The sequence below is a fragment of the Streptomyces sp. NPDC079141 genome (genome assembly GCF_040686775.1).
Lineage (GTDB): Bacteria > Actinomycetota > Actinomycetes > Streptomycetales > Streptomycetaceae > Streptomyces.
This window is the reverse complement of sequence record NZ_JBFBLP010000002.1, coordinates 1-57,671: the sequence shown is the minus strand read 5'-3', so window position 1 is coordinate 57,671 and position 57,671 is coordinate 1. Positions and strand designations below refer to the sequence as shown.

General features: G+C 70.4%; 45 protein-coding genes, 3 tRNA genes and 4 pseudogenes (1 of these 52 running past the window's edge). 21 read left to right on the top strand and 31 right to left on the bottom strand.

Features of this window, described 5'->3' with window-relative positions; all coding sequences use genetic code 11:
- A protein-coding gene (locus AB0Q90_RS05410; RefSeq protein WP_363159731.1) for an amino acid adenylation domain-containing protein crosses the window boundary here: on the bottom strand, positions 1–724 show its 5' end (the start). Its footprint begins 9,728 nt before the window's first position; only the first 724 of its 10,452 coding nucleotides appear in the window; its start codon is at positions 722–724; its stop codon lies beyond the left edge, outside the window.
- An 8-nt stretch (positions 725–732) separates the two neighbouring features.
- On the bottom strand, positions 733–1,977 hold the full coding sequence (locus AB0Q90_RS05405) for an MFS transporter (protein WP_363159732.1): 1,245 nt from the start codon (positions 1,975–1,977) through the stop codon (positions 733–735).
- A gap of 226 nt (positions 1,978–2,203) precedes the next feature.
- Here AB0Q90_RS05405 and AB0Q90_RS05400 point away from each other — a divergent pair, with 226 nt between their 5' ends.
- The 4 genes from AB0Q90_RS05400 to AB0Q90_RS05385 all read left to right on the top strand — a co-directional run bounded on the left by AB0Q90_RS05400 (position 2,204) and on the right by AB0Q90_RS05385 (position 8,283).
- On the top strand, positions 2,204–3,484 hold the full coding sequence (locus tag AB0Q90_RS05400; RefSeq protein ID WP_363159733.1) for a deoxyguanosinetriphosphate triphosphohydrolase: 1,281 nt from the start codon (positions 2,204–2,206) through the stop codon (positions 3,482–3,484).
- Positions 3,485–3,630: 146 nt separating this feature from the next.
- The gene (locus AB0Q90_RS05395) at positions 3,631–4,896 is read left to right on the top strand and encodes an FAD-dependent oxidoreductase (RefSeq protein ID WP_363159734.1); all 1,266 of its coding nucleotides are present in this window, start codon (positions 3,631–3,633) and stop codon (positions 4,894–4,896) included.
- 106 nt (positions 4,897–5,002) lie between these two features.
- The gene (gene dnaG / locus AB0Q90_RS05390) at positions 5,003–6,904 is read left to right on the top strand and encodes a DNA primase (protein ID WP_363159735.1); all 1,902 of its coding nucleotides are present in this window, start codon (positions 5,003–5,005) and stop codon (positions 6,902–6,904) included.
- Between the two features lie 104 nt (positions 6,905–7,008).
- Complete coding sequence (locus tag AB0Q90_RS05385) at positions 7,009–8,283, top strand: RNA polymerase sigma factor (protein ID WP_363159736.1); 1,275 nt, start codon at positions 7,009–7,011, stop codon at positions 8,281–8,283.
- Between the two features lie 35 nt (positions 8,284–8,318).
- Here AB0Q90_RS05385 and AB0Q90_RS05380 read toward each other — a convergent pair whose 3' ends face one another.
- From AB0Q90_RS05380 to AB0Q90_RS05365, 4 genes are all read right to left on the bottom strand, one after another.
- Entirely contained in the window at positions 8,319–10,247 is a 1,929-nt protein-coding gene (locus AB0Q90_RS05380; protein WP_363159737.1) for an ABC transporter ATP-binding protein, read from the bottom strand.
- Positions 10,247–11,980 carry an ABC transporter ATP-binding protein gene (locus AB0Q90_RS05375; protein WP_363159738.1) on the bottom strand — a complete coding sequence of 578 codons (1,734 nt, stop codon included), beginning with the start codon at positions 11,978–11,980 and terminating at the stop codon, positions 10,247–10,249. Before AB0Q90_RS05375 ends, AB0Q90_RS05380 begins: the two co-directional genes overlap by 1 nt.
- 138 nt (positions 11,981–12,118) lie before the next feature.
- Complete coding sequence (locus tag AB0Q90_RS05370) at positions 12,119–13,558, bottom strand: FGGY family carbohydrate kinase (RefSeq protein WP_363159739.1); 1,440 nt, start codon at positions 13,556–13,558, stop codon at positions 12,119–12,121.
- Between the two features lie 42 nt (positions 13,559–13,600).
- Entirely contained in the window at positions 13,601–13,906 is a 306-nt protein-coding gene (locus AB0Q90_RS05365) for a YtxH domain-containing protein (RefSeq protein WP_363159740.1), read from the bottom strand.
- Positions 13,907–14,049: 143 nt separating this feature from the next.
- Here AB0Q90_RS05365 and AB0Q90_RS05360 point away from each other — a divergent pair.
- The 4 genes and pseudogenes from AB0Q90_RS05360 to AB0Q90_RS05345 all read left to right on the top strand — a co-directional run.
- Positions 14,050–14,122, top strand: a tRNA-Asn gene (locus AB0Q90_RS05360).
- A gap of 5 nt (positions 14,123–14,127) precedes the next feature.
- Positions 14,128–14,200: transfer RNA gene (locus AB0Q90_RS05355), tRNA-Asn, on the top strand.
- Positions 14,201–14,367: 167 nt separating this feature from the next.
- Positions 14,368–14,444 (top strand) — tRNA-Ile (locus tag AB0Q90_RS05350).
- 330 nt (positions 14,445–14,774) lie between these two features.
- A pseudogene (locus AB0Q90_RS05345) lies at positions 14,775–14,937 on the top strand (VapC toxin family PIN domain ribonuclease); the annotation flags it as partial.
- Positions 14,938–15,237: 300 nt separating this feature from the next.
- Here AB0Q90_RS05345 and AB0Q90_RS05340 read toward each other — a convergent pair.
- Positions 15,238–17,481 (bottom strand): MMPL family transporter, encoded by a 2,244-nt coding sequence (locus AB0Q90_RS05340; RefSeq protein WP_363159741.1) that lies wholly within the window; start codon positions 17,479–17,481, stop codon positions 15,238–15,240.
- Positions 17,482–17,720: 239 nt separating this feature from the next.
- Here AB0Q90_RS05340 and AB0Q90_RS05335 point away from each other — a divergent pair.
- Positions 17,721–18,184, top strand: a pseudogene (locus AB0Q90_RS05335) (FAD-dependent oxidoreductase); the annotation flags it as partial.
- Between the two features lie 95 nt (positions 18,185–18,279).
- Here the strand turns inward: AB0Q90_RS05335 and AB0Q90_RS05330 are convergent.
- Positions 18,280–18,903, bottom strand: coding sequence for a TetR/AcrR family transcriptional regulator (locus AB0Q90_RS05330; RefSeq protein ID WP_363159742.1), 624 nt, complete (start codon positions 18,901–18,903; stop codon positions 18,280–18,282).
- A gap of 185 nt (positions 18,904–19,088) precedes the next feature.
- Here AB0Q90_RS05330 and AB0Q90_RS05325 point away from each other — a divergent pair, with 185 nt between their 5' ends.
- From AB0Q90_RS05325 to AB0Q90_RS05315, 3 genes are read left to right on the top strand one after another with little or no spacing between them, the layout of a single operon-like run.
- Positions 19,089–20,441, top strand: coding sequence for an NAD(P)-binding domain-containing protein (locus tag AB0Q90_RS05325; protein ID WP_363159743.1), 1,353 nt, complete (start codon positions 19,089–19,091; stop codon positions 20,439–20,441).
- Positions 20,438–21,316 carry an SDR family oxidoreductase gene (locus AB0Q90_RS05320; protein WP_363159744.1) on the top strand — a complete coding sequence of 293 codons (879 nt, stop codon included), beginning with the start codon at positions 20,438–20,440 and terminating at the stop codon, positions 21,314–21,316. The genes AB0Q90_RS05325 and AB0Q90_RS05320 overlap by 4 nt, the downstream gene beginning before the upstream one ends.
- Entirely contained in the window at positions 21,313–22,725 is a 1,413-nt protein-coding gene (locus AB0Q90_RS05315) for an aldehyde dehydrogenase family protein (protein ID WP_363159745.1), read from the top strand. The genes AB0Q90_RS05320 and AB0Q90_RS05315 overlap by 4 nt, the downstream gene beginning before the upstream one ends.
- Positions 22,726–22,737: 12 nt before the next feature.
- Here AB0Q90_RS05315 and AB0Q90_RS05310 read toward each other — a convergent pair whose 3' ends face one another.
- Positions 22,738–23,820 carry an AraC family transcriptional regulator gene (locus AB0Q90_RS05310; protein ID WP_363159746.1) on the bottom strand — a complete coding sequence of 361 codons (1,083 nt, stop codon included), beginning with the start codon at positions 23,818–23,820 and terminating at the stop codon, positions 22,738–22,740.
- 204 nt (positions 23,821–24,024) lie between these two features.
- Here AB0Q90_RS05310 and AB0Q90_RS05305 point away from each other — a divergent pair.
- Positions 24,025–25,218, top strand: a pseudogene (locus AB0Q90_RS05305) (MFS transporter); the annotation flags it as partial.
- 33 nt (positions 25,219–25,251) lie between these two features.
- Here the strand turns inward: AB0Q90_RS05305 and AB0Q90_RS05300 are convergent.
- The 5 genes from AB0Q90_RS05300 to AB0Q90_RS05280 are packed head-to-tail and all read right to left on the bottom strand — an operon-like array spanning position 25,252 to position 29,807.
- Positions 25,252–26,376 carry a DUF475 domain-containing protein gene (locus AB0Q90_RS05300; RefSeq protein WP_363159747.1) on the bottom strand — a complete coding sequence of 375 codons (1,125 nt, stop codon included), beginning with the start codon at positions 26,374–26,376 and terminating at the stop codon, positions 25,252–25,254.
- 2 nt (positions 26,377–26,378) lie between these two features.
- Positions 26,379–26,774: a universal stress protein gene (locus AB0Q90_RS05295; RefSeq protein WP_363159748.1), complete on the bottom strand. Its 396-nt coding sequence runs from the start codon at positions 26,772–26,774 to the stop codon at positions 26,379–26,381.
- 18 nt (positions 26,775–26,792) lie between these two features.
- Entirely contained in the window at positions 26,793–28,298 is a 1,506-nt protein-coding gene (locus AB0Q90_RS05290; RefSeq protein ID WP_363159749.1) for a tripartite tricarboxylate transporter permease, read from the bottom strand.
- Positions 28,299–28,308: 10 nt separating this feature from the next.
- The gene (locus AB0Q90_RS05285; protein WP_363159750.1) at positions 28,309–28,848 is read right to left on the bottom strand and encodes a tripartite tricarboxylate transporter TctB family protein; all 540 of its coding nucleotides are present in this window, start codon (positions 28,846–28,848) and stop codon (positions 28,309–28,311) included.
- Positions 28,845–29,807 carry a tripartite tricarboxylate transporter substrate binding protein gene (locus AB0Q90_RS05280; RefSeq protein ID WP_363159784.1) on the bottom strand — a complete coding sequence of 321 codons (963 nt, stop codon included), beginning with the start codon at positions 29,805–29,807 and terminating at the stop codon, positions 28,845–28,847. The genes AB0Q90_RS05285 and AB0Q90_RS05280 overlap by 4 nt, the downstream gene beginning before the upstream one ends.
- Positions 29,808–29,952: 145 nt before the next feature.
- On the opposite strand from AB0Q90_RS05280, the gene AB0Q90_RS05275 reads away from it, so the two are divergent.
- A complete protein-coding gene (locus tag AB0Q90_RS05275; RefSeq protein ID WP_363159751.1) occupies positions 29,953–31,614 on the top strand; it encodes an ATP-binding protein in 1,662 nt (553 codons plus the stop codon).
- Positions 31,611–32,285 (top strand): response regulator, encoded by a 675-nt coding sequence (locus AB0Q90_RS05270; protein ID WP_363159752.1) that lies wholly within the window; start codon positions 31,611–31,613, stop codon positions 32,283–32,285. The genes AB0Q90_RS05275 and AB0Q90_RS05270 overlap by 4 nt, the downstream gene beginning before the upstream one ends.
- A gap of 241 nt (positions 32,286–32,526) precedes the next feature.
- On the opposite strand, the gene AB0Q90_RS05265 is transcribed toward AB0Q90_RS05270, so the two are convergent.
- Positions 32,527–33,396, bottom strand: coding sequence for a sirohydrochlorin chelatase (locus AB0Q90_RS05265; protein WP_363159753.1), 870 nt, complete (start codon positions 33,394–33,396; stop codon positions 32,527–32,529).
- Positions 33,397–33,596: 200 nt separating this feature from the next.
- On the opposite strand from AB0Q90_RS05265, the gene AB0Q90_RS05260 reads away from it, so the two are divergent.
- A complete protein-coding gene (locus AB0Q90_RS05260) occupies positions 33,597–34,274 on the top strand; it encodes an ElyC/SanA/YdcF family protein (RefSeq protein WP_363159754.1) in 678 nt (225 codons plus the stop codon).
- 49 nt (positions 34,275–34,323) lie between these two features.
- Here AB0Q90_RS05260 and AB0Q90_RS05255 read toward each other — a convergent pair whose 3' ends face one another.
- Genes AB0Q90_RS05255 through AB0Q90_RS05245 form a run of 3 tightly spaced genes read right to left on the bottom strand, consistent with a single transcriptional unit; the run spans position 34,324 to position 37,853 of the window.
- A complete protein-coding gene (locus AB0Q90_RS05255; protein WP_363159755.1) occupies positions 34,324–35,091 on the bottom strand; it encodes an enoyl-CoA hydratase-related protein in 768 nt (255 codons plus the stop codon).
- A gap of 12 nt (positions 35,092–35,103) precedes the next feature.
- A complete protein-coding gene (locus AB0Q90_RS05250; protein ID WP_363159756.1) occupies positions 35,104–36,351 on the bottom strand; it encodes a hypothetical protein in 1,248 nt (415 codons plus the stop codon).
- Positions 36,348–37,853: an amino acid adenylation domain-containing protein gene (locus tag AB0Q90_RS05245; protein WP_363159757.1), complete on the bottom strand. Its 1,506-nt coding sequence runs from the start codon at positions 37,851–37,853 to the stop codon at positions 36,348–36,350. The genes AB0Q90_RS05250 and AB0Q90_RS05245 overlap by 4 nt, the downstream gene beginning before the upstream one ends.
- A 358-nt stretch (positions 37,854–38,211) precedes the next feature.
- On the opposite strand from AB0Q90_RS05245, the gene AB0Q90_RS05240 reads away from it, so the two are divergent.
- Positions 38,212–40,383: a molybdopterin oxidoreductase family protein gene (locus tag AB0Q90_RS05240; protein WP_363159758.1), complete on the top strand. Its 2,172-nt coding sequence runs from the start codon at positions 38,212–38,214 to the stop codon at positions 40,381–40,383.
- Here the strand turns inward: AB0Q90_RS05240 and AB0Q90_RS05235 are convergent.
- Positions 40,310–40,762, bottom strand: coding sequence for a gamma-glutamylcyclotransferase family protein (locus AB0Q90_RS05235; RefSeq protein WP_363159759.1), 453 nt, complete (start codon positions 40,760–40,762; stop codon positions 40,310–40,312). The genes AB0Q90_RS05240 and AB0Q90_RS05235 overlap by 74 nt on opposite strands.
- 120 nt (positions 40,763–40,882) lie before the next feature.
- Here AB0Q90_RS05235 and AB0Q90_RS05230 point away from each other — a divergent pair, with 120 nt between their 5' ends.
- Complete coding sequence (locus AB0Q90_RS05230) at positions 40,883–42,508, top strand: M4 family metallopeptidase (RefSeq protein WP_363159760.1); 1,626 nt, start codon at positions 40,883–40,885, stop codon at positions 42,506–42,508.
- A gap of 49 nt (positions 42,509–42,557) precedes the next feature.
- Here the strand turns inward: AB0Q90_RS05230 and AB0Q90_RS05225 are convergent, their stop codons facing one another.
- The 10 genes and pseudogenes from AB0Q90_RS05225 to AB0Q90_RS05180 all read right to left on the bottom strand — a co-directional run.
- Positions 42,558–42,800, bottom strand: a complete 243-nt coding sequence (locus AB0Q90_RS05225) for a hypothetical protein (protein WP_363159761.1) — start codon at positions 42,798–42,800, stop codon at positions 42,558–42,560.
- Positions 42,801–42,813: 13 nt separating this feature from the next.
- Positions 42,814–44,955: an ATP-binding protein gene (locus tag AB0Q90_RS05220; RefSeq protein ID WP_363159762.1), complete on the bottom strand. Its 2,142-nt coding sequence runs from the start codon at positions 44,953–44,955 to the stop codon at positions 42,814–42,816.
- Positions 44,956–44,979: 24 nt separating this feature from the next.
- The gene (locus AB0Q90_RS05215; RefSeq protein WP_363159763.1) at positions 44,980–45,621 is read right to left on the bottom strand and encodes a response regulator transcription factor; all 642 of its coding nucleotides are present in this window, start codon (positions 45,619–45,621) and stop codon (positions 44,980–44,982) included.
- 16 nt (positions 45,622–45,637) lie between these two features.
- Positions 45,638–49,510 (bottom strand): amino acid adenylation domain-containing protein, encoded by a 3,873-nt coding sequence (locus tag AB0Q90_RS05210; protein WP_363159764.1) that lies wholly within the window; start codon positions 49,508–49,510, stop codon positions 45,638–45,640.
- 35 nt (positions 49,511–49,545) lie between these two features.
- Complete coding sequence (locus tag AB0Q90_RS05205; protein WP_363159765.1) at positions 49,546–50,709, bottom strand: hypothetical protein; 1,164 nt, start codon at positions 50,707–50,709, stop codon at positions 49,546–49,548.
- Between the two features lie 111 nt (positions 50,710–50,820).
- Complete coding sequence (locus AB0Q90_RS05200) at positions 50,821–51,723, bottom strand: cysteine synthase family protein (RefSeq protein WP_363159766.1); 903 nt, start codon at positions 51,721–51,723, stop codon at positions 50,821–50,823.
- The gene (gene epsC / locus AB0Q90_RS05195; protein ID WP_363159767.1) at positions 51,720–52,289 is read right to left on the bottom strand and encodes a serine O-acetyltransferase EpsC; all 570 of its coding nucleotides are present in this window, start codon (positions 52,287–52,289) and stop codon (positions 51,720–51,722) included. Before epsC ends, AB0Q90_RS05200 begins: the two co-directional genes overlap by 4 nt.
- A gap of 113 nt (positions 52,290–52,402) precedes the next feature.
- Positions 52,403–52,645, bottom strand: a complete 243-nt coding sequence (locus tag AB0Q90_RS05190) for a hypothetical protein (protein ID WP_363159768.1) — start codon at positions 52,643–52,645, stop codon at positions 52,403–52,405.
- Positions 52,642–52,890 (bottom strand): hypothetical protein, encoded by a 249-nt coding sequence (locus AB0Q90_RS05185; protein ID WP_363159785.1) that lies wholly within the window; start codon positions 52,888–52,890, stop codon positions 52,642–52,644. The genes AB0Q90_RS05190 and AB0Q90_RS05185 overlap by 4 nt, the downstream gene beginning before the upstream one ends.
- Before the next feature lie 165 nt (positions 52,891–53,055).
- Positions 53,056–53,214, bottom strand: a pseudogene (locus tag AB0Q90_RS05180) (ATP-binding protein); the annotation flags it as partial.
- Between the two features lie 349 nt (positions 53,215–53,563).
- Between AB0Q90_RS05180 and AB0Q90_RS05175 the strand changes: the two are divergent.
- The 3 genes from AB0Q90_RS05175 (at position 53,564) to AB0Q90_RS05165 (ending at position 55,847) form a co-directional block, all read left to right on the top strand.
- On the top strand, positions 53,564–54,451 hold the full coding sequence (locus AB0Q90_RS05175) for a helix-turn-helix transcriptional regulator (RefSeq protein ID WP_363159769.1): 888 nt from the start codon (positions 53,564–53,566) through the stop codon (positions 54,449–54,451).
- 3 nt (positions 54,452–54,454) lie between these two features.
- The gene (locus AB0Q90_RS05170) at positions 54,455–54,667 is read left to right on the top strand and encodes a DUF397 domain-containing protein (RefSeq protein WP_363159770.1); all 213 of its coding nucleotides are present in this window, start codon (positions 54,455–54,457) and stop codon (positions 54,665–54,667) included.
- A gap of 124 nt (positions 54,668–54,791) precedes the next feature.
- A complete protein-coding gene (locus AB0Q90_RS05165) occupies positions 54,792–55,847 on the top strand; it encodes a transcriptional regulator (RefSeq protein WP_363159771.1) in 1,056 nt (351 codons plus the stop codon).
- A 366-nt stretch (positions 55,848–56,213) separates the two neighbouring features.
- Here the strand turns inward: AB0Q90_RS05165 and AB0Q90_RS05160 are convergent, their stop codons facing one another.
- Positions 56,214–56,615, bottom strand: coding sequence for a hypothetical protein (locus AB0Q90_RS05160; protein ID WP_363159772.1), 402 nt, complete (start codon positions 56,613–56,615; stop codon positions 56,214–56,216).
- 85 nt (positions 56,616–56,700) lie between these two features.
- A partial coding sequence (locus AB0Q90_RS05155) for a hypothetical protein (RefSeq protein WP_363159773.1) occupies positions 56,701–57,671 on the bottom strand: 971 nt, incomplete at its 5' end.

Sequence of the window (57,671 nt, the reverse complement as noted above, 5' to 3'; positions counted from 1 at the left end):
CGTTGGTGGACCCGGTGAAGACGGCGAGCAGGTGGTACAGCAGAAAGGCCCCGCTGTGATCCACCGGCAGCCAGTTGACCAGCGTGTCGTCCGCCCGCACATCCAGCACCCGCCGGCTGCTCGCGGCGAAGTCGGCAAGCCCGGCATGGGTGAGCCGCGCGGCCTTGGGCGCACCCGTGCTGCCCGAGGACAGCATCAGCAGCGCGACATCGGCCCCGTCCGGCGCGACGTACTCGTGCACCGCGGAGGCCTCCAGGCACTCGCGCACATCGGCAGCCCGCAGGCCGGGCGCCGTACGCGCCAGGCCTGCGACGCCGGACGCATCCGTGAGCACCAGCGGCCGTTCCAGCAACGCACAGGCGTGCAGCAGCCGTTCGTGCGCCGGCGACCCCGCCGCCGGAGGCTCCGCGATGGCGACCGGACACACTCCGCCGAGCACACACGCCCAGAAGGCGAGGAAGAAGTCGGCGAGGGGCAGCCCGCAGAGCACCACCGTGTCACCGCGCCCCACCCCACGCTCACGCAGCCCACCGAGCAACCGGCGGGCACGGGACAGCAGTTCGGGGTACGGCAGCGCAGTCGCGGTTCCGTCCGGGGCGAGGGTGACCACCGCGCCGGCGGAGCCGGCCGCCCGCAGCAGCGCGTCCACGGCGTCCCGCGGGTCACGCTCGTCCCGCTCCGGCTCGGGACCGCTGCACATCGACGCCCCCCGTACCCGTTCCATGCGTACCCTCATCCCTTTCTCGGTGACCCGGAGGCCCGTCGGTCTCTCGTGTAGCGGACGGCAGTAAAAGCGCGGTCGACGTCTCCTCGGCGGCCCGCGAGGAGCAGGGCCAGCGCCCCGCACACCGCCGTCCCGTGGAACAGCGCCACGACGGTCAGCGGGGAGAGCGACTCCAGGGCCGCCGCGGCGGCGACGGTCCCGAGGGCGAATCCGGACTGCTCGGCCGTGGCGGTCAGCCCGAACAGCCGGCCGCGCTCACGGTCCTTCGCGGCCTGGAGCCGCGTGGTGTAGACGATCTCGGTCCAGCCGTCCGCGAACCCGGCCGCCGCGGCCGCCAGGACCAGCGCCACGGCGGGCAGCCCGGTGAAGGCCAGCACGAAGGCACAGGACATCGCGCAGGTGCCGAGCGCGAACCCCCGTTCGCCCCACGCGGCGCCGTCCTTGGTCCGCACCCGCTTGAGGACCTGGTGGGCGAGCACGGTGCCGACCGCCCAGGCCGCCCAGAAGCGGCTCATGAACAGGGCGGGATGCGAGGGGTCGGCGAGGTCGGCGACGATCGGCAGGGCGACGTTGTGCGAGGAGGAGGCCAGCGCGTCCGTCCCGCGCAGCAGGATCATGCCGAGCAGCAGGGCGGGCACGCCGGCCCAGGCCCGCCACAGCGCCCGCCGCTCCCCCGCACCGGAAGCACCCCCCGCCGCCTCCCCAGCCGCCTCCCCCGTCTCCTCCGTGCGCGGCCGCAGCACCAGCAGCACCACCCCGGACACCACGAAACTCGCGCCGTTGAGCGCGAACGCGGTGCCGTAACCGCCGTAGCCGATGACCGGGGCCGCGGAGGCGAAGCCGAGGACCGTGGCGAGGGAGCGGGCGGTGACGAGCAGGCCGTTGGCCTGGGCGCGCCGGTCCTGGCCGACCATGGCGGGGACCGCGCTGCGCAGGGCCACGGTGAAGAAGGTGTTCCCGGCGCCCAGGACCACGACCGCGAGGCCGAGCAGCCACAGCGGCGTGCCCGAGGCGGTGAGCGCGAGGACGGTCATCGCGGCGGCCTGGGCGGCGTCGGTGCAGATCATCACGGTGCGGCGGCCGACGCGCCCGGTCAGCGCTCCGGCGGCCGGACCGGACAGGACGCCGGCGAAGAGCCGCAGCGCCATCACGGCGCCGATGCCGAGGGCGCTGCCGGTGACCTCGTAGGAGAACAGGCTCAGTGCGATGAGGTTGAGGTAGTTGCCGTAGGCGGAGACGGCGTAGGCGGCCACGAGGAGCCGGAACCTCGACGCACTGACCACTCGAACCCCCGTTCTGCGACGGCTCACCATAGACACCGCGCGGAGCGGAGACGGTCATGATCCGGCCAAGGCAGCGGAAACTCTGCGGTGTTGGCCGAGAACGTTCGGGACCGCCCAGTGATCGTTTCCGCACACGCCGGACATCCAGGCGCGAAGCAGACCCTCGATTGTCACTGCCTGCGCTTACTGTCGATCCATGGCGCACGAGAACCACATCCCCCCGCCCGGCTACGACCCGATGTCCGTCGAACGCTGGGCGCACGAGCCGGACAAGCGCCCGGGCCGCACCGCCTTCCAGCGCGACCGCGCGCGCGTGCTGCACTCAGCGGCCCTCAGAAGGCTCGCGGGCAAGACCCAGGTGGTGACGCCGGGCACGTACAGCCAGGCGTGGGACGCCAGCCCGCGCACCCGGCTCACGCACTCCCTGGAGTGCGCCCAGGTGGGCCGGGAGCTCGGCGCGGCCCTCGGCTGCGACCCCGACCTCGTGGAGGCCGCCTGCCTCTCGCACGATCTCGGCCACCCGCCCTTCGGGCACAACGGCGAACAGGCGCTCAACGAGTTCGCCGAGGACTGCGGCGGCTTCGAGGGCAACGCCCAGTCCCTGCGGCTCCTCACCCGCATCGAGCCCAAGCGGTTCACCCCGGAGGGCTCCGTCGGCCTCAACCTCACCCGCGCCGCCCTGGACGCCGCCACCAAGTACCCCTGGCCGCGCGGCACCCACCCCACCGACCCCAAGTCCCCCAAGTTCGGTGTCTACGACGACGACCGCCCCGTCTTCGACTGGGTCCGCAAGGGTGCCCCGGGCACCCGCGCCACCTTCGAGGCCCAGGTCATGGACTGGTCGGACGACGTGGCCTACTCGGTGCACGACGTCGAGGACGGCCTGCACGCCGGCCATATCGACCCCAACCACCTGCACGCCGAGCCCGAGCGCCAGGCGGTCTTCGCGGTGGCCGTCGGCCGGTACGTGCCTGCGGACACCGACCCGGCGGAGCTGTCCGCCGCCCTGGACCGGCTCCAGGAGCAACCCTGGTGGCCGCACGGCTACGACGGCACCGCCGTCGCCCAGGCCCGGCTGAAGGACGCCACCAGCCAGCTCATCGGCCGCTTCTGCCTCGCCGCCGAGGGCGCCACCCGCGCGGCGTACGGCACCGGCCGGCTCACCAGGTACGGCGCCGAACTCGTCGTACCGCACGAGGCGCGCCTGGAGTGCGCCGTCCTCAAGGCCGTCGCCGACCGGTACGTCATGCAGCGCGCCGAGCAGGAACGGCTGCGCGCCGATCAGCGGATCGTCGTCGCCGAGCTGGCGGAGGCGCTCACCGTGCGGGCCCCGGACGGGCTCGACCCCCAGTTCCGTGCGCTGTTCGACCAGGCGTCCGACGACCGGGCCCGCAAGCGGGTGATCGTCGACCAGATCGCGTCCCTCACGGACGCCTCGGCCCGTTCGCTCCACGCGCGCCTGACGGAGCACCGATGAGACACACCTGAGACATCAGGGACGAGAGGGACACCGAAAGGCCCCGAACGTGACCCTCCGTGGCCTGATCGGGCCACTCCCTCTTCCCCCATCACGCTGCGTGCGGGACGCTCCCATGTGGCGGCACCCTTACGAGGAGGCATCAAGTGGTCGACGCGGATCAGACATTCGTCATCGTCGGAGGCGGACTGGCCGGCGCCAAGGCGGCCGAGACGCTGCGGGCGGAGGGCTTCACCGGGCGCGTGATACTGATCTGCGACGAGCGCGACCACCCCTATGAGCGTCCGCCGCTCTCCAAGGGCTATCTGCTCGGCAAGGAGGAGCGCGACAGCGTCTTCGTGCACGAGCCCGCCTGGTACGCGCAGAACGACATCGAGCTGCACCTCGGCCAGACCGTCGACGCCGTCGACCGCAGGGCGAAGACGGTCCGCTTCGGCGAGGACGGCACGGTCGTCCACTACGACAAGCTGCTGCTCGCGACCGGCGCCGAGCCCCGCCGCCTGGACATCCCGGGCACGGACCTCGCGGGCGTCCACCATCTGCGCCGGCTCGCCCACGCCGAGCGCCTGCGGCACGTCCTGACCGCGCTGGGCCGGGACAACGGCCACATCGTGATCGCCGGAGCCGGCTGGATCGGCCTGGAGGTCGCGGCGGCGGCCCGGGAGTACGGCGCCGAGGTGACCGTCGTCGAGCCGGAGCCGACCCCGCTGCACGGCGTCCTCGGCCCCGAGCTGGGCCAGCTCTTCGCCGAGCTGCACCGCGAGCACGGCGTCCGCTTCCACTTCGGGGCGCGGCTGACGGAGATCGTCGGCCAGGACGGCATGGTGCTGGCGGCCCGTACGGACGACGGCGAGGAGCATCCGGCGCACGACGTGCTGGCCGCCATCGGCGCGGCCCCGCGGATCGCGCTGGCGGACGCGGCGGGCCTGGAGATCGCCGGCCGTGCGCACGGCGGCGGTGTGGTGGTCGACGAACGCCTGCGCACCTCCGACCCCGACATCTACGCGGCCGGCGACGTGGCGTCCTTCCCGCACACGCTGTTCGACACCCGGGTGCGGGTCGAGCACTGGGCGAACGCGCTCAACGGCGGCCCGGCGGCCGCGCGCGCCATGCTGGGCCGTGACGTCGTCTACGACCGCGTCCCCTACTTCTTCTCCGACCAGTACGACCTCGGTATGGAGTACTCCGGCTGGGCGCCCCCCGGCTCCTACGACCAAGTGGTGATCCGGGGGGACGCGGGCAAGCGGGAGTTCATCGCCTTCTGGGTGAAGGACGGGCGCGTGCTGGCCGGGATGAACGTGAATGTGTGGGACGTCACAGAGCCGATCCAGCAGCTGATCCGCACCAGGACCCAGGTGAACACGGAGGCACTGGCAGACCCGCACGCAGCTCTCGAAAACCTCATCCCGTAGCTGTCGGTCCATCCCCGTGCTGCAATTCCCGGGGGACAACCCCCGGACCCCCGGCAGAGGTCGGTCTCGCCCCAGGAGTGTCAGTTCGGCCCCGTAGAATCACCTCGTGGCAGGACGGATCAACGACGAGGACGTGAAGGCGGTACGGGACGCGGTCCCGATCGACGCCGTGGTGTCCGAGTACCTCCAGCTGCGCAACGCGGGCGGCGGCAACCTCAAGGGGCTGTGCCCGTTCCACGACGAGAAGTCGCCCTCCTTCCAGGTCAGCCCGAGCAAGGGGCTCTTCCACTGCTTCGGCTGCCAGGAGGGCGGCGACACCATCTCATTCGTGATGAAGGTCGACCACCTCTCCTTCTCCGAGGCGGTCGAGCGCCTGGCCGGCCAGGCCGGCATCACCCTGCGCTACGAGGAGGGCGGGTACAACCCCGCCCACCAGCGCGGCGAGCGCATCCGCCTGGTCGAGGCCCACAAGATCGCCGCCGAGTGGTACTCCGAGCAGCTCGCCGTGAGCCCCGAGGCCGAGACCGGCCGGCTCTTCCTCGCCGAGCGCGGCTTCGACCAGGCCGCCGCCGTCCACTTCGGCGTCGGCTACAGCCCGCAGGGCTGGGACCACCTCACCCGCTATCTGCGCGGCAAGGGCTTCACCGACAAGGAACTGCTCCTCTCCGGCCTCTCCCAGGAGGGCCGCCGCGGCCCCATCGACCGCTTCCGCGGCCGTCTGATGTGGCCGATCCGCGACATCGGCGGCGAGGTCGTCGGCTTCGGCGCCCGCAAGCTGTACGAGGCGGACAACGGCCCCAAGTACCTCAACACCCCCGACACGGCGATCTACAAGAAGTCCCAGGTCCTCTACGGCATCGACCTGGCGAAGAAGGACATCGCCAAGGCCAGCCGCGCCGTGGTCGTCGAGGGCTACACCGACGTCATGGCCTGCCACCTCGCCGGGGTGACCACGGCCATCGCGACCTGCGGCACCGCGTTCGGCGGCGACCACATCAAGATCCTGCGCCGGCTGCTGATGGACAACGGATCGGCCCGGGTGATCTTCACCTTCGACGGCGACGCGGCCGGCCAGAAGGCGGCCCTGCGCGCTTTCGAGGACGACCAGAAGTTCGCCGCCGAGACCTACATCGCGATCGCGCCGGACAACATGGACCCCTGCGAGCTGCGTCTCGCCAAGGGCGACGACGCGGTCGCCGACCTGGTCGAACCCCGTACCCCGCTCTTCGAGTTCGCGCTGCGCCAGATCGTCGTCCGCTACGACCTCGACACCCCCGCGGGCCGTGCCGCCGCCCTGGACGAGGCGGCCCCGATCGTCGCCCGTATCAAGAACAGCGGCGCGCAGCACGAGGTCGCGGTGCAGCTCGCCGGCATGCTCGGCATCCTCGACACCCAGTTCGTGGTCAAGCGGGTGGCGCAGCTGGCCCGTTGGGCCCGCGACCGCGGCGGCAAGGGCCCGGCCCCGGCGCGCGGCCCGCAGCAGCCCTACGACGCCGCCCCGCGGCCCTCCGCGGCCGGTCCGGCCCTCAATCTGCGCAACCCCGTGTACGCCACCGAGCGCGAGCTGCTCAAGCTCGCCCTCCAGCGCCCCGAGCTGGTCTCCCCGGCCTTCGACGCGTACGGCGTCGACGAGTTCACGGCCGCCCCCTACGCCGCCGTACGCCAGGCGATCATGGAGGCGGGCGGCGCCGAGTACGGCGTACAGGACGCGCAGGACTATCTGGTGCGGGTGCGGGACGCGGCGCCCGACGACGCGGTCCGTGCGATGGTCACCGAGCTGGCCGTCGAGGCGATCATGCGCCGCACGGTCGACGAGAACTATGCGGGCGACCAGCTCGTCACGGTCCGCCGCCGGGCCGTGGAGCGGCGGGTCCGCGACATCCAGTCGACCCTGACCCGTCTCGGCTCGCACGGAGACCCGGCGCAATTGGCCGGTGTGCAGAACGAACTGTGGGTACTCCAGCAGTACGACCAGGCGCTGAGGGCCCAGGGAGCCGCGGCTCTGTAGGGGTTCCCGGAACGGCTCGATAACCCCCCGGTCACGGACCGGACGCAAAAAGTCACCGCACGCCCCTCGTGGCGGTGATGTGTCGTACTCCACACTGGGTTCCGGTGCCTGAGTCCTCGGAGCGCGGCCGATCCGTCCCCCACGGGTCCCACACCCCCGCGGTTCCACTCATCGCGTACGGGACGGACAGCGGCGAGGCCGCCGACTCCGCCCTCGAAGCAGCGCTGCCGCACACCTCAGCAGCGATCATCCTGGAGGTCGCCCCCGTGCAGACCCAGACCCTCACCCAGACCGACAGCAGTACGGACGCCACGGACGCCGAGTCCGACGTCCTGGTCGCGGTTCCCCCGCAGAACCGTGCCGCGCACCATCCCGAGGCGGAGCCGGAGGGACCGGCCGCCGAGGCGCTGGAGGCCGTGGAGCCTCCCGAGCCGGTCGAACCACCGCGCAGCCGTACCGACACCGGCGGCCCGTCCTCGGACCTGTTCCGCCAGTACCTGCGGGAGATCGGCCGCATCCCGCTGCTCACCGCCGCCGAGGAGGTCGAGCTCGCCCGCCGCGTCGAGGCCGGCCTGTTCGCCGAGGAGCGGCTGACCAACACCCCTGATCCGGACAGCCAGTTGGCGCTCGACCTGGACCGTCTGGTGGTCATGGGCCGGATGGCCAAGCGCCGGCTGATCGAGGCGAACCTCAGGCTGGTCGTCTCGGTGGCCAAGCGCTACGTGGGCCGCGGCCTGACCATGCTGGACCTGGTCCAGGAAGGCAACCTGGGCCTGATCCGGGCGGTCGAGAAGTTCGACTACGCGCGTGGCTACAAGTTCTCCACGTACGCCACCTGGTGGATCCGCCAGGCCATGTCCCGCGCGCTCGCCGACCAGGCCCGCACGATCCGCGTCCCGGTCCATGTGGTCGAACTGATCAACCGGGTCGTCCGCGTCCAGCGCCGCATGCTCCAGGAACGCGGGTACGAGCCGACCCCGGAGGAAGTGGCCGCCCATCTGGACCTCGCGCCGGAGCGCGTCAGCGAGGTCCTGCGCCTCGCCCAGGAGCCCGTCTCCCTGCACGCCCCGGTGGGCGAGGAGGACGACGTGGCGCTCGGCGACCTCATCGAGGACGGCGACGCGGCGAGCCCGGTCGAATCGGCGGCGTTCCTGCTGCTCAGGGAACACCTGGAAGCGGTGCTGTCGACCCTCGGCGAACGCGAACGCAAGGTCGTCCAGCTCCGCTACGGCCTGGCGGACGGCCGCCCCCGCACACTGGAGGAGATAGGCCGCATCTTCGGCGTGACCCGGGAACGCATCCGCCAGATCGAGTCCAAGACCCTCAACAAACTCAGGGACCACGCGTTCGCGGACCAGCTGAGGGGCTATCTCGACTGAAGGGTAGGGGCCGCCTGACGGCGGCCCCCGTGCGCTCAGTCCACCTCGGCCACCGCCTCCGCGAACTGCGCCTTGTACAGCCGCGCATACGCCCCGTCGGCCGCCAGCAGCGTCCCGTGGGCGCCCTGCTCGACGATCGACCCGTTCTCCATCACCAGAATCGTGTCCGCGTCCCGGATCGTCGACAGCCGGTGCGCGATGACGAACGACGTCCGCCCGTGCGCCAGCTTTGCCATCGCCTTCTGGATCAGCACCTCGGTCCGGGTGTCGACGGAGGACGTCGCCTCGTCCAGCACCAGGATCACCGGATCCGACAGGAACGCCCGGGCGATGGTGATCAGCTGCTTCTCACCGGCGCTGACCCCGGCCCCGTCGTCGTCGATCACGGTGTCGTACCCGTCGGGCAGCGTCCGCACGAACCGGTCCGCGTGGGCCGCCCGCGCCGCCTCCTCGATCTCGCCCCGGGTGACCTCGCGGGACGCCCCGTAGGCGATGTTCTCCGCGATCGTGCCGCCGAACAGCCAGGTGTCCTGGAGCACCATGCCGATCCCGGCCCGCAGTTCGTCCCGGGACATCGTCGCGATGTCGACTCCGTCGAGGGTGATCCGGCCGCCGGAGACGTCGTAGAACCGCATCAGCAGGTTGACCAGCGTGGTCTTGCCCGCACCCGTCGGCCCGACGATCGCGACCGTCTGCCCCGGCTCCACCGTCAGCGACAGGTCCTCGATGAGCGGCTTCTCGGGGTCGTAGCGGAAGGACACGTCCTCCAGCGCCACCCGCCCCCGCAGCTCCTCCGGCCGCACCCCGGGCACGGGGTCCGCCGACTGCTCCTCCGCGTCCAGGAGTTCGAAGATCCGCTCCGCCGAGGCGACACCGGACTGCACCAGGTTCGCCATCGACGCGACCTGTGTCAGCGGCATCGAGAACTGCCGCGAGTACTGGATGAAGGCCTGCACGTCACCGATGGACAGCGCCCCGGACGCGACCCGCAGTCCGCCCACCACCGCGACCAGCACGTAGTTGATGTTCGACACGAACATCATCAGCGGCTGCATGATCCCGCTGTTGAACTGCGCCTTGAACCCGGCCTCGTACAGCGCCTCGTTCTGCTCGGCGAACTGCTGCGCCGACTCGTCCTGCCGCCCGAACACCTTCACCAGCGTGTGCCCGGTGTACATCTCCTCGACGTGCGCGTTGAGCTTGCCGGTGGTGCGCCACTGCTGCACGAAGTGCGGCTGGGACCGCTTGCCCACGCGCGTGGCGACGTAGAACGACACCGGCACGGTCACCAGCGCGACCAGGGCGAGGATCCAGGAGACGTAGAACATCATCGCCAGCACACCGATGATCGTCAGCACGGAGTTGATGAGCTGGCCCATCGACTGCTGGAGCGTCTGCCCGATGTTGTCGATGTCGTTGGTCGCCCGGGACAGCACCTCCCCGCGCTGCCGCTTGTCGAAGTACGACAGCGGCAGCCGCGACAGCTTCGTCTGGACGTCCTCCCGCATCCGGTACATGGTCCGGTTGACGGTCCGGTTCACCAGCCGCGTCGCCACCGCCATCAGCAGTCCGGCGGCGACGAACACGGCGAGGGCGAGCAGCAGGATGTTCCCGACGGCGCCGAAGTCGATGCCCTCGCCGGGCGTGAAGTCGGTGCTGCGGAGCATGTCGGCGACATCGCCGTCACCCCGCTCCCGCATCCCCGCGAGCACCTCTTCCTTCGTCGCCCCGGGCTCCATCTCCCGTCCGACGATGCCCGCGAACACCAGGTCGGTGGCCGCGCCGAGGATCTTCGGCCCGACGACCGAGAGGCCGACGCTCACCACCACGCACAGCAGCAGCACATAGAGGGTGAGCCGCTCCGGCTTGAACTGCGCGACGAGCCGTTTGCCGGACACCTTGAAGTCCAGCGACCGGTGGTCCGGTCCGGTGCCGGCCATCATCCGCCCCATGGGCCCGGCCATCAGGCGGCCTCCGCTTCCGTCAGCTGGGAGAGCACGATCTCCCGGTAGGTCTCGTTGTCCGCCATCAGCTCCCGGTGCCGTCCGCTGCCGACGACCCGGCCCTCGTCGAGGACGACGATCCGGTCGGCGTCCCGGATGGTCGCCACCCGCTGGGCGACGATCACGACGGTCGCCTCGGCGGTCTCCCGCGACAGCGCGCCGCGCAGGGCGGCGTCGGTGGCGTAGTCGAGGGCGGAGAAGGAGTCGTCGAAGAGATAGATCTCCGGGCGCTGCACCAGCGTGCGGGCGATGGCGAGCCGCTGCCGCTGCCCGCCCGAGACATTGGTGCCGCCCTGCGCGATCGGCGCGTCGAGCCCGGCCTCCAGCCGCTCCACGAACTCCTTGGCCTGCGCCACCTCCAGCGCGTGCCACAGGTCCTCGTCGGTGGCGTCGGGGTTGCCGTAGCGAAGGTTCGTCGCGATCGTCCCCGCGAACAGGTACGGCTTCTGCGGCACCAGGCCCACGGTCCTGGCCAGCACCTGCGGGTCGATGCCCGCCACGTCCTCGCCGTCGACGAGCACCTGGCCCTCGGTCGCGTCGAACAGCCGCGGGACAAGACCCAGCAGGGTGGACTTGCCGCTGCCGGTCGACCCGATGACGGCCGTGATCTCGCCGGGCCGCGCGACGAGGTCGATCGCCTTCAGTACGGGCTCCTCGGCGCCGGGATAGCGGAACCCGGCCCCGCGGATCTCCAGATGGCCGTGCCGGCGCAGCTCGCGCACCGGGGCAACCGGCGGCACCACGCTCGACGACGTGTCCAGGACCTCCTGGATGCGCTCGGCGCAGACCTCCGCGCGCGGCACCATCATGAACATGAAGGTGGCCATCATCACGGACATCACGATCTGCATCAGATAGGCGAGGAACGCGGTCAGGTCGCCGATCTGCATGCCGCCGTTGTCGATGCGGTGGGCGCCGAACCACACCACCGCGATCGAGGACAGGTTCACCACCGTCATCACGATCGGGAACATCAGCGCGAGCAGGTTGCCGGAGGCCAGCGACATCTCGGTGAGGTCGGCGTTGGACTTCCGGAAGCGCTGCTCCTCGTAGTCGTCGCGCACGAAGGCGCGGATCACCCGGTTGCCGGTGATCTGCTCGCGCAGCACCCGGTTCACGGTGTCCAGGCGTACCTGCATGGCCCGGAACAGCGGCCGCAGCCGCCGCACGATCAGGGTCACGCAGATGCCCAGCACGGGCACCACGGCGATCAGCACCGCGGACAGCGGCACGTCCAGGCCGAGCGCCAGCACGATGCCGCCCACGCACATGATCGGCGCCGACACCATCAGCGTGAACGTCATCAGGGCCAGCATCTGGACCTGCTGCACGTCATTGGTGGTACGGGTGATCAGCGAGGGCGCGCCGAAGTGGCCGACCTCACGGGCGGAGAAGGACTGCACCCGGTCGAAGACGGCGGCCCGCACGTCCCGGCCCAGCGCGGAGGCGGTCCGGGCGCCGTAGTACACGGCACCGATGTTGCACACCACCTGCGCCAGCGAGATGGCGATCATCAGGGCGCCGTAGCCGAGGATGTAGCCGGTGTCGCCGGTGACGACACCGTTGTCGATGATGTCCGCGTTCAGGGTCGGCAGGTAGAGGGTGGCGCAGGTCTGCAGGAACTGCAGCAGCACCAGCAGGGCGATGGGTTTTCGGTAGGGCCTGAGATAGGTCCGCAGGAGTCGTATGAGCACGCTGGGTCTCTCGGGGTCGGCGGCGGGGCGGTTGGTTGCCCCTGGCCCCTATCGTCGGACACTCCACCCGCGTTACCTCAACCGATTAAGCCAACAGCAGTCCAAGAACCGACCGATGTGAGGCTTTGGTCCTACGTCCTACGACCGAAACGCCCCCGGATGGGTCTGCTCCCGCACCGACACGAACTGCTGGCGCACGGCCTGCCCGACCGCGAGCTCCTCGCCCGGCTCCAGCACCTGCGCCGCGGCGCCGTGCCAGGCCGGCGGGGTGCGCGGGTCGAGGGTGCCCTGCGACGCGCCGAGCGCCCAGGCCGCCTGCCGGGCGGCACCGATCGCCGCGTAGTCGGCGGGCTGCGGTACGACGACCTGCGCGCCGAACAGCGAGGGCGCCGAGGCCTGCACGGCCGGCAGCTCGGCCGCCGCGCCCAGCAGGAAGACCCGCCGCACCTCCACACCCCGGCCGCGCAGCACGTCGAGCGCGTCCGCGAGCCCGCACAGCATGCCCTCGAACGCGGCCCGCGCCAGATGCTCCGGCTTCATCGCCTCCCGCCTGAGCCCGGCCAGCGTCCCGGCGGTGTGCGGCAGATGCGGGGTCCGCTCGCCCTCCAGATAGGGCAGCAGCACCAGCCCGTGCGCCCCCGGCGTCGACTTCATCGCCAGGTCGGACAGGCTCTCCAGGTCCGGCAGGCCGAGCAGTTCGGCGGTACCGCGCAGGGTGCGTACGGCGTTCAGGGTGGTGACGACCGGCAGGTGCATGCCGGTGGCGTCGGCCAGGGCGGTGATCATCCCGCTCGGGTCGTGCAGCGCCTCGGGGTGCACGGCCATCACGGAACCGGAGGCGCCGAGCGAGACGACCGCGTCGCCGAGCCCGATGCCGAGCCCGAACGCGGCGGCCATCGTCTCGCCGGTCCCGGCGGAGATCAGCAGCCCCTCCGGTGTCGTACCGGCCGCCTCGGAGGGCCCCATCACCTCCGGCAGCATGGCCTGGTGACCGAGCGCCAGCTCGACGAGGTCGGTGCGGTAGGCGCCGGTGGCGGCCGACCAGTAGCCGGTGCCGGAGGCGCCGCCCCGGTCGGTGGTCCGGCGCACCGGGCGTCCGAGGAGCTGCCACACCAGCCAGTCGTGCGCCTGGAGGAGGACGGCGGTGCGGGCGGCGGCGTCGGGTTCGTTCTTGGCCAGCCAGCGCAGCTTGGTCACGGGCTGCGCGGCCTGCGGTACACAGCCCACGGCCTGCGCCCAGGCCTCGCGCCCGCCGAGCGCGTCCACCAGGTCGGCCGCGGGGACCTGCGCGCGCTTGTCGGCGCCGACCATGGCGGGGCGGACGGTGTTGCCCTGGGCGTCCAGGGGGACGACGGCGTTCTGCTGCGCGGACACGCCGATGGCCTGGACGCCTTCGAGAAGACCTCCGCCGGCGGCCTCGCCGAGGGACAGGAGCCAGGCCTGCGGATCCACGTCGGAGGGGCGGCCCTCCACCGGATGCTGGGCATACCCCTGCCTGAGCACGGCTCCGGTGTCCGCGTCGCAGACGACGATACGAGTGAACTCGGGCGAGCTGTCCAGCCCGGCGACTATCCCCATGGCGAAAATTCTATGGGTCGAACGCCACAGGCATGTGCGCGCCTAAGTGTTGCTGGTCCCCCAGTCGTCCTCGGCCTGACCGTTGGTGTTGCGGTCCCGGAGGGATCGGACCCGCTGGGCCACGGAGTCCGGGACGTGGTCGCCGACCTTGTCACTGACGGCGTGGTACGCCTTGCCCGCGTACACGCGGCCCTGCTGTGCCGCGGTCTCGGCGGTGTTGCGGACCGCCGGGTTCTGCGCCACCTGGCGTGCCGACTTCTTCAGCTGTTCGTAGCGTTCGCGCCCGGCACGCGTGCCCAGCACGTAACCCAGAGCCAGCCCGACGACGAACGTGAGCTTGTAGCGCATGGCGGCCACCCTTCCCTCGTGTAGGTCGGTGCCGGGGGAACCGATTGGCGGAGCACCCCCCTGCTTGCGCTAATGTATGTGTCGCAGCGAGCGCCCGCCCCCTGGCGAATACCCAGGTAGGTACGTTCGATGCAACGAGGCATTCCTCCGTAGCTCAATTGGCAGAGCAGCCGGCTGTTAACCGGCAGGTTACTGGTTCGAGTCCAGTCGGGGGAGCTCGGTCCTCCGTAGCTCAATTGGCAGAGCAGCCGGCTGTTAACCGGCAGGTTACTGGTTCGAGTCCAGTCGGGGGAGCAGATTGAACGAGGACCCTTCGGGGTCCTTTTTCATGCCCCGGGGAACCGCGCGCTCCGCGCGGAAGTCCTTGAGGGCATGCGTAGTCGACCATCCGAAGCAGGAGATCGTATGAGCGGCTATGCTGCGGCAGACGGCACGTACAAATGTGCGCGACACGCCGCTATGGGGCGGTAGCTCAGCCGGTTAGAGCAGCGGACTCATAATCCGTCGGCCGTGGGTTCGAGTCCCACCCGCCCCACCACTCGCTACGCAGGAAGATCTTCCGACCAGCACATTCACTGGTCGGCAAGTGGGTCACGGGATGCCGACGGCGCGTTTTGAGGCGCGCTTCGTCATCGGCAGGACAGATTCAGGACGCCAATTCCGGTCAAATCGGACATGGGGTCCATGGGGTGATTCGCGCGAGGCGAGGCGCCCCTGCTGACCGCCCTCGGCCGGCAAACGGTTCGGATGGAAGCGCCTCCACATCCTGCCCACCCCCGAAGTTGGCCGCGCGAGGTGCGCGTGGCGAGTTCGAGCAGGCCGCAGCGGCGCATGACGCCGAGAAGCGCGCGCGGCGCGAGGCCTTCGAGTGATCACGTACCTCGTGGACACCTCGGCTCTGTGGCACCTGTTCCGCACCCAGGGCGCGCTGCGTCCCTGGGAGGGACACATCGCCGCCGGCGAAGAATGCCTGGCGTTGGGTCGATACCGCCCAGTACAAGCTGACCCAGCGGAGCCAGCATCGGGCGGCTGCCCGCTCCCCGCGATCCCCGCGTGCGTGAGGCCGACCTCGTCTTCCTGGCGCAGCTGCCCAGTCCGCTGGAGCTCTCCCCGCGTGTGCGGGGCCGAAGGTCAGAATGGACGCGCTCTTGACCCAGGCCGTGTGGGGCCAGGGCAGCACCCTGACTCTTGCGGGTCCGCTGGCTGAACTGGTGAGGAGCCGCTTCCAGTTCGCCGACCATCGGGGCCGCCGGCACTCCGCCAACGGCCACCTCAGTCCCAACGAGTACGAACGCCGACACCACACCGCTGAGCTCACGCTTGCCGCGTACTCAAAGACGCGTGTCCACCATCACGGGGGAAGGCCTCTGGGGTTCCTTGCGGTCTGTCGCCGAAGCCTGAGCCGGAGCCTTCTGGAGGCTGGTTCCTTCGACATCGAGGTCGGGCAGGCCCCTGTCCAGCCAGCCCGGTAGCCACCAGGCGCCCCGGCCGGCGAGAGCGAGTACTGCCGGTACGAGCGTCATGCGGACGGCGAAGGCATCGATGGCCACGCCCACGGCGAGGGCGAACGCGATGGGTTTGATCAGGGAGTCGTCGAGAGGGAAGAACCCCGCGAAGACGGTGAACATGATCAGGGCGGCGGCGGTGACGACCCGCACGCTGTGGCGTGCGCCGTCGACGACCGATCGGCGTGCTTGGCCCGTGTGAGCCCATTCCTCGCGCATACCGGACACGAGGAACACCTCGTAGTCCATGGCCAGTCCGAACAGCACACCGATCAGAATGATCGGCAGGAAGCTGACGACGGGGCCGCTGTGGGGCACCCCGAGGAGGTCGGCCAGCCAGCCCCACTGGAAGACGGCGACGACCAGACCGAGCGAGGCGCCGACCGAGAGCAGGAAGCCGACGGCGGCCTTGACGGGGATGACCAGCGACCGGAAGACGATCATCAGCAGGAGCAGGCTGAGGCCGACGACGATGGCGACGAAGGGCAGCAGGGAGTCGCTGAGCCGGTTGGAGACGTCGATGTTGACGGCGGTGGTGCCGGTGACCGCGACGGAGGCGCCGGTCGTGTCACGGATGTCGGGCGCGGCCTTGCGGATGTCACGGACGAGTTGGTCGGTACGGACGCTGTCCGGACCGGAGGCGGGCAGGACGGTGATGACGCTCTGTGCCGGGTCGCTGGTGGGCTGGGGCGGGAGGACGGCCTTGACGTTCTTGAGGGTCTGGAGCTTCTGGGCCACCCGCACGCCGGCCTGTGCGCTCGCGGCAGCCGTGCCGTTCTCGGTCTCGGCCAGGACGAGGAGCGGGCCGTTGAAGCCGGGGCCGAACTTGTCGCTGATCGTGTCGTAGGCCTTGCGCTCGGTGGAGGAGTGCGGGGCGGAGCCGTTGTCGGGAAGGGACAGGCGCATGTCCATGGCGGGCAAGGCGAGGGTCGCCAGGATGCCCGCCACCGCGAGCACCGTCAGCAGCGGCTTGGCGATGGCCCACTTGGTCCAGCGGGTGCCCATGGTGGTGTGGCCGGTGGACCCCTCGGTGTCGGCGGCCCGCCGGGCGGCGCGGCTCTTGGGCCGGGGAGTGAGCCGGGAGCCGGCGAATCCCGCGACGGCTGGGACGAGGGTGATCGCCGCCAGTACGGCGATGAGTACGGCTCCGGCGGCCCCGAGACCCATGACCGTCAGGAACGGGATGCCGATGATGCTCAGCGCGGCGAGCGCGATGATCACGGTGGTGCCGGCGAAGACCACGGCGCTTCCGGCCGTGCCGGTGGCCAGCGCTATGGATTCCTTCGGGTCGGTTCCGCGGGCCAGTTGCTGTCGGTGGCGCGACAGGATGAACAGCACGTAGTCGATGCCGACGGCCAGGCCCAGCATGAGGGCGAGTGTGACGGCGGTCGAGGAGATGCTGACCGCGGGCGCCAGGGCGAGTAGCCCGGCCAGTCCGACTGCCACACCGATGAGCGCGGGCACCAGTGCCATGCCCGCGGCCAGCAGTGAGCCGAACGTCACGACGAGGACCAGCAGGGCCACGGCCACGCCGATGATCTCCGACGGGCCGACGTGGACGCCCTTGCTGCCGTAGACGGAGCCGCCCACCGAGGTCTTCAGCCCGCCCTTCTCCGCCGCTTCGGCCGTCTTCTCGATCGCGTCCACGGATGAGGTGCGGACCTGAGCGTTCTGGACGGGGTACTGGACCTGGACGATCGCCGTGGTCCGGTCGGCCGAGACGGCGCCGGAGTCCCGGGGGCCGACGACCTCGCTGACCTGGGGAGCCTTCTTGGCCTCCGCCACGGTCCGGGCGATGGCCGCGGCGTAGGGGGCTTCGGTGACCTGGTGGTCCCTGGGGGCCGTGAAGACGATCTGCGCGTTGGCACCCGAGGCTTGCGGGAGAGTCTTGCTCAGGCTGTCCAGCGCGCGCTGCGACTCGGTGCCGGGCACCGAGAAGCGGTCGTCGAGCTTGCCGCTGAAGACGCTGACGCAGGTGATGAGCGCGGCCAGGACGAAGAGCCACAGTCCCAGGACGAGCTTTCGGTGCCGGTAGGCGCTGTGACCCAGCCGGTGGAGCAGGACGGCCATGACGAACTCCCTAGACGGTGGGGATCCCCGCACCCGGGCAGCGGACGTGGGCGGGGAAGCGGAGGGCACAGGGTCGGACTCCGGCCACGTGACAGCAGCCGCGCGACCGGTCGGAGCCGATGGGTGCCTCGTTCGGTGCGACCGACTTTATCACCTGCTCAAGTCAAACGACCGAGTCATTCGACTATCGCGGCACGCAAGCCGCCAACGGGCGATGGAGCCGAAAGACCGACCTCGTCGTGATCGATGCGGGACTGGCCGGGCTCACCGCAGCGCGAGAGCTCGTCGCGGCAGGCAGGTCCGTGGCCGTTCCGGAGGCCCGCGACCGGGTCGGCGGGCGACTGCTCAACCACGACCTGGGTGACGGTCAAGTGACCGAGATCGGTGGGCAGTTCGTCGGACCTACCCAGGACCACATCCTGGCGCCGGCCAAGGAGGTCGGCGTGGCCGCGTACCAGGCCGCCGTGCCCGGCGAGCGGGTCTACGTGCACGACGGCAAGGCCAAGCGGTTCTCCGGACTCATGCCACCCGACCTGTTCGCGCGGCCGGACATGGGCATCGCCCCGGCCCGCATCGAGCAGGCGGCGGGCAAGGTGCCCCGGCGGCGGCGTGGCAGACCCCGAACGCCCGTGAACCGGACGGCATGACCTACGAGACTTGGCTGCGCAAGGCCGAAATCACCGGCGATGCCGTCGGTCTGATCGACGATGGCCAACCGGAACACCTGATCCGTTCCGAGGCGCCCAACACGCGCGACTGGTGCGGTGACCGGCAAGGTTCACCGGCTCGCAAGCCATGTCAGCTCGCAGGAACGGGCACCAGGTCCAGCCGGCCGCCGGCCATGGCCACCACGGCGGATACGAAGGCCTGCAGGCACGTGTGCTCGGCCTCCTCGTCGGGGTGGGAGAGATGTTGCATCGTGAGCCCGTCGAAGCCGGCGAGGAAGAACCGCGCAATCGTTTCCGCAGGCTGGGCAAGGGCCAGGCCGGTGCGCTCGGCCGCTTGGGTCACCAGCCTCGCCGTCACCTCGGTCACGCCCCGATAGTGGCTCTCCAGGGCCTCGCTCAGGGCGGGGGAGCGGAGCGCGAACATGGTCAGTTCCGTGAGCAGCTGATGACTGGCGGGCTGCTCGCGCACCGTCCGCCACAGGGCGGCGGCAAGCGTACTGGCCGTCTCCTCGAAGCCGGCGTCGGCCGGTGCGGCCTGCTCGACCTGAGTGATCAAATCCTGCGTGAGCTGCTCCATGACGGCGCGGTACAGCCCTTCCTTCGTGCCGAAGGTGTAGTGCACCGTGGCCTGAGCAACCCCCAGCTCGGCGGCGATGGCACGGGTGCTTCCGGCCGCGACTCCTTCCCTGGTCATGAAGTCGATGGCCGCTTTGATCAGTTGGGGGCGGCGCTCGGCCGCGGGAACGTGAGCCATGACCGCATCATACCGACTTGGTCCTGTGATCAAGTCATCCGAACAAGTCAGGTTGCGCGCAGCCGGATGTCGTGGCGCGGCCGCTGAGGTCCGGTCCGTGGCCGCGCGGGTCAGTTCCCGCTGAACGGCGGGTGAATACGTTTCCTTGAACACCCGTGAAGCGGGACGAACGAGGAGGCAGGCCCGTGAAGGAAAGCCAGTTTGATACGTGTGTGATCGGGGCGGGACCTGCCGGGCTGGCGGTCGCCAGGGCACTGGCGGAGCGGAATCTGCCGTACACGCATCTTGAGCGGCACACCGGGCCCGGCGGTATCTGGGACATCGACAATCCCGGCAGCCCGATGTACGAATCGGCCCACTTCATTTCCAGCAGGACCCTGTCGGGATTCGGCGGCTTTCCGATGCCCGACCACTTCGCCGACTACCCGCCGCACCGGCAGATCCTGTCGTACCTGCGGCTCTTCGCCGACGCCTACGGGCTGACGGACCGGATCGAGTTCGGCGTCGAGGTCGAAAGCATCGAGAAGAACGCGGACGGCACCTGGACGGTCACCCGGGCCGACGGCCGCGAAAGCGTGCACGGGCAGGTCGTCGTGTGTACCGGCTCGCAGTGGCACCCCAACATCCCCGAAATTCCTGGGGAGTTCAGCGGTGAGGTCCGGCACACCGTCGGCTACCGCAGCGCGGAGGAGCTGCGCGGCAAGCGCGTCCTGGTCGTGGGCGCGGGGAACTCCGGCTGCGACATCGCCTGCGACGCCGCCCGGACCGCCGACCACGCGGTGATCAGCATGCGGCGCGGCTACTGGTTCATCCCCAAGCACCTCTTCGGCCGACCGGTGGACACCATCGCCAACAGCGGGCCGCACCTGCCGATGTGGCTGGCGCAGCGGATCTTCGGTGCCGTGCTGCGCATCATCAACGGCGACCCGACGCGGCTGGGGCTGCCGAAGCCGGACCACAAGCTGTTCGAGACCCACCCGGCCATCAACTCGATGCTGATCCACCACCTCCAGCACGGCGACATCACCGCCAGGCCCGGGATCGCCCGTGCCGAGGGCAGAACCGTGCACTTCACCGACGGCACGAGCGACGACTTCGATCTCATCCTGCTGGCCACGGGCTACGTCCACAAAGTGCCGGTCGCGCAGCAGTACTTCGGCGACGAGCAGCACCCCGACCTGTACTTGTCGTCGTTCTCACGCGAGCACCTGGGCCTGTTCGGCATCGGCTTCGTGGAGACCAACTCCGGTGCGTACCGACTCTTCGACACCCAGGCGCAGCTGATCGCCGGGCATATCCACGACGCGCGGCACCGGCTGCGGAACGCTGAACGGTTCACCCGGATGATCCGCGCCGACCGCCCGGATCTGTCCGGCGGGCTGAAGTTCGTCGACTCGCCCCGCCACACCGGCTACGTCGACAGCGGGGCGCTCGTGAAGTACCTGGGCAAGGTCGCGCGCGACATGGGCTGGCGTACCGAGGGCCAGCCGCCCCCGGTGCGGTCCCTGCGCGCTGTCAAGGAAGGCAGCGCGGCATGAGCGGGTACGACTACACCGACAAGGTCATGCTGGTGACCGGCGGCGCGGGCGGCATCGGCAGCGCGCTGTGCCGCCGCTTCGCCTCCGGCGGCGCCCGGTGCGTCGTCGTCGACATCGACGAGACCCGCGCCAGGACCGTCGCCGCAGATCTTCCCGGTGCCGGGCACACCGGCCTCGGCTGTGACCTGATGGACCGCGCCCAGGTGGAGCGGGTGTTCGAGCTGGTCGCCGAGGTCTACGGCCGCCTCGACGTGCTCGTCAACAACGTGGGCATGACCAGCGCGGAACGCTTCGATGTCCGCAGCGTCGAGAGCATCGAGCGGGAGATCGGCCTCAACCTGACCTCCCCGCTGGTCACCACCCGGATCGCGATCCCCCTCTTGCGGGCCTCCCGGGACGCCCGGGTGGTCACGACAGTCTCCCTCGGCGGGATCTTCCCGCTCGGCGAGACCCCGATCTACACGGCGTCCAAGTTCGGGCTGCGGGGCGCGATGCTCGCCATCGGGCTCGACCTCAGGAGCAAGGGCATTCTGGCCGGCTCGGTGCTGCCGTCGGCGACCGACACCCGGATGCTGCGCCAGGAAGCCGTGGACGGCGGGAACTCCATGCAGTTCCAGGACCCACCACAGCAGCCCGCCGACGTCGTCGCGGCCGTGGTGAGCCTGCTGGAGAAGCCCCGCCTGGAGGCCTACCCCCGGCCCGGCGAGTCCCGTCTGGTGCGGTTCGCGATGCTCATGCCGAACCTGCTGCCCAAGGTTTTCCCGCTGTTCCGCAAGCGCGGTGACCGCGGTATGGCCCGCTATCTCGAAGATCTCCGCCGACGCGGACTGGCCCGCCGGACCGACGGGCGCTGGGAGCTGGTGGAGGAAGCATGACCACGAACGAGATGCTGCAGGTCGTCAACCCCGCCACCGGTGAGCCGATCACCTTCCTGTCCGCCGCGAGCGCCGACGACGTCTCCAAGGCTGCCGAGCAGGCCCGGCAGGTCCACGAGGCCGGGGTGTGGTCGCGGCTGCCGGTCCGGGAGCGCGGCGCGGTGCTGCTGCGGCTGGCCGGCCTGATGGAACGCGACGCCGAGATCCTCGCCCGGCTGGACAGCGAGGACGCGGGCAAGCCGATCACGGAGTGCCGTACGGGCGACGTACCGGGGGCGATCGAGTCGATCCGCTGGTTCGCCGAGGCTGCCGACAAGGTCTTCGGCCGCCTCGCGCCGAGCGGGCCCGACGCTCTCGGCCTCATGAGCCGCGAACCGGTCGGGGTCGTCGCGGCGATTCTGCCGTGGAACTACCCGCTCGCCATGACCGCATGGAAGGTCGGACCCGCCCTGGCTGCGGGCAACTGCCTGCTCGTCAAGCCCGCCGAGGCGACCCCGCGCTCCGCCCTGCACCTGGCCGAACTCGCGACCGAGGCCGGCCTGCCCGAAGGAGTGCTCACGGTGCTGCCCGGTTACGGCCGGACAGCCGGGGCGGCCCTGGCCCGCGACCCCCTCGTGGGGGCGCTCTCCTTCACCGGGTCCACCGCGACCGGCCGCAGCATCCTCAAGGCCGCCGCCGACAGTAACTTCAAGCGCGTATCACTGGAGATGGGCGGCAAGAGCCCCCAGGTGCTCATGGCCGACGCGCTCTCCTACGGCGATGAGCTCATTGACAACATGATCGAAGCCGCGTTCCTGACCATGGGGCAGAACTGCACGGCCGGCTCCCGGGTTCTGGTGCACCGCAATATCGCCGAGGAGGTCGTCGAGCGGTTCACGGCCGCGGCGAGAGGGCTGGTCATCGGTGATCCGGCCGACCCGCACACGCAGCTGGGGCCGCTCATCGACCACGCTGCCTTTGATCGGGTCGCGGGAGCCGTGGAGGCCGCACGGGCCGGCGGAGCCCAGATCCACACCGGGGGACTGCCGCACGGGCTGCCTCCGCGCGGCGCCTACTACCCGCCCACCGTGATCACCCACGCCCCCGACGGCAGCGACGTTCTCACCAAGGAGCTCTTCGGCCCCGTCGTCACCGTCCAGACCTTCGCCTCTGAGGACGAGGCAGTACGCAGGGCGAACGCCACCGAGTACGGACTCGCCGCCTCCCTGTGGACCCGCGACCTCGACACCGCGCTGCGGCTGGCACGCGGCATCGAGGCCGGCGTGGTCTCCGTCAACGCCTACAGCGAAGGGGACATCACCACCCCCTTCGGCGGTTGGAAGCAGTCCGGATTCGGTGGCGTGGAGAAGTCCACCAATGCCTTCGACCAGTGGACCCGGGAGAAGACGGTCTGGATCCACACCCGCTGACGCGTCATTACGTCATTCCATCTGTCCCGTGTCCCGGAGCATCCGCTCCCGCAGACGGACCGGTGAGGTGCCGTGCCACCGGCGCACCGCGCGGCGCAGCGCCCGTTCGTCGGAGAATCCCGCCCGGCGGGCGATGTCGCGCAGTGTCAGTTCCGGACGGAGCAACAACTGCTCCACACGCTCCCGGCGCACTCCCTCGACGAGTGCCTCGTACGTCGTGCCGCACTCGGCCAGCCGACGGCGCAGCGTCCGCTCGCTTGTCGCATGCCGGCGCGCCTGCTCACCGAACGAAGGCGCCACGGGGAGGCTCTGCGCCACGGAGATCTCCAGCACCTCCAGCAGATCCTGCTGGTCACGGCGGGAAGCCAGCTGCGCGTCGAGCATCTCCAGAGTCGACGCGTAGCTCACCGGATCCCGGCCGGGCATCCGGGTACGGGCCCACGCGGGGTCGATGACCAGGCGGTTGGCGGGGGCGTCGAACCGGACCGGACAGCCGAACAGGGCAACAAACAGGTCGTATTGGCGGGGTGGCGGAAAGGAGAACTCCACGACCTTCGGCGCGAAGTCCGGACTGACGGCCAGCCTGGACAGGGTGACCACGGAGGCGAACGCCTCCTCGATCAGGAAGGAAGCCACGACCGGGTCCATGGCGGGATCGGGAAGATCGGCGCGCAGCACGAAGGCGTCGTCCTCCTCACCCGCACCCGCCGACCACACCACCATCGCCCCGGACAGGTTCTGGTACCTCACCCCCGTCCCGATGGCGTGCCGCAACGTGTCGTCGGCCATCAGGGCGAAGCCGAGCAGGCCCCACGCGGTCAGGTGCTGCGCTGCACCGACCTTCAGCCCCAGGCGCTCGTCCCCGGTGAGCTCCACCGCACGGCGGATCACCGAGCTGCCCTGCCGGTACGACACCCGCAGCGCGGCGGAACGCATGACCGTCTCGTCCAGCCCGACCTGCTTCAACACGGGCCGCAGATCGATGCCGCGCTCGTCGGCGACCACGATCAGGCAGCGCAGGATGTTCGGCTGGATCGTCGCCGACGTGCTGCGGCTGGTCCCGGGAAGGTCCGCCGGGCCGGGGGTAAGGGACATCGCACTCACCTTCTCCTCGGCGACCACCGTAGGCAGCCGGCATCACCGGTCGCATGCTTTGGCCCCCGAAGCCCCCTCTACGGCCCCTGGCGCCCTGAGCTTGGCTTCCGCGCCTGGCTACGGCTTCCGGAACCTGCACCCATTCGACCCGCTGGACCTCGACCGGTCACCCAGCGCACACAGGAATGAAGGCGCGACAGCATCATGTCCTTCAACGCTCCAGCCCGGGCGGAGGCCGGGCACCCGGTCTCCAAGACCGGCGCCCGAAGGGGCGCGACCCTCGCGTTCGCCGTACAAGGTCTGTCCGTCGCCGCCGTGTACACGACCGTCCCCGCTGTCACCGAACACCTGAACCTGGCTCCGCTCCTGACGACGGCCATGATGGTCGCGGTGGCACTGACGGCAGGTGGCGGCAGCTTCCTGGGTCTGGCCGCGATCCGCCGCGCCGGTCCCGTCGCCACGATGAGCGGGGCCATGCTGACGGCTGCCGCCACGCTGGTGCTGATCGGACGGGCCTCCGACGAGGCGACCGTCATCTGCGCGTACATCCTCTTCGGGCTCGCCGTCGGTGCCCTCGACATCGGGGTCAACACCCGGGCAGCGGCGATCGAACGCGCCTACGGCCGCAGCATCTTCGGCTCCTTCTACACGGCATGGAGTGTGGGGGGCGTGGTCGCGGCCCTGCTCACCGCCGGGGTCGCCCGGCTGGAGTGGCCCGTAGCCGCCGGCCTGAGCGTTGAGGCGGGCATCGTGCTGCTCCTCGCCGTCTGTATGCGCACGCACGCCCTTCCTTCCTGCGCGGGGCCGTCGGACACTCTCGCGCAGCCGCCGCTGGGGCGCCGCCTGTGGATTCGGCTCATCCCGTTCGGCTTGGTCCTCCTCGTCGTCTACGTCGTCGACTCCACCGTCTCGGCCTGGTCGGCGGTGTACCTGCGCCAGACCCTCGCCGCGTCCCTCACGGTCGCGCCGCTGGCGTACGCGGCCTACCAGGCCGGCACAGTCGTCGGCCGCGCCGCCACCGACCTCCTCGTGCAACGGTTCGGAGCGGTAGCCGTCGTCCACACCGCGGCCCTGCTGGTCGCGGGCGCCCTGGCAGGCATGGCCGCCGCGCCGAGCTGGCCGTTCGCCGTTCTTGCGGCCGGGGCGGTGGGTCTGGGGGCGTCCGTCCTGGCTCCGCTGTGTCTGAGCTTCGCCGCGCGGTTGCGCCCCGCTGCCTCGGAGGTGGTCCTGGCGCGCCTGAACCTCTTCAATTACGTCGGCGTCATCGCCGGTGGCGCGGTGAGCGGGCTCCTCGGCTCCACCGGCCGGTTCCGTCTCGCCTACGCGGCACCGGCCGCCCTGGCGCTCCTTCTCCTGGTCGCCGCCCGCCACTTCACCCGTGGGTTCGAGTCCCACCCGCCCCACCACGCAGGTCCGCAACCTGAGGAAACGTCACATCAGAGCGGCCTCGGAGCTTTGGGCCACCGGACTGACCTCAAGTGCCTTGTTGCGGCGGACGGACGACAGGAACGACGCCGCGATCAGCATGACACCGACCAGGCCGGTGATGATCTCGCTGATCTCGTACTGGATGGTGACCAGCAGGATCGCGGCGAGGGCACCGATCGCGTAGTGCGCGCCGTGCTCCAGGTAGACGTAGTCGTCCAGGGTGCCCCGCCGGACCAGGTGGACCGTCAGCGAGCGGACGTACATGGCACCGATCCCCAGGCCGAGCGCCATCCAGAAGATGTGGTTGGTGATGGCGAAGGCGCCGATCACTCCGTCGAAGGAGAAGGACGCGTCCAGGACTTCCAGGTAGAGGAAGAGGAAGAACGCCGCCTTGCCGGCCAGGGCGGCCACTGAGACCGGTCTGCCCTCGGCCTTGGCCTGTTCCTCCTTCTCGTGTTCGTGTTCCTCCTCCTCTTCGAGCCTGTCCTCGAAGTGTCCGGAGAGGCCGCCCACGACCATGTACGTGATGAGACCGGCGATGCCGGAGAGCAGTACCGTGGCGGACTTGTCCGCATGGCCCGCGCTGACGTGCGCGTGGGTGGCGACGGTCAGCGCCGAGACCAGCAGCACGACGAGCGCGACGCAGACCGACAGCATGTCGACCTTGCCCAGCTTGGCCAGCAGGCGCTCCAGCGGGCCGAGCCACTTGATGTCGCGGTCCTCGAAGACGAAGTCGAGGAAGATCATCAGCAGGAACATCCCGCCGAACGCCGCGATGGCGGGGTGGGCATCGGTGACGAGGTCCTCGTAGCGCCCGGGGTTGTCGACGGCGAGCTCGACCGCCTCGACGGGGCCGACCTTGGCGCTGATGGCGACGATGACGACCGGGAAGACCAGCCGCATGCCGAACACCGCGATCAGGATGCCTGCGGTGAGGAAGAGCTTCTGCCAGAAGGCATTCATCTTCTTCAGGATTCCGGCGTTGACCACCGCGTTGTCGAAGGACAGCGAGATCTCCAGGATCGACAGGATCAGTACGATCCCGAACGCCTCCCAGCCCCACTGCCACGCGGCGAAAGCGAGGCCGAGCGCCGTGACGGCGAACGACCAGCCGAAGGTTCGCAGCACCGTCAGCCCTCCGCCTTCACGGCGAGGACCGGGCAGCCCACGCCCAGCAGGATCTGCTGGGCCGCCGAGCCCATGATCAGCTTGCCGACCGCGCTACGGCGCCGCAGACCGATCACGACCAGGGACGCGTCCATCTGCTCCGCGAGGTCGATGATCTCCTCGGCGGCGTCGCGGGCCCCGAGGACCTGGTGGATGTCGAAGTCGACGCCCAGGGCCGCGAGGTCCTCGCGCACGTGGCCCAGGTCGGCCTCCTGGGCGAAGCGGGGGTCGACATAGGCGTCGCCCCGGGTGGTGTTCACGACCAGGAGCTTCTCGTCGCGCAACCGGGCCTCCGCGATCCCCGTGCGCAGTGCGGCCTCGCCCTCGGGCGAGGGGACGTATCCGACCAGGATGGTCATCTAGGTCTCCGGGTTCTCTCAGGCGGCGACGTTGCGCGCGCGCAGCGGATGGACGACGAAACGGCGGATCAGCGGCCACGCCAGGACCAACGCGATCACCGAGTAGACCGTGTACGACACCGGCCCGCCCAGCAGGCCCGACAGCTCCCCGCCGGACAGCTGGAGGGAGCGCCGGCCCTGGAGCTCGGCGCGCGGGCCCAGGATGACGCCGACGATCAGCGGCAGAACCGGCAGTCCGAAGCGGCGCATCATGAAGCCGAGAAGTCCCAGGGCCAGCAGGATGAACAGGTCCAGCGGCTGGGCGTTCACCGCGTACGCGCCCATCGACGCGAAGAACAGGATTCCCGCGTAGAGGTACGGGCGCGGGATCTGCAGCACCTTCGCCCACGCCGGGGCCAGCGGCAGGTTCAGCAGCAGGAGCAGCAGGTTGCCGATGAACAGGCTCGCGATCAGGACCCAGACCAGATCTGCCTCGCGCTCGAAGAGCAGGGGGCCGGGCTGGATGCCGTACGACTGGAAGGCGGCGAGCATGACCGCCGCCGTGGCGTTCGTCGGCAGGCCGAGCGCCAGCATCGGGACCAGGGTGCCCGCCGCGGACGCGTTGTTCGCGGCCTCCGGACCGGCCACGCCCTCGATGGCGCCCTTGCCGAACTCCTCGGGGTGCTTGGAGAGCCGCTTCTCGGTGGCGTACGACATGAAGGTCGGGATCTCCGCGCCGCCGGCCGGCAGCGCGCCGAACGGGAAGCCGTACGCCGTCCCGCGCAGCCAGGGCTTCCAGGACCGCTGCCAGTCCTTCCTGCCCATCCACGGGCGGCCGACCGGGATCACCTCGGCCGGCTTGCGGCGCAGATGCGCGGCCACCCACAGGGCCTCGCCGACGGCGAAGATGCCGACCGCGACCACGACGACGTCGATGCCGTCGGCCAGCTGCGGGATGCCCAGGGTCAGGCGCTGCTGGCCGGAGACCGTGTCGATGCCGACCACGCCGATGGTCAGGCCCAGCAGGAGCGAGACGAGGCCTCGGATGCGGGACGAGCCCAGCACCGAGGTGACGGCTATGAACGCCAGCAGCATCAGCGCGAAGTAGTCGGGCGCGCCCAGGCTGACCGCGAAGTCCACCACGAACGGGGTGACCAGGACCAGCAGCAGCGTGCCGATCGTGCCCGCGACGAAGGAGCCGATCGCCGCCGTGGCGAGGGCCTGGGCCGCGCGGCCCGCCTTCGCCATCCTGTTGCCCTCGATGGCCGTGACGACCGAGGACGACTCACCCGGCGTGTTCAGCAGGATCGACGTCGTCGAGCCGCCGTACATGCCGCCGTAGAAGATGCCGGCGAACATGATGAACGCCTGCACCGGTTCCATGCCGTACGTGACCGGCAGCAGCAGGGCCACCGTCATCGCCGGGCCGATGCCCGGCAGGACGCCCACCGCGGTGCCGATGACGACGCCGACGAGGGCGAGCAGCAGGTTCATCGGGGCCATGACGTCCGCGAAGCCCTGCATGAGGTTGTTCAGGTTGTCCATCGCCCAGGCCTCACAGGATTCCTTGCAGGACACCGGCGGGAAGGTTCACGCCGAGGCCGATCGCGAACGCGTAGAACGTCGTCAGGGACAGCGTCACCGCGATCAGGAGGTTGCGGATGTAGTGGCGGTTGCCGAGGGAGAACGCCGTGCCCCAGAACAGCAGGGCACCGCTGATCACCCAGCCGAGCCGCTCGATGAGCAGCGCGTTCGCCAGGAACACGGCGATCAGCAGCAGCACCGTGCGCCAGTCGCTGCCCCGGGACAGGTCGACGTCCTCGCCGGCCTCCGGCTCACCGCGGCCGCCGCGGGCCACGTCGAGGGCGTAGAACGCCGCGAGCGCCAGCAGCAGCGTGCCCAGGATCAGGGGCACCGCGCGCGGCCCGACCGGGTCGGTGCCGTTGGTGACGTGCGCGATGCCGAGGGCGTCCACGATCACGGCGGTGCCCAGCAGGGCGAGGAACGCGCACACGCCGTACTGTGCGCGGTCCCCGCCCGCCGGGGACGGACGGGAGTCCTCCACGGTCCGCTCGTCCTTCAGCTCGGAGCTCATGCCAGCCCGAGCTCTGCCAGCAGGTCGGCGACCGCCTTGTCCTGCTCGGTCAGGTAGGCGCCGAAATCGTCACCGGTGGCGAAGGCGTCGACCCAGCCGTTCTTCTCCAGCTGCGCCTGCCAGTCCTCCGAGTCGTGCATCGTGGTCAGCGCGTCGATCCAGGTCTGCTTCTGCTCGTCGGTGATGCCGGGAGGGGCGACGATGCCGCGCCAGTTGGTGAAGACGAGGTCGATGCCCTGGTCCTTGAGCGTGGGCGCGTCCTTCAGCGCCTCGACCGGCTTCGCGCTGCTGACCGCGAGGACGCGCACCTGGCCCGCCTCGACCTGGTCGAGGAACTCGCCGAAGCCGCTGGCGCCGAAGGCGATCTTGTTGCCGAGGATGGCCGGAAGCAGCTCGCCGCCGCCGTCGTAGGAGACGTAGTTGACGTCCTTCGGCTCGATGCCGACGGCCTTCGCCAGCTGCATCGGGAGGAGATGGTCGGGGCCGCCCGGGGACGAGCCGCCGCCCACGGCGAACTTCTTGGGGTTCTTCTTCCAGGCGGTGACGAGGTCGTCCATCGTCTTGTACGGGGAGTCCTTGGGCACGACGATCGCGCCGGCCTCCTCGATCAGCCTGGCGAGCGGCGTGGTGTCGGTCAGGGTCGCCTCGGACTTGGAGGTGTACGAGGCTCCGACGACGCCCAGGCCCATCTGCATGGCCAGCTTGCCGTTGCCCTTCTCGTTCACCAGGCGCTGCAGGCCCACGGTGCCGCTGGCGCCGGGCAGGTTGAAGACCTGGACGCCGGAGGCGGCCTTGGTGTCCTGCATGACCTGGGTGACGGTGCGGGCGGTGAGGTCGTAACCGCTGCCCGGGGTGTTGGGGACCATGAGCCTCAGACCGGTCACGGGCTTCCCGGACCCGCTTCCGCTTTCGGACTCCTCGTTGTCGGCGGTGGCACCACAGGCACTGACCGCGAGCATGGACGCGGCGGCAAGAGCTCCGACAAGGGCGGCTCGTCGAGTTCTCATGGCTCATCTCTTTCGCTTGGGCCGATCCGGCGCCATGATTGTGCGATTCCTGGGACACCCCGTCTCGGTTGTGTGACCATCGAAGGTTGAGTTCATAGTGGTCATAACGTCACGACGACCAAGACGTCATACGCTCGCCGGTGAGCTGCTGAGATGGCAGCTCGCCATCGTCGTGATCGTGCTGGCCGCCGTCGCCGCGGTGTCGCTGGCCCAGTCCAAGGCGACGTTCGACCGGGTCGAGGGGCGCCGGGTGACCGCGCTCGCCGAGGAGATGGCCGGAAACCCGCTCGTGCGCACCCAGCTGGTCCGGCCGGCTCCGGCGGAGATGCTCGCGCCGCTGCTCCAGTCCACGCTGAACAGGTCCGGCGTCACCTCCGCCACGGTCGCCGACGCGGGCGGCCGGATCGTCGCCTCCACCAACCCCACGCTCCTCGGGACGCGGCTGCCGGTCTCCGGCGAGGGCACCACCGAGGGCCGCGGCTGGTCCGGGGAGCTGCCGGTGAACGGCGTCACCCACCTGGTGGCGCAGGCGCCGGTGCTCGGCGCGGAGGACAAGAACGCCGGGGACCTGCTCGGCACCGTGATGATCGGGCGGGCCTCACCGTCGGCCTGGCAGCGGCTGGTGGGAGCCTCGTCCTATCTGCTCGTCTACCTCGGCGTCGCCAGCGTCCTCGGGGTGGCCGGCTCCTGGCTGCTGGCCCGGCGGATCAAACGGCAGACCTTCGGCATGGAGCCGCGCGAGATCGCCGGGCTCGCCGAACACCGCGAGGCGATGCTCTTCGGGATCGCCGAGGGCGTGGTGGCCCTCGACCCGCATCAGCGGCTCACCCTGGTCAACGCCGTCGGCCGCAGCCTGCTGGACCTGCCCGAGAACTGCGTCGGGATGAGCCTGGCCGATCTCGGGATCGAGGGGCGGCTGTACGACGTCCTGGCCGGGACCGCGCGGGAGGGCGAGCCCGGTGCCGAGCGGCGTGACGAGGTGGTCCTGCGCCGGGGCCGCGTCCTGGTGATGAACCGGATGGACGTCACCAAGGACGGCCGCCGCCTCGGCTCGGTGACAACCCTGCGCGACCGCACCGAACTCGCCCAGATGGAGCGGGAGTTGGGGTCCTTCCGCAGCACCACCGAGCTGCTCCGCGCCCAGGCCCACGAGTTCTCCAACCAGCTGCACACCATCTCCGGGCTCATCCAGATCGGCGAGCACGACGAGGTCGTGAAGTACGTCCGCGCCCTGCGCAGACACCGCGAGTCGCTCGACCTGACCCTCACCAGCCGGGTCCGCGACCGGGCCGTCGCCGCGCTGCTCATGGCCAAGTCGGCGCTCGCCGCGGAACGCAAGGTGCGGCTGCGGATCTCCGAGCGCACGGCGCTGGAGCAACTGGAGCCGACCGACTCGGCGGACGTGGCGACCGTGCTCGGCAATCTCGTGGACAACGCGGTCGACGCGGCCGCGGCGGGCGACGACGACCACGCCTGGGTGGAGGTGGAACTGCGCCAGGACGCCTCCAGCGTGGAGATCGTCGTACGGGACTCGGGGCCGGGCGTGGCGCCCGAGCTCGCGCAGGAGGTGTTCCTGCACGGGTTCACGACCAAGGCCGCGCAGGGCGGCGACCGGGGGATCGGCCTGGCGCTCACGCGCCTGGTGTGCAAGCGCCGGGGCGGTGAGGTGTCGGTGGCCAACACGCAGGCGGGCGCCATGTTCACCGCCCGGATGTCCGTGGGGCAGCTCACCGATCGGGAGACGGAGGAAGTCCGGTGATCGACGTACTGGTTGTCGAGGACGACTTCATGGTGGCGCGGATCCACCGCGGATTCGTCGACGGCGTCGAGGGTTTTCGCGTGGTCGGATCGGCGGACTGCGGGGAGAAGGCGCTCGCCGCCGCCGCCGAGTTGCAGCCCGATCTGATTCTGCTCGACCTCTATCTGCCCGACATGTTCGGTCTGGACGTCATCCGCGGGCTGCGGGCGGCCGCCCATGACTGCGATGTGCTGGTGATCAGTGCCGCCCGCGAGGCGGACGCGGTCCGGGCCGCCGTCCGCCAGGGTGTGGTCGACTACCTTCTCAAGCCCTTCGACGCCGACGACCTCAGGGACCGGCTGGAACGGTACAGCGCCCGGCGCGGCAATCTGCGCACCGCCCTGGTCAGCGGGCAGGCCGATGTGGACCGAGCACTGGGACGGGCGGCGGCGCCGACGGTGACGTCCACTCTGCCGAAGGGCATGAGCGTGGAGACCGCGGAGCTGGTCGAACGTGCACTGCGTGCGACTGACGGCACCCTGTCCGCGGCCGAGTGTGCGACGAAGGTCGGCATCTCGCGCGTCAGCGCGCGCCGTTACCTCGAATACCTCAGTGCCACGGGCCAGGCGGAGGTGTCGCTGCGCTACGGGCAGGCGGGCCGCCCCGAGCGCCGCTACCACTGGCACGCCTGAGCGCTCCGCCGGCTGTGCCGACGTGCGGCTCCGCCGCGGGGCCGCGATGTGCCGTCGATTCCGTGCGGCGCCGTCGTGGCTGGTCGCTCCCCCACGCTCGGCTTCGCTCGCGCGGGAGGGACCCCCACCGCGGCGGAGCCGCATATCGATACAGCCCCGCGCCCTTCAGGGCGCTGCCGAACCGCAGCCGACTTCGCCGACCCGCTCAGGCCGGACCGGACCGTGTCTCCATGGGGCGTTGCTACGCCGACGCCAGTGCTCGTTCGGTCGTGAGCGGGGTCGCCAGGGTCTGGTCGTAGCGGTGCAGGAGGAGGCGGGCCATCGCCGGGTGGGGGCCCAGGGGGGCCGAGGCGATCCAGGGGGCGGCCGCCGCGGCTTCCGTGGCGAAGCGGCCGGGGGCCGTGAAGTAGGAGGCGATCGCCACTCGGGTGCGGCCGCGGGCCGCGAGGGCGCGCAGGGCGTCGGGGACCGTGGGGGCCGCGGTGGTGGCGTAGGCCGGGACCACCGGGACGCCGAGGCGTTCGGAAAGCAGGGCCGCCGTGCGGTTCGTGTCCACCTTCGACTCCGGGTCGCGCGAGCCGGCGGCGGCGAGGACCACCGCACCGGTGCGGCGCGTGGCCTCGTCGGTCCGGCCGCGCCAGCCCGCCTCCACGAGACGGTCGTACAGGGCCTCGACGAGCAGCGGGTGCGGGCCGAGCGCGGCGGACACGCGGGTGCGGGCCGGGGCCGCCGCCGCCATCTCGGGGATGTCCCGCTTCACGTGGTAGCCGCGGCTGAGAAGGAGGGGGACGAGGACCGCCTCCTGCGTGCCGAGGGAGGTGAGGGTGTCGGGGAGCAGGGGCTCGTTGAGCTCGATGTGCCCGAGGCGGACCGGCAGGCCGGGACGGAGTTCGCGGACCTTGTCGAGGAGCGCGCGGACGGTGCTGAGGGCGCGCGGGTCACGGCTGCCGTGGGCCACGACGACGAGCGCGGGCGGAGCGGGGCGGCGCCGGCCGTCGAGCGAGACGAGGCTGAGCTGGCTGGCGAGCTGGCTGCTGATCCGGTTCATGATGTGCGCCGTACTGTCGGGGAAGGTCGTGGACTCGTCGCGTACCTGATTCGACGCCGTCATGGATCGATGGTGGTGGCCGGAGGTTGCCGCGGCGTTGCGCGGGCGTCACGGGTCTTTTCCGCGGGTTCACCGCGGGGACCCAGGGCTGTGTGAGGTGGTTTGACCTGGGGTTTCGGCTCTTCCAGTGATACTGGTCACGCAACCGGGGCGGGGGCCTCGGCGTCCTCCTGTGCGCAACCGACGTCTGCGAAGGGGCGCCCATGGACATCCGCCGACCCCGTCTGCCGCGCACCCGTACCGGGCAGCGGCGGCTGGTGCAGGCGCTGATGGCGGCCTGTGTGCTGGCGCTGCTTCCGGCGACGTGGATGTACGTCTCCACGGGCGACCGGCTGCGCACCGTCGCCGACGCGCCCCGCACGGACGTGGCCGTGGTCTTCGGCGCGGGACTGTGGGACGGCGAGCCGTCTCCGTATCTCGCGCACCGGCTGGACGCGGCGGCGGAGTTGTACCGGGCGGGCCGGGTGGAGGTCGTCCTGGTCACCGGTGACAACAGCCGCGAGGACTACGACGAGCCGGACGCGATGCGTACCTACCTGACCCGGCACGGGGTTCCCGACGCGCGGATCGTCAGCGACTACGCGGGCTTCGACACCTGGGACTCCTGCGTCCGCGCGAAGAAGATCTTCGGCGTCGACGAGGCCGTACTGATCAGCCAGGACTTCCACATCCGCCGGGCGATCGCCCTGTGCCGGGCCGCGGGCGTCGAGTCCTACGGCGTCGGCGTGGCCGCTGCGCACGACGTGACCTGGTACTACGGCGGCACCCGGGAGATCTTCGCGGCGGGCAAGGCGGCGCTGGACGCGGTGTTCCGCCCGGATCCCCGGTTCCTGGGACCGCGGGAACCGGGGATCGGGAGGGCACTGAAGAGCGCCCCGTAGGGGCGCGGGGAACTGCGCGACCAGCCCCCACTGGCCCGCGGACGAAGGCTCAGCGCCCCCTGAACCGCGGCGGGCGTTTCTCCAGGAACGCGGTCATGCCCTCCTTCTGGTCCTGCGTCGCGAACAGCGCGTGGAACACCCGCCGTTCGAAGCGGACGCCGTCCCGCAGGCCGGTCTCCAGGGCCTGGTCGACGCACTCGCGTGCCGCCCTGACCGCCGTACGGCTGTACGAGGCAATCGTCGAGGCCGCTTCCAGGGCGACCGGAAGTACCTGGTCGTCGGGGACCACACGGGAGACCAGGCCGCTCGCCTCCGCCTCCCTCGCGTCCATCGTGCGGCCGGTGAGGACCAGGTCCATCGCCTTGGCCCGGCCGACCAGCCGGGTCAGGCGCTGGGTGCCGCCGATGCCCGGGATGACCCCGAGCCTGATCTCCGGCTGGCCGAACACCGCGGACTCCCCCGCGACGACCAGGTCGCACATCATCGCCAGTTCGCAACCGCCGCCCAGCGCATGGCCGTTGACCGCGGCGATCTTCGGGGTGCGCAGGCCGGCGAAGTCCTCCCAGTCGGCGAAGTAGTCCTCAGCCGCCATCTCGACGGCCGACTTGCCCGCCATCTCCTTGATGTCGGCGCCCGCGGCGAAGACCTGCTCGGAGCCGGTGAGGACGAAGCAGCCGACCTCGGGGTCGGTGTCCAACGGGCGCAGGGCGTCGAGGAGTTCGGCCAGCAGCTCGCTGCTGAGCGCGTTGCGGACATGGGGGCGGTGCAGACGGACGGTGACCACACGGTCGTGGCGCTCCAGCTTCAGGTTGTTCATCGAAATCCCCTTCTACGAGTCCCAGATCGCGCCGTACGCGGGAATGCCACGCCGTTCCAGGCCCTGCACGACCTGCCAGGTCAGCTTCTTGTTGGAGATGCAGATCACCGCCTCCGCACCGAAGTCGCGGTACGCCTCGTACGCGAGGCGCACCATGTCGGGCTTGCCGTGCCGGGAGGTGTCCCAGACCAGGGCCTGCGGCTGGACGGCGAGGATCTCGTCGACGAGGGCGTCGCCGTAGGTGGTGCGGGGATCGCGGGTCGCCCAGACCAGGCGGGAGGGGACCTCGGCGGCGAGGAGATGGGGCAGGCAGGGGCCGATGCCGCTGCCGGTCGCCACGTAGATCACCTTCTTGAACAGGACCTCGATGTTGGCGACGCCGGCCGTGGTGATGCCCTTCACCCAGACCCGGGAGGGCAGGTCGTCGATGAAGGAGCCCGTCCAGTCGCCGGCGCGGGAGATGGTGAGGCGGAAGCCGGGCCGGCCGGGGGCGGGGACGTTGGCGAAGGAGTGCCACTCCTTCAGGGGGCTGCGGCTGATGGCCGTGGAGGAGCCGGCGAAGGGGGTCTCGCCGTAGTCGAAGCGGGCCAGCACCACATGCGGGGAGGGGCGTTCGACGCGGACGTCGACCTTGCGCAGCCGCAGCCAGGGCAGGGCGACGCTGAAGGTCGTGACCGCCAGGACGGCGAGCGGCACCGGTCCCGCGGCGGACAGCAGGGTGTGCGTCCAGAAGAGCGCGAGGGCGGTCCAGCCGCCGAAGCGGTGGATCTTCTCGAAGTGGTCGTGGTGGCGGGCGCGGAAGGGCGGCAGGGCGGTGGCGATGATGGCGGCGAGGAGTGCCAGCAGGGACCAGCCCACCGCGGTGGCCGGGCCGTTGTCGCCGGTGACGGTCGCGGCCAGGAACCAGGCCGAACCCGCCAGCGCCCCGCCCACGTGCAGCCCGCCGAAGTGGTAGACCTTGCCGAGCGTCCAGCGGATCTTCAGTGGCCAGTGGGTCGGCGCGGCGGTCGCCAGCCGGAAGAAGAGGTTGATGACGTACTGCTGGCGGACGACGACGGCGAGGGCGAGGTTGGCGAGCGCCGCGTGGCTCATGGTGGCCGCCGAGGGGGTCCAACTCGTCCACAGGAACACGAGGTTGGCCGTGAGCACCAGTGCCGCCAGCCGGTTGTAGTGCATCAGGCGGGGGTGCTTGAGCAGGCGGCGGGCGGCCGAGGTGAGCGGGGGGAGGTCGACGGCCTCCCGGTCGAGGGACGTGGTCATCGGGCCGCCGCCATCCGCAGCAGCGCCTGCTTGTCGATCTTCCCGCGGTCCGTCTCCGGCAATGATGTCAAGGGCATGACACTCTCGGGTACGCAGTAGTACGGCAGGGCGTCCGCCACCGCGCGCCGGGCCCGGTCGGGGTCGACCTCCGCCGGGCAGACGAACGCGACCAGCGTCCGCGCGTCCCGCTTCAGCGTCACCGCCCGCACACAGCCCTCCACCGACTCCAGCACCGAGGAGACGGAGTCGAGCTCGACGCGGAAGCCGCGGACCTTGACCTGGTCGTCGGTGCGGCCGAGATGCTCCAGTTGGCCGTCGGCGGTCCATCTGCCCAGGTCACGGGTGCGGAACATCCGGCGCCCGGCGCCGAGGAAGGGGTCGGGGGCGTATCGCTCGGCGTTCAGGCGATCGCTTCCCAGATAGCCCGCCGAGACACAGTCGCCGCCCGCCCACATCTCGCCGACCTCGCCGATGGGCAGGGGGCGGCGGTCGGCGTCCAGGACGTACACCGTGTTGTTGGGGGTGGGGCGGCCGATGGTCAGCAGGGCCGCTGCCGGGTCGTGGCGGCCCATGGTGTTGACGATGGTCGTCTCGGTCGGGCCGCAGCAGTTGTAGAAGGCGGCCCGGCGGGCCCAGCGGTCCGCGAGCGGACGTGGGCACGGCTCCCCGGCGACGGCGACCGTGTGCACCCGCGGGCAGGTGTCGGGATCGATGCCGGACAGCACGGTCGGGGTGGCGACGAGGACGTCCGCCGTGCGGGCGGCCGCCGCGATGTCCTTGCCGCGGATGACGAGGGTGCCGCCGTGGGCGAGACAGCCGAGGATCTCCCAGGCGGCCATGTCGAAGGCGATGTTCAGCAGCTGGGCGACCCGGTCGCCGGGGCGGATGCCGAGGTCGCCGGGGGCGGTGAGCAGGATGTTGGCGAGGTTGCGGTGGGTGATCCGCACACCGTTGGGGTGGCCGGTGGTGCCGGAGGTGAACAGGACGTAGGCACTGTCGTCGGGGCCGGTCGCGGGCCGCGGGGCGGGGGCGCAGGGCTGGGGCTCGTCCAGGGTGATCAGGAGGTGGCCGGCGGACAGCGGCACGCGGTGGGCGTGCTCGGCGACGGTGAGGACGACCCGGGTGCGGGCGGCGGCGACGACATGGGCGAGCTGGGCCGGGGGCGCGAGGCCGATGTCCTGCGGGACGTAGGCGGCGCCCGCCTTCAGGATGCCGAGCAGGCCGACCAGCATCGGGATGGACCGGCGGACGAAGAGTCCGACGTGGTCGCCGGGCCCCACTCCCTCGCGGGCGAGGCGGGCGGCGAGGGCGTCGGAGTGGCGGTCGAGCTCGCCGTAGGTGAGGTGCGCGCCCTCGTGCTCGGCGGCCACGGCATGGGGTGCGGCGGCGGCCTGCCGCCGGACGGCGTGATGGAGGAGGGGGTCCGGGACACGGACGGTGGGGCCGTATCCGTACTGCCGGAAAAGTCGCTGGTCACGGGGGGTGAGCTGGCGCAAGGGCATGATGGAGGGGACCTCCTGGCTGGTTCGAGTGGCGGTGGCCGGGCCGGACGATCGGCGGGCATGCCGGATGAATCGAATGCCGTGCGGAAGTCGCGCAGCGGCGCCTGGCTGCACGTGGGCTCGACTGTAGCTCCGGCCATTCAATTCTCAACAAGCTGTGACCGGCCAACTACGAGACGGAATGAGCCACTTGTGACGTCTTTCACATCGGAGGCAACTTCCGTCCCGTCCGGCGGCAACACAGGGGTGGGCGGCCCTATGCCTCACGGCGGCCGGACCGCAAAAAGGAGGTCGCCGTCCCGTCCGCGTAACAATCCGCCGACACGGCACGTAACACGGCCGAAGCACGCTTGAGGGCATGCAGAACTCCGCCACGCCCACGCACTGCCCGTACTGCGCCCTGCAGTGCGGGATGAATCTGACGCCCGCCCCCGACGGGACGGTCGAGCTGAGTGAGCGGGCGGACTTCCCGGTGAACCGGGGCGCGCTGTGCGGCAAGGGCCGTACGGCGCCGGCAGTGCTCTCCTCCCGGGTGCGTCTGACCTCCCCGTTGGTGCGCTCCGAGGGCAAGCTCGTGCCCGCCTCCTGGGAGGAGGCGCTGGACCGGATCGCCGAGAACGTCGTCCGTACGCGTACGGAACATGGCCCGGACGCGTACGGAGTCTTCGGCGGCGGCGGTCTGACCAACGAGAAGGCGTACACGCTCGGCAAGTTCGCGCGGGTGGTGCTGGGCACCTCCCAGATCGACTACAACGGCCGCTTCTGCATGTCGTCGGCGGCGGCCGCGGGAATCAAGGCGTTCGGGCTCGACCGCGGGCTGCCGTTCCCGCTGGAGGACATCCCGAAGACGGGCTGCGTGATCCTGGTCGGCTCGAACCTGGCGGAGACGATGCCTCCGTCGCTGCGGTTCTTCAACGAGCTGCGCGAGAACGGCGGCACCCTGATCGTCGTCGACCCGCGCCGCACGAAGACCGCCGAGCAGGCCGATCTGCACCTGGCCCCCCGGCCGGGCACCGACCTGGCCCTCGCGCTCGGGCTGCTGCACCTGATCGTCGCCGAGGGCCGCACCGACGAGGAGTACATCCGCGAGCGGACCACCGGCTGGGAGGACGCGCGCGCGGAGGCGCTGGCGCACTGGCCCGAGTACGTCGAGCGGATCACCGGCGTCGCCGTGCCCGAGCTGCGCGAGGCCGTACGGATGTTCTGCGAGCCGGAGAACGCGATGGTGCTCACCGCGCGCGGCCCCGAGCAGCAGTCCAAGGGCACCGACACCGTCGGCGCCTGGATCAACGTGTGCCTGGCCACCGGCCGCGCGGGCCGCCCGCTGTCCGGCTACGGCTGTCTGACCGGGCAGGGCAACGGACAGGGCGGACGCGAACACGGCCAGAAGGCCGACCAGCTGCCCGGCTACCGCAAGCTGGACGACCCGGCGGCGCGGGCGCATGTGGCGGAGGTGTGGGGCGTGGACCCCGACTCACTGCCCGGCCCGGGCCGCAGCGCCTACGAACTGCTCGACGCCCTCGGTACGGACATAAAGTCGCTGCTGCTCATGGGCTCCAACCCGGTGGTGTCGGCGCCCCGCGCCGCGCACATCGAGGAGCGCATCAAGTCCCTCGACTTCCTCGCCGTCTGCGATGTCGTGCTGTCCGAGACGGCGGCGCTCGCGGACGTCGTCCTGCCCGTCACACAGTGGGCGGAGGAGACGGGGACGACCACCAACCTGGAGGGCCGCGTCCTGCTGCGCCGGCAGGCGATCACCCCGCCCGAGGGCGTCCGCAGCGACCTGGAGGTCATGCACGAGCTCGCCGGCCGCCTCGGTGTGGAGAAGGGCTTCCCGACCGACCCCGAGGAGATCTTCGAGGAGCTGCGCCGGGCCAGCGCGGGCGGTGTCGCCGACTACTCCGGGATCACCTACCGCAGGCTCGCCGAGGAGAACGGCGTGTTCTGGCCGTGCCCGGTGGCCCCGGTCCCGGAGGACGGCGAGGACTCGGCGCTGGACGCACCCGCGGAGGACGACGAGTCGTCCGGCGTCCACCCCGGCACGCCCCGCCTCTTCCTCGACCGGTTCGCCACGCCGGACGGCCGGGCCCGGTTCGTGCCGGTCGCGCACCGCGCCACGGCCGAGGAACCGGACGAGGAGTACCCGGTGCTGCTGACGACCGGCCGGGTGGTGTCCCAGTACCAGTCCGGCGCCCAGACCCGCCGGGTGGACGAGCTCAACGCCGCCGCCCCCGGCCCCTTCGTCGAACTGCACCCGCGCCTGGCGGCCCGGCTCGGCGCGGCCGAGGGCGACCCGGTGGCCGTCGTCTCCCGCCGCGGACGGGCGGTGGCCCCGGCCCGCATCACGACGGCCATCCGCCCCGACACGGTCTTCATGCCCTTCCACTGGCCGGGCGAGGGCCGGGCGAACACCCTGACGAACCCGGCCCTGGACCCGACGTCGCGGATGCCGGAGTTCAAGTCGTGCGCGGTGCGGGTGGAGACGGTGGAGACGGCCGGCGGCGTGCCGTCCAGTCCCCGCTCCCGATGACCCTGCCGCGGGCCCGTAGCCGGGCGGCGACGGGCGGGGCGGCCACGTACACCCAGGCCCGCACCGATGTCCCGTCGTCGGTCCGGGTCACCTCACGCGCCACCCGTTCGTAGAGGTTGCGCGGGTCCCCCGGGGCGTACTCCTCCAACCGGTCCAGTACGGCGAGCAGTTCGGCGTACTCCTCGGGTCGCGCGGTGACCAACTCCCCCCGGACCTCCGGCCCCGGTTCCTCGACGACGTACGGATAGCCGGGACCGTCGTACAGCAGGGCGCCCGCGAGCCGTGCCGGTTCCTCGCGCAGGGTGCGTCCGCGCAGGAAGAGGTCGTGGTTCGGCTCGCCGGGGCGCAGCGTGCCGTAGACGAAGAACGGGAGTCTCACAGAAACGATTCTGTCCCCTCACACATCTCCACGGGACGGCCCTGGCCCCCGACCTGTCATGGCCCCTTAAATCGCAGGCAAGATCACCCCCTTCCCCCACGCGCCTGCCCGAGGAGATCCATGAGCCGTCTCGCCACCGCCGGTGTCGCCGCCACCGCAGCCGGCCTGCTCGCCGCCGCGCTCACCATGCCGACCGCCGGTGCGAGCGACAGTCCGACCCGGGCCACCGCGGTCGACAACGCGGCGGCGGCCCTCCTGGACCAGGCCGCCGCCATGGGCCTGACCTCCGCGCAACGGACGACCGTCCGGGACGTGATCGTCGACGCGGACGGCTCCCAGCATGTGCGCTACGACCGGACCTACCGCCAACTCCCGGTCCTGGGCGGCGACTTCGTCGTCCACCTGGCCGCGGACGGCAGCTACCGCAGCGCCTCCCGCGCGGCGAAGGGCTCCGTCGCGCCCGCGAGCGTGACGCCCTCGCTGTCCGCGCCGAAGGCGGCCGACCTGGCGGTGAACGCGCTGCGCGCGGTCAATCTGGGCGAGGCCCTGAAGAAGGTGACCGCCAAGCCCCGGCTGGTCGTCGACGCCCTGCACGGCGCGCCGAAGCTGGCCTGGCAGACCGACGTGCTGGCGCAGGACTCCCTCGGCAACCCGGTCGCGCGGACCGTGCTGACCGACGCGGCCACAGGCACGCAGATCGACGCGTGGGACGTGCTGGAGTCGGCGACGGGCGACGGGCGTTCGCTGTACAGCGGGACGGTGCCGCTGAACACGACGCTGTCGGGATCGACGTACCAGCTCAAGGACGCGAGCCGCGGGGGCACTTACACGGGTGACGCGGCGAACCAGTCGGACCTGTGTCTGCTGGGGACCATATGCATCAGCCGGGCGCCGTCCACGGTGTTCACCGACGCCGACAACCACTGGGGCACGGGGGCCACCACGGACCGCGCCACGGCCGCGGTGGACGCGCAGTACGGCACCGACGTGACCTGGGACTACTTCAAGAGCGCCCACGGCCGCAACGGCATCGCGGGCGACGGCAAGGGCTCCTACAGCCGGGTGCACTACGGAACCCGGTACAACAACGCCTTCTGGGACGACAGTTGCTTCTGCATGACCTACGGCGACGGTGACGGGACGAACCTCGGCCCGTTGGTGTCGCTCGACGTGGCCGGTCACGAGATGTCCCACGGCGTGACGTCCAAGACGGCGGCGCTGACGTACTCGGGCGAGAGCGGCGGGCTGAACGAGGCCACCTCCGATGTCTTCGGAACACTGGTCGAGTTCCACGCGGCGAACGCCTCGGACCCCGGGGACTACCTCATCGGCGAGAAGATCGTCCGCCCCGGCTTCGGCCGCAGCGCCCTGCGCTACATGGACAAGCCGTCCAGGGACGGCAGTTCGGTGGACTGCTGGAGCGCGACGACCGCCACCCTCGACGTCCACTACTCCTCCGGCGTCGGCAACCACTTCGCGTACCTCCTCGCGGAGGGCAGCGGCGCCAGGACCATCAACGGCGTCGCCCACAACTCCCCCACCTGCAACGGCTCTTCGGTCACCGGCATCGGCCGGGCCAAGCTCGGCGCGATCTGGTACCGGGCGCTGACGGTCTACATGACGTCGTCGACCAACTACGCGGGGGCGCGTACGGCGACCCTGAGCGCGGCCAAGGATCTGTACGGGGCCGGGAGCGCGGAGTATGCGGCGGTGGGGGCGGCCTGGAGTGCCGTGAACGTGAAGTGAGGCGAGGGGCCCGGCCGCGCGGGGTGCGCGGCCGGGCCCCTTGGGTCGGTCACTTCGGCTTCGGCGGCCACTTGTCGTCTTCGGCGTCCGCCTTGGGCTTGTCCGGCCAGCCGTCCCCCTCGCCGGCCAGGCTGGGCTTGTCCGGCCAGCCCGGGGGCCGGCCACCCAGGGCATGGACGGTGGTGTTCTTCCGGCCGACGGCCTTGGCGAGCGGCACGGCCACGGCCGTGAGGACCGCGAGAAGGCCCGCGGCCTTCGCCTTGCCGCTCAGGGCGGATATCTGCTGGGGCATGGTGGGTACCTCGTCAGGGTGCGGAGGACTGCTTCCTCCAGGAGTTTTGCCCGCTTTCTGTCCCGGGCGCATGGTCCCCAGGTCCCGGTGCGGTCCCATCTCCGCCCGGCCGGCCGTCGGCGCCCGTCGGCATCTGGGCCCGCACCACCGTCCCCGCTCCCGTGTTGCGCACGATGAACGTCCCGCCCAGTTCCGCGGCCCGCTCCGCCATCGAATGCAGCCCGACCCCGCCGTCGGGAAGCGGATCGGGGACGCCGCGGCCGTTGTCGCCGATCTCCACGGTGACCGTCTCCCCGGTGAGCGTGACCCGCAGCCGGGCCCGGTCGCCGCGGGAGTGGCGGACCGCGTTGTTCAGGGCCTCCGCGGTGATGCGGTAGACGGCGACCTCCACGGCCGCCGGGAGCCGAGGGAAGGGCTCCGGTTCGAGGTCGACGTCGATGTGCAGCTCGCGCCCGGCCAGGCTCTCGGCGGTCTGGTGCAGCGCCCGGGACAGGCCGGTGCCGTCCAGTGCGGCGGGCGCCAGGCCCGCGGTGATGTGCCGCAGCTCGTCGATGGCGGTGCCGATGCCCTCGGAGATCGTCCGCAGCCGTGCCGTCCGGTCCGGGGCCGCCGCGCGGATCGCGTCGATCTGGAGGCGCAGACCGGACAGCGCCGGGCCCAGGCCGTCGTGCAGGTCGTGGCGCAGCCGTCGCCGTTCCTCCTCGCGCGCCAGCACGATCTGCTCCCGACTTGTCTGGAGGTCCTCGTAGAGCTGGAGGGAGGCGAGGGCGGGGGCGCTGTGGTCGGCGAGGATCCGCACCGCCTCCCGGTCCTGGCGGTCCAGGGCCAGCTCACCGGGCCGGGGCGGCACCCGGAGGTAGCCGATCTCGGCACCCCGGTGGACCAGCGGGAAGACCTCGTCGCCCGCGCCCGGCGCGCCGAGACGGGCCAGCTCGCGGTGGCCCCGGCGGGTGCGGACGTCGAGGCGGGCGGCGGGCAGGCCGAGGGTGTGGACGACGGTGTCGCACAGCACCCGCGGGATGTCGCCGGGGTCGAGGGCGTGGCCCAGGCGGTCGGCGAGGGCCTGGACGGCCTGGTAGGGCTCGGCGCGCTTGCCGTAGTAGCGCCGTTCGACGAGGGCGGCGGCCCAGCGGGCGGTGGGCCGGAGCAGCGCGCCGACGAGCACGGCGACGCAGACCGCCATCAGGGCACGGGGGGTGACGGCACCCGGGGCGAGCAGGGAGAGCACGAGTCCACCGGCCAGGTAGGCCACGAACAGGACGAAGGTCAGCACCAGCGAGGTCATCACCCGGCGACCGGCCCGGTCCAGGGCCCAGGTGCGGTCGCGGACATGGACGTAGCCGAGGGTGATGGGCCAGGCCGTGGCGGCGACCAGGTACGCGGCCTCCACGAGGTCGGCGGGCAGCGGGACGAGGTTGACGAGGCAGAGGAACGCCGCCAGGGGCAGGTAGGGCCCGAGGAGGAAGGCGTAGGCGCGTTCGCCCCTGGGCGTGAACCGCCAGTGGAGGGCCATGACGAGGAGGCTGGTGGCGATGAGGATCGGCGACACCCAGTTGATGACGGGGTACAGCCAGCCCGCTGTGTCCTCGACGCGCGCCCATACGCCCTGGTCGAGCGGGGTGGGCACCTGGTAGAAGGTCTCCCCCGGGTGCGCGAACTCGGCGTACTGCTGAAGCAGGCTGTATGTCATGCCGATGACCGCGGGTCCCACGGTCCAGCGGGTGAGCCGACCCATGGGGAGCCACAGGGGGAGGGTGTAGAGCACGCTGACCCACAGGGCGTAGGCGGCCGTGTCGAGGAGGAAGCTCGCGGTGCGGACGGGGCCGCCGACTCCGGTGATCGCCACCGTCACACCGGTCAGGTGGGCGATCGGCATGGAGAGGCCGGCGGCGAGCAGCAGCCGGCCCAGCGGACGGCCCGGGTCCCGGGACACGAAGACGAGGCCGGTCAGGGAGTACCCGAAGCTGACGAGGATCGTCATCGCGGCGGGGGTGAAGCCGCGGACCTCCTCCAGGTTCGGGTGGTGAAGGTGAACGAGGACGAGCGTCGCCCAGGCGATGCCGGACAGCATCGTCACGACGCAGACGACGTAGGCGGGGATCATGCCCGGCCCCGAGCCGGGCGGACGGGTGGTCCGGCCGTGGTCCGTGCGCATGAGAACCCCCTTTCGTCGGGAGGGTCAGGTGTCGTCCTCGCCCAGGCCCGCGTCCCGGGCCCGGGCGACCGCCTCGGCCCGTGAGGTGACCTGGAGCTTGTCGAAGACGTGGGTGACGTGGTTGCGGACGGTCTTCTCCGAGAGCACCAGCTCGCGCGCGATACGGCGGTTGTCGTAGCCGCGGGCGATGAGGCCGAGGACCTCGACCTCGCGGGTCGTCAGGCTCGGGAAGAGCCGCTCCGCCTCGTACCGGGGACCGGCCGACAGCAGGGTGCCCAGCCGGGCGGCGACCTCCGCGCCGAAGACCGCGCCGCCGGCGGCGACCGTCCGCACGGCGTGCAGGATGTCCTCGGCTCCGGCGCCCTTGACCATGTAGCCGCGGGCGCCGGCCTGGAGGGCGGCGAGGAGGCTGCCGTCGTCGTCGGACATGGTGAGCATGAGGACCGGCAGTCCCGGGTACTGCTCGACGAGCTTGCGGGTCGCCTCGATGCCGGAGGTGTCCGGCAGGGTGAGGTCCATGACGACCACGTCGGGCCGGTGCTGCGCCACGGCGTCGGGCACCTGGTCGGCGGACTCGGCCTCGGCGACGACGACGGCCCCGCCGGAGCTCTCCAGCGCGGACTTGAGTCCGTCGCGGAAGAGAGGGTGATCGTCGACAATGAGCACACGTGGTACACAACGGTCACTTTCGGTCACAACCTGACATTACACGTACATGACCGTGGATCGCCCGTACGACCTCGTCGACGCCGGGCTCCCTCAACAGGCCGTAGTGGTCCGCCTCCAGGGGCACCACGGTCGGCGGCTCGGCCGAGAATCCGCCGCTGCTCTCCAGGAACGAGTAGTCGTCGCCCCGGGCCTTGAAGACCGTCACCGGGGCGTCGATCCGTCCCTTCGCCAGCTCGGGGAAGGTGTAGTTGAGCTCGTACGTCCGGCGCACGACGCCGATCACCCGGTGGACCGTCCCCTCGTCGAGAGCAGGGAGCAGGCTGCGGATGAAGCCGGTGAAGCTCCGCTCGTCCCGCGCGGCCCGCAGGCACTCGACCAGGGCCGGGCCGGTGATACGCCCCGTGAAGACGGAGAACAGGATCCGGACGAAGTCCTCGTTGTCGTAGGCGGGCCGGTCCGTGCCGGGCTGATGGCCGATCCCTCCTGCGCCTGGGTGCGCCCTTTTGGCCTTCGGGGAGCCGGGGGCGATGAGGAACAGCTCCTCGACCCGCTCGCCGGAGCGCTCCAGCAGCAGCGCCGCCTCGAAGGCGACCCGGGCGCCGAAGGAGTAGCCCCACAGCGTGTACGGGCCCTCGGGCTGCCGGCGGCGGATCTCCGCGACGTCCGCCGCGGCCATCTCCGCGATGGTGGGGTACGGCTCCTCGCCCGCGTTGATGCCGTGGGCCTGGACGCCGTAGAAGAGGCGGTCGGGGTCCATGCGTTCGGCGAGCAGGCGCAGGTTCATGGGGTAGCCGCCGAGGCCGGGCCAGCAGAAGACCGGGGGCGTCCCGGCCGCCCCGCCGGCCAGCCGCACCAGCCGTGAGGAGTGCCGTCCGCTCTCGTCGTCGACCGCGTGGGCGAGCCGTTCGACGGTCGGTGCCTCGAAGAGCACCTGGAGCGGCAGCGAGCTGCCGAACTCCTCGTTGACGCGGTGCACGAGCGAGACGGCGACCAGGGAGTTGCCTCCGCACTCGAAGAAGTCGTCGTGGACGGAGACACCGTCCTCGTCGTCCAGCTTCAGGGCGGTGCGCCAGATCGCGGCGAGGCGCTTCTCGGTGCCGGTGCGCGGCGGCACGACAGGCCGCCCGGAACCGGTCGGCGCCTTGCTGTCCAGGGCCTTGAGGTCGACCTTCCCGTTGGCGGTGAGCGGCAGTTCGTCGAGGATGACGACGCGGTTCGGCACCATGTAGTCGGGCAGCAGGCCGAGCAGATCCTCCTTGATCATCTCGGCCGGTCCCTTCATATGGACCCGGTCCTCGTACATGCCCTCGCTGCGCCGCTGCTCCTCGCTGATCCGGCCGCCGACGAAGAAGTACGACGGACCGCTCGGCATCCCGCACTCCGCGAGGATGTCCGCCATGCGCCGGGCGGCCGGGAGGGCGTGCCCGGACCTGGAGCTGTAGCCGGAGGACATGAAGCCGAGGCCCAGGTCGTTCATCTGGAGCCGCTGGAGGGTGCGGCCGAGGTCGACGTAGGCGCGCCAGTCGGGGTGGGTGTCGCCGCGGACCATCGCGGTGATGCCGACGGCGGAACGGTCGTAGACCTGCTGGTTGATGGCGATGACATGGCGCTTGAGGACGAGGTCGTCGCTGATCCGCTCCAGGTCGCCTGCGTGGTACCGGTACTGGCCCGCGGGCAGGTCAGCGACCTTGCCGGGGTGCGCCTGGACGTAGAGGTCGATGCCGGCGGAGTCCCGGGCCTCGGTGTACGGCACCAGCTCGAAGGTCCCGAGGCCGTAGTCCTCCTTGGCGCAGGCCAGGTGGTCCTTGATGCCGGGGGTGCGGCCGGTGCCGACGATGCCGAGGCCGTGCGCGGGCAGGATCTCCTCGAACAGGCCGACCATGTGGCCGGTCTCGATCTCCAGGACCTCCTGGATGTTGTTCTTGTAGACCGGCTCGATGGCGCTGCGCTTGCCGACGAAGTGGATCCTGGGCGGCCGGGTGGCTGTGGGGTCCGTGACGTCCGTCGCTTCCGCGACGCGGATCAGTTGGTGCCGGGCCGGGTGGTAGTAGTGGCAGCCCGGGGCGAGTCCGGGGATGCCCTCGATGTACATCTGCGTCGCGTACAACGCGCCGGGTGAGGCGTAACCGTACTTCGGCAGCAGTCGTTCCGGGCTGAGGAACTGCCCGAAGTACCGCAGGATCTCGCCGAGTTCGGCGAGCGTGAGGTCCTCGGGCGCGCGGGAGGGCGCTGCGGCGGCCCTGCGGCCGAGGAGGGCGAGCAGGTCGGCCGCGGTGGTCTCGCCGCCGTCGAAGTAGCGGTACGTCTTGCGGGCGAAGACGAGTTGCCGCTGCCGGTCGGTCGGTGTGCGGCCGGGCAGGTCGGTCACCGGCAGACCGGCCAGCTCCGCCTCGTCGCGGAAGCCGGCGCCGGACAGCTGGGCCCGCACCTGGAGCCTGCTCTCCTTGGACTGGTGGTGGGAGCCGTGGCTGCCCTGGTCCATCAGGGCCGCCTCCTTGGCGTTCAACTCGACGAAGGAGACCAGGTTCTGGAATCCGGTGCGGGAGTCGCGCTTGACGACGACGGCCGCGTTGCGGACCCAGTCGTGGGCCTCGATGGCCGTGCGTATCTCGTCCAGCTCGACCCGGAAGCCCCTGAGTTTCACCTGGTTGTCGGTACGGCCGGCGAAGCGGACGGCACCGGTGTCGGTGCGGGATACGAGGTCGCCGGTCCGGTAGAGGCGGGAGTGGGCCGGTTCGTTCGTGAACGGGTTGGGCACGAACTTCTCCGCGGTCAGCTCGGGGCGGTGCAGATAGCCGCGGGCCAGCTGAACGCCGCTGACATACAGCTCACCGACCTCGCCATCGGCCACCGGGGCCAGGTGCTTGTCGAGGACGTGGAAGCGGGTGCCGCGTACGGGCGTACCGATCGGCACGCTCTGCCCGGGGTCGGTGAGATCCTCCGGCCCGACCGTGTGGGCGGACGCGTTGATCGTGCACTCCGTCGGCCCGTACAGGTTGGTCAGCGCGGCCTCCGGGAGCGCGGCCAGGAGATCCCGGGCGAGGGGTACAGAGAGCGCCTCCCCGCCGCTGAACACCTGCGTCAGCGAGGTGCATCGGGGCAGATCCTCGGTGTCCAGCAGGGCCCTGAGCAGGGTGGGCACGCACTGGAGCGTGGTGACGCCGTGCTCCCGGACGGCGCGGATCAGGCCTTCAGGGTCCCGGTAGGTTCCGGGGTCGGCCACCACGACCCGGGCGCCGAGGGCGGGGGCCAGGATCTCCCACTGGGCCGCGTCGAAGCTCATCGGCGTCTTCTGCAGGACGACCTTGCCGCGGCGCAGACCGTGGGCGGCGCGCAGCCAGCGCAACTGGCTGACGATGCTGTGCTGTTCGATCATCACGCCCTTGGGGCGGCCGGTGGAGCCGGAGGTGTAGATGACGTAGGCGAGGGCGGAGGGGTGGTGGGGGGTGGGCTCTTCGGGCTCGTCCGGTACGTCGTTGAGTGTGACGACGCGGGTGCCGCGCGGGGCGAGTTCGCGCAGCCGGTCCGTCAGGCCACGTTGCGCGACGACGACGTCGAGACCGGCGTCCTCGATCATGTAGCGGAGGCGTTCCTCGGGATACTCCGGGGAGAGCGGCACGTACGCGCCGCCGGAGAGGACGACGCCCCAGACGCCCGTCATCAGGTCGAGCGAGGGCTCGGCGAAGACCCCGACACGGTCGTCGGAGGCCGTGCCGAGGGTGCGCAGGAGGGCGGCGAGCCGCGAGGCCTGTTCGACGAGTTCGCGCCGGGTGAGGCGCTGGTCGCGGAAGACGACCGCGGTCTCGTCGGGGAAGAGGCGCGCCTGCCGGTGCAGCAGGTCGGAGAGGCAGAGAGACGTGGACTTCGGGCGGGTCGTGTCACGCATGTCGGGGGTCCGTTTCACAGGTATCGGGGGGCGTTTCATGTGCGTTGAGGAGCTTTTGCTCCCTTCTCACGCTCCGCGTCCCGACGCCCCGGCCGCATGAGACCGGTGTTGCGTCCGTGTCCCGGTCGGATCGCGTCGCCCCGGGACCCGTTGTCCCGGTCCGCCGGGACCCGCATCTCGCCCGAGCGGGCCCGCGGCAGCGCTCCGGCGGCGGCCAGCTCCTCGGCGAGCAGCTCGGGGGCGACCTCGGTGAGCGGTCCGGAACGGGTGACGTGCGGCCGCCCGAGCCCGTCGAGCAGGACCATGCCGACCGGCCGCAGGCCCGTCGCGTCCCGGGCGGCGTCCGCGCCGAGGGACGCGGGCAGCGTCGTACGCGCTCCCCAGCGCCCGATCAGCTCGCGGTGCGCCCGCTCCGCGTCGGCGTCCAGCAGTCCGGCGCGTACGGCGATCCGGGCGGCGACCGCGAGCCCGACGGCGGCGGCGTCCCGGTGGCCGAGCGCGCGCAGGGCCCGGGTGACCGGGTCGCCGTAGCGCAGGGCCGCGGCGGCGCCCTGCTCCAGCGGGTCGTACACGGTCAGCGTGGACCGGATCTCCACGCTCAGGGCGACGAAGGAGGCGAGGGTGGCGAGGTCGTAGGAGGCCTCCGGGACGAGCCGGGACGCCACCGTGTCGTAGAACGCCGGGCTGACCGCGAGAACGCCCCGGACGAGCGCGGCGAGGCCGGCCCGTACGGCGGCGGGCGGGAGCGTCCGCAGGGTGTCCAGGTGGGCCCGCACCAGGCGGGGCGCGCTGTCACGTCCTACGAGCGTCAGGGCCGTGTCCGTCATGGCGGTGAGGGTCGTGGGCAGCAGCAGCGGCCTGGACCCGGGCCCCGCGAGCCGTGCGGCGCCTTCCATCGCCCGGGTGCCGCCGAGTCCTACGACGACGGAGTCGGGGGTGATGGGGGCGGTGGCGGGGTCCCGGACCACGTGAGTGGGTGCGCTCAGGCCCAACTGCTGGAGGACTTGGGCGGCATGTGGGCGGGGGACGCCTTCATCGACGTAGATGACGAACGACTCGGCCGCCAACTGAGCAGTGACGCGCCCGAGTTCGTTCCACGCGGCGTCTCCGGCGCGGATCTGCACGGGGCAGTGCACGGGGCCGGCCTGGAGCGTCCGGTCCAGGGAGAGGGCGATCGTGTGATTCGCGAGGTTTGTCACACTTCGACGGTCGGCGGCCCGGCGTCCCGGGCGCATGAGACGGCGGCCCTGTCCTGCTACCAGCAGAAGGCAGCGGACCGGGCCCACCCGGTCCGCTGCCTTCTGCCGTGCTCAGTCCTGCCAGGACAGATACCGCTCCCCCGTGTCCGGGAAGACGGTCACCAGTGCCTTCCCGGCGTACTCGGACCGAACGGCCAGCGTCCGGCAGGCGTGGGCGGCGGCCCCGGCGGAGACGCCGACCAACAGGCCGTAGCGGAGGGCGAGTTCGCGTGAGGCCGCGTAGGCGTCCTCGTCGGAGACGGTCAGGATCTCGTCGATCAGCCCGGTGTCGGTGGTGGGCGCGACGAAGCCGCCGTTGAGGCCGGGGATGCGGTGGGGGCCGCCGGGGCCGCCGCTCAGCACAGGCGAGCGCTCGGGCTCGACCGCGACCACCCGTATCGCCGGGTCGCGTTCCTTGAGGTAGCGGGCAGTACCGCTGAGGGTGCCGCCGGTGCCCACCCCGCACACGAACACGTCGAGCCGGCCACCGGTGTCGCGCCAGATCTCGGGTCCGGTGGTGGCGTAATGGGCGAGGACGTTGTCGGGATTGTCGTGCTGCCGCGCAAACCACGACCCGGGCCGCGCCCGGTGGATCTCCTCGGCCTTCTCGATGGCCGCCGCGTAACCCTGCTCGCACGGCGTCAGCACGACCTCGGCGCCGAACGCCCGCAGCAGCCGCAGCCGTTCGGTGGTGGCGTTGTCCGGCAGCACGATCACGCAGTCGTAGCCGCGCGCCGCGCACAGGGCGGCCAGCGAGATACCGGTGTTCCCGGACGACGCCTCCACGACCGTACCCGCGCGCAGGAGCCCACGCTCCTCGGCGGCCCGCAGCATGAACAGGCTCGTGCGGTCCTTGACGCTGGAGAGCGGATTAGCCGCCTCCAACTTGGCGTGCACGCAGGCCTTTTGGCCAAGCTGAAGCGTAACCATCGGGGTGTTTCCGACGAGTTCGGCGAGGGAGGCGACGGGTCTCATGACACGGCCTCCCGCCGGGGTTGCGGTTCGGCGACGGGCGCGAGCACCCGACTACCACGCGGCACATCCCGCAGGACAAGGGCCTGCGCCCCTACGACCACGTCATCGCCGACGGTGATCGGGCCGAGCAACGTGGCCCCGGCGCCGATGACGACGCGGTCCCCGACCGCGGGATGGCGACGGGCGTCCGGCGGCCGCTCCCGATCGTGCCACCAGCCGGTGGAGCCGAGGGTCACCTGGTGGAAGAGCGTGACGTCGTCCCCGATGACAGCGGTCTCGCCGATCACGACGGCAGCACCGTGGTCCACGAAGAACCGCCGCCCGATGCGCGCCCCTGGATGAATCTCGACACTGCCGGACATCACCCGCGCCATCCCCGCGACGAGTCGGGCAGTACGGCGCCGACCCCGCAGGTAGAGCCGGTGCGCCGCCCGGTGACCCCAGACGGCGACAACGGCGGGGTGCAGCAGCGCCTCCGCCCGCGACCGGATCGAGGGATCGCGCTCCTGAATCATGTCGAGGTCGGCGATCGCGGCGCGGTAGAGGTGGTGGGGGCGGGGGCTCATGGATGCTCCTCGGTGCTGGGTGGGCCACCAACTGTCGGCCGACCCACGTCCCAGGCACACGAGATACCTGTCCCGATCGTGTCCCGGTCGGCGCCGCGGACCGGGTCACCCGTTCACGGACCAGGGACTAGCCGGACCACGGTCACGGTCAGCACGGACCCCGAGACGTAATAGAGCACGATGGCACCGAGCACCGTGGCCTCGCGTCGGTCACGCTCGCCTCGGACCGCTGTCGAGCCATGCCCGTACGGATCGCGCCCGATGGTTCGCTCCATGGCCTCCCTGAACGCCTCGGCATTCCGCATCTTGGCCAAGGTGCTGTCGGCGGGCGACGCGTATGTGATCCGGTAGTTCAAGCGACGCCCCGCCTCTCGGCCTCGTCGGCAGCGAGACGCCGCAGCACGGCTTCTGCCTCGGGATCCGGCACGGCCTCCAGCATCCAATGCCGCATGACGGTGTGGATGTCGTGCACCCCGGCCTCATTGATGGCCCGGTCGAACTCCTCGCGCCGCTCCTCCGGGAGGGCGGCACGGATCGCGGGGATGCTATTGGGAACCTCGACTTCGACGCCGCCCACGAAGGTCTTCAACGGTTCGGCCATGGTCGCCCTCCTTGGGAGCCGGATTTCGCGGGGCTCACCATAGTGCGCGCGCTCCGTCCGCCGTACGACATCCAGCTCGCACCAAACGGACTTGCCGACCGTGAGTTCCTCCACGCCCCAACGGTCGGCGATCTCACCCACGATGAGCAACCCGCGCCCGAACTTGTCCCCCACGGCCGCATCGCGGGGGCTCGGCAGTAACTCACCCCTCGGGTCGGAGACGACGATGCGTACGACGCGTTGAGTGAGGGCGAGTTCGACGCGGAAGAGCCGGTCGCGGAGGCAGCCGTGCAGTACGGCGTTACTGGCGAGCTCGGAGACCAACAGGGCGGCGTCCGGGGCGAGTTCGGGGTGTGCGCCAGTCGGCGAGGAGGCGGTGGGCCCGGCGGCGGGCGAGGGTGACGCTCCTTGGGAGCGGGGTGTAGTCGAGGCGGTCGTACTGGAGGGGGGCTTCGGGCTCTTCGGGGGCGACCATGTCGTGCACCTCCGGGCGAGGGCGGGCAGCGCCGGTCATACGAACTGGCGCCACTCTGCGAGCAGTTCGTCACCGACGGTAGGACCACAGAACCACGCCGCGCAAGTTCCTCTTGGAGGAATTCCTCCGAAATAGTTTGCGCGGCAGTCACCCACCACTCCAAACTGACCTTGCATCGACACCGCAAGGAGCGCCTACGTGACCGCGAGCCAGCCGACACAAGGCAACAGCATCTCCACCGCCCTGGGACGCCGGCTCGGTGGTGAGCTCATCAAGTTGCGCACAGCGGCAGGGCTGACACAGACACACGCGGCAAAGGCACTCACCGCGTCGACCACGAAGGTCGCCAAGATGGAGCGCGGCTGGGTACCCATGCGCGACCCGGATATTCGCACACTGTGCGAGCTGTACGGCGTCCATGACCCGGGCATCGTCGGCGGACTCCTGGAACTGGCGAAGGTCGATCGCGAGCGACGCAAGGCAAAGGGATGGTGGAACGAGTACGCCATCACGGGCCTCATGCAGGAGTACGTCACTCTGGAGAGTGCTGCGACGACCATCCGGACGTGGCAGCCCGCGTTCGTACCGGGGCTACTCCAAACTCCGGATTACGTACGTGCATTGACGCAGGAACCCACCGCCGCGACGGCCAGGACCCGAGGTCCGGAAGAGCAGTTCGTCGCCGCACGACTCGCACGCCAGCAGCGACTCTCCAACAATCCGCCGCTCTCACTGCACACGGTGATCTACGAGGCGGTCCTCCGCAACTTCCCCGGCGGAGCCGACACAGCACGGGGCCAACTCGACCATCTGACACGGATGTCCGAGCGACCCAACATCACCCTCCAGATCTACCCGTTCAGCGCCGGCACCCATCTTGGCCTCAACGGCTCGTTCAACATCATCTCGTTCACCGAGCCCGGAGCCATGGACATCGTCTACGCGGAGGCGCCCTTCAGCCAACGCTGGCTGGAGGGCGGCGACAGCGCCACAGCCTACGACGAACTCTTCGAGATCATCACAGCCCGAGCCCTCGACCAGCAGGAGTCAGCCTCATTCCTGCGAAAACTCCGTAAGGAACTGTGAGCCGTGCCTGTCTTCCACTACCGCAAGTCCAGCTACAGCGACTACGAAGGCGAGTGCGTCGAGATAGCCACCAACATCCCGGCCACCATTGCGATACGTGACTCCAAGCGCCCCAACGACGCCTTCCTTCTCCTTCCCCCGACCACTTGGGCCTCGTTCCTGGATGCCGTGGCACAGGGATGCCTGAATCGCACGCCACATTCACCCTGCGGCTGAAATTGCTCTGCGAATCCCGATCACGGACCAACCACCTGGGCGGCCGAAGTCGACCATGCCGTGAATCCCATGCCGAAGCCGACTTGCCCTTCCCGGCAACCTCTCCTCCAGAGCTGCGGATACCGTGGAAGGGGTGATCAACCTGGGGAGGTTGGATATGGACCCGTCCCGGCGCAGTGTCCTGGGGGTCGGCCTCTTCTCTGTGGCCGTCACCATTCCCGGCTGGCCTGATGTGGTCGGGCGTGCGGAGGCCATTCAGTCCGGCCGCACGACCCGCATCGGCATGAACGAAGTAGACATGGTCGTCGCCATGACCGAGCGTGTCTCGGAGCTTGACGATGAGTTCGGCGGCCGTCACGCACGTCCCATGGCTGCCTCATTCATGGTCAACACCGTTACCTCCTACCTGCGCGCCGACGCACCCGAGGACGTACGCAAGGCGATGCTCTCCGCCGCCTCAGACCTGCTCTACCTGACCGGCTACATGGCCGTGGACGAAGGGCTGCACGGTCTCGCACAGCGGTACTACGTCAAGGCTCTGGAGCTGGCGGGCGCTGCCGAAGACCACCTGACGTACTGCACCACCCTGCGGGGCATGAGCGTCCAGGCAGTAGACCTCCGTCGCGGGGCGCAGGCCATGGAGCTCGCCGATGCCGCTGCCGCCGCCTCTCCGAAAGCCGGCCCTCGGATGCTGGCCTTCCTCGTCGGCCAGCAGGCGCACGCCGCCGCGCAGACCGGCGACCGTACGGGTGCGCTGCGCTACATCCGGGAGGCCGAGGCGGCCATGGACCGTGCTGAGTCACGCGGCAAGGCGTTCGGCTCGTACGACCCCTCTTCGCTCAACTACCACGTCAGTCAGGTGCGTTACGAACTCGGCGATAAGGCCGGAGCCGTCGAAGTCATGCGGCAAGCGGACCGGCTCCGCCCCAGCGTGTACCAGCGCACACGGGTACACCGTCGTGGCCTGTTGGCAGAGCGGCAGTTGGAACTCGGCCACCTGGAAGCGGCGTGTGCCACCTGGCACCAGGCCCTCGACGACTACCCCAAGGTGCAGTCCGGCCGTGCCGACGAACGCGTGAAGGCGATGTTCGGACTCTTGCGCCCTCATCTGAAGAACGCGACGGCCCGCGACCTGTACGACCGAGCACGCACGATCGCGCCGCCATCGCTGGCCACCTGATCCCCGTCGCGCCTTCAGACCCAGGCAGAGAAAGTCAGCCAATAAATTTCGCGCTAATTCTGGAAAATGTTTTACCAATTGAACACCCGCCCGAGCGTCGGCCGGACCGAATCGCGCTTCGACACGCTACAGCGAAGAGCTCCACCGTCATCCTGAAAGCCGAGTTCGGCACGATCGCCTGGGAGACCTGGACCGCGGCTTGACAGGGTGACTCCTTGATGGATCGCTAAGATTATATCCGGGATCATGTCCAGATTTCCGTTCAGCACCAGCACCTTGCCTGGACCTCAACGGCTCGTTCAATAACAATCTCGCTCGGTCAAACCCGAAACGGTGGACATTGTCTCCATGGACGATCCCCTCGACTCACCTAACGGACGCCACATAAGCCACCAGGCTTTCCTCAGCTCCGCCCCGAAAACGTTTGATTACCTTACGCACTGGCCAAATAGTTGTCCCGTCCGGCAATTCCAGAGAAATATTAATCTCTCCTGACGGATCACCGTCATCGGCCTTCCAATTACCACCAGCGGAACGTCTGATCACTTCACCAACATAGACCCCCAAAGCAAACAAGCGACCGCCTGTATCCTCCACCAATAGGCCACCCGGCCTGGCCTCACCCTGAAATGTCGAATCAGCCATGAAGCGCTCAACCTCACGCACGCTCGAAACAGTGAAGTCTGCGCCATAACCCGAAGCCCTCAAAGCTTTCGAGATCCATTCCGAATAAATCGCAACATCTTTTAGAAGTTCACTACTTCCCATAGTCGACCGCCAGTCAGGAGGGAGGGGAGTCCGATACTGTGGGCCACCGGGTGAAACCCACCCGGTGGCCCACATCTTACATCAACTAGTCAAACCTCATGACTTCAACCACCACACCTTGTTGTCGACCGTACTTAACGACGTCCAACAAAGCCCCTTCCTGGGAATCTGTTAGGCCATTTCGAGGCACACCAATTTCAAGCCGTCGCATCTTGATTTCCGACTGGGCAATAGTAACGCCACCACCACTGGCGCCGTTGAACCTAGCCATCGCCCGTACATACTTACGACCAGTTGCCCTAATGCCCGACGCTGTCGAATAGGACGGCAGACTAGTATCAATCGACTTGATGCTAGTCGCAACCCCGGCACCCTTGTCCCACTTATCGATAGTCCTAAAGTTGTTCGGCAAGTTACCGCCGAGCATTTCTTCAATTTTAAAGCCGCGCGGGGACGGCGGCATAGACCAAACCGACTTCTCCGTTACCCGAGGGCCGCCTGACTTGGCGGCCAACCCATAGAAACCATAACTTCCGCCCAGCATCCCCGATGCGACGGCAGTCCGGTAGAGAGAGTTACGCAGTTTACAGACCCAGTCACCGTTGTCGCACTGGACCAGGTCAGGAATCTGCGCCGCACTTGCCGTATTCAGGTTAGAGGTGTCCACGACACCCTCGACTTTGCCGACGGCTCCGGCACATGCATCCTTCACCATGTACCCGTAATCGGCGCAGTCGACCGGACCCGGACTCGCATTGTCCGAACCGTCACCGGTATTGCTGGTACTCGTATCGCTCTCGGTATTGGGGGTGATTACTCCAGGCCCACATTCGTCCCAGCCTCCGCTGCACTCTTCACCATCGGCTTCCACCCGGATGAACCCGGAAGGATCGGAGTAGTTGATGGGGTCGTTGCCGCTGTAGCTGTAGGAGGAGAGGCTCTGCGGGTCATAGGGCTGGCTGACACGGCAGCTGTAGTTCTGGCGTCCATGCTGGTCAGCGGCTATGGGGGCGGGGGCGGGCATGGGTACGGCCACCATGATCATGAACGTTTGTG

Bases quoted from the DNA above. Each gene is read 5' to 3' on its own strand.
- AB0Q90_RS05285 (WP_363159750.1), bottom strand. From the start codon at position 28,848: ATGAGCTCCGAGCTGAAGGACGAGCGGACCGTGGAGGACTCCCGTCCG.
- AB0Q90_RS05295 (WP_363159748.1), bottom strand. From the start codon at position 26,774: ATGACCATCCTGGTCGGATACGTCCCCTCGCCCGAGGGCGAGGCCGCA.
- epsC (WP_363159767.1), bottom strand. From the start codon at position 52,289: ATGAGCCCCCGCCCCCACCACCTCTACCGCGCCGCGATCGCCGACCTC.
- AB0Q90_RS05220 (WP_363159762.1), bottom strand. From the start codon at position 44,955: ATGCGCACGGACCACGGCCGGACCACCCGTCCGCCCGGCTCGGGGCCG.
- AB0Q90_RS05160 (WP_363159772.1), bottom strand. From the start codon at position 56,615: ATGGGAAGTAGTGAACTTCTAAAAGATGTTGCGATTTATTCGGAATGG.
- AB0Q90_RS05245 (WP_363159757.1), bottom strand. From the start codon at position 37,853: ATGCCCTTGCGCCAGCTCACCCCCCGTGACCAGCGACTTTTCCGGCAG.
- AB0Q90_RS05320 (WP_363159744.1), top strand. From the start codon at position 20,438: ATGAGCGGGTACGACTACACCGACAAGGTCATGCTGGTGACCGGCGGC.
- AB0Q90_RS05370 (WP_363159739.1), bottom strand. From the start codon at position 13,558: ATGGGGATAGTCGCCGGGCTGGACAGCTCGCCCGAGTTCACTCGTATC.
- AB0Q90_RS05280 (WP_363159784.1), bottom strand. From the start codon at position 29,807: ATGCTCGCGGTCAGTGCCTGTGGTGCCACCGCCGACAACGAGGAGTCC.
- AB0Q90_RS05250 (WP_363159756.1), bottom strand. From the start codon at position 36,351: ATGACCACGTCCCTCGACCGGGAGGCCGTCGACCTCCCCCCGCTCACC.
- AB0Q90_RS05240 (WP_363159758.1), top strand. From the start codon at position 38,212: ATGCAGAACTCCGCCACGCCCACGCACTGCCCGTACTGCGCCCTGCAG.
- AB0Q90_RS05260 (WP_363159754.1), top strand. From the start codon at position 33,597: ATGGACATCCGCCGACCCCGTCTGCCGCGCACCCGTACCGGGCAGCGG.
- AB0Q90_RS05230 (WP_363159760.1), top strand. From the start codon at position 40,883: ATGAGCCGTCTCGCCACCGCCGGTGTCGCCGCCACCGCAGCCGGCCTG.
- AB0Q90_RS05380 (WP_363159737.1), bottom strand. From the start codon at position 10,247: ATGGCCGGGCCCATGGGGCGGATGATGGCCGGCACCGGACCGGACCAC.
- AB0Q90_RS05340 (WP_363159741.1), bottom strand. From the start codon at position 17,481: ATGGCCGTCCTGCTCCACCGGCTGGGTCACAGCGCCTACCGGCACCGA.
- AB0Q90_RS05200 (WP_363159766.1), bottom strand. From the start codon at position 51,723: ATGAGACCCGTCGCCTCCCTCGCCGAACTCGTCGGAAACACCCCGATG.
- AB0Q90_RS05400 (WP_363159733.1), top strand. From the start codon at position 2,204: ATGGCGCACGAGAACCACATCCCCCCGCCCGGCTACGACCCGATGTCC.
- AB0Q90_RS05210 (WP_363159764.1), bottom strand. From the start codon at position 49,510: ATGCGTGACACGACCCGCCCGAAGTCCACGTCTCTCTGCCTCTCCGAC.
- AB0Q90_RS05310 (WP_363159746.1), bottom strand. From the start codon at position 23,820: ATGTCCCTTACCCCCGGCCCGGCGGACCTTCCCGGGACCAGCCGCAGC.
- AB0Q90_RS05225 (WP_363159761.1), bottom strand. From the start codon at position 42,800: ATGCCCCAGCAGATATCCGCCCTGAGCGGCAAGGCGAAGGCCGCGGGC.
- AB0Q90_RS05290 (WP_363159749.1), bottom strand. From the start codon at position 28,298: ATGGACAACCTGAACAACCTCATGCAGGGCTTCGCGGACGTCATGGCC.
- AB0Q90_RS05255 (WP_363159755.1), bottom strand. From the start codon at position 35,091: ATGAACAACCTGAAGCTGGAGCGCCACGACCGTGTGGTCACCGTCCGT.
- AB0Q90_RS05330 (WP_363159742.1), bottom strand. From the start codon at position 18,903: ATGGCTCACGTTCCCGCGGCCGAGCGCCGCCCCCAACTGATCAAAGCG.
- AB0Q90_RS05315 (WP_363159745.1), top strand. From the start codon at position 21,313: ATGACCACGAACGAGATGCTGCAGGTCGTCAACCCCGCCACCGGTGAG.
- AB0Q90_RS05185 (WP_363159785.1), bottom strand. From the start codon at position 52,890: ATGGCCGAACCGTTGAAGACCTTCGTGGGCGGCGTCGAAGTCGAGGTT.
- AB0Q90_RS05365 (WP_363159740.1), bottom strand. From the start codon at position 13,906: ATGCGCTACAAGCTCACGTTCGTCGTCGGGCTGGCTCTGGGTTACGTG.
- AB0Q90_RS05265 (WP_363159753.1), bottom strand. From the start codon at position 33,396: ATGACGGCGTCGAATCAGGTACGCGACGAGTCCACGACCTTCCCCGAC.